Genomic DNA, 54,612 nt, shown 5'->3' with positions numbered 1-54,612 from the left:
AAAAGTATAGGTCTCCATGGCCTATTTGTTTACCCTTAATGTCTTAAGGGGTGTTGCACTTCAATTTTAAATCGGGCGTTTCCAAAAAACGGTGAATTTAAGAGAATCGTTAGGAAAAGACACACCCGGTGTGTTATACTGCATAAAGATTGTTTTCGAAAAGGAGCAAAGGAGAGCCATGACAGAAGATATTCGCCTGGTCATTATCACCGGGATGAGTGGGGCCGGCAAGACCGTCGCCATGCAAAGCTTTGAAGATTTAGGCTACTTTTGTATTGATAACATGCCGCCTTCGTTGCTGCCGAAATTTTGGGACCTGGTTCGCGAGTCGGGGAAGCTGTCCAAGATTGCGTTAGTGATTGACCTGCGTTCACGGGCATTTTATGACGAAATCGTCCGGATGCTGAACGATGTAGCGGTTCATGGGACCATGAACGCCCAGGTGCTTTTCCTAGATGCCTCGGATGAGGAGCTGGTATCCCGTTACAAGGAGACCCGCCGTTCCCACCCGTTGGCGCGAAATGGCCGGGTGATGGAAGGGATTCAGCGCGAGCGCACCTTGCTCGCCCCCATTCGTCAGGCAGCGCAGTTGGTCATTGATACCACAAAATTAAGCCCGCGGAAGTTGCGGGAAGAAATTTTTCATAACTACGAAACGGAAACTACCCACACATTTCACATCGAGATCATGTCGTTTGGCTTTAAATACGGCCTGCCCATCGATGCGGATATCGTGATGGACGTCCGGTTCCTACCGAATCCGTACTACCTGCCCGAGCTGCGGGAGCAAACCGGGCTGGATCAACCGGTCTATGATTACGTGATGAGTCAACCACAAACGGAAGACTTCTATCAGCGTTTCGTGGGCCTGTTGACGTCCATCGTGCCCGGCTATAAAAAAGAGGGTAAGTCGAGCTTGACGATTGCGATTGGCTGTACCGGTGGGCAACACCGCTCGGTCGCCTTGACGCAACGCATTGGCAAGACCCTCGGGGACACGTACCCCGTACACGTCACCCATCGGGATATCAACAAACGAAAGGAGTCCGCTAATCGATCATGAGAGACCTAACAAACAGCCGCCGGCCCAAGATCGTGGTCATTGGCGGAGGCACGGGGCTACCGGTCATCTTGAGCAACTTACGCGATCAAGATGTTGATATCACGGCAGTCGTGACCGTTGCTGATGACGGGGGCTCCTCCGGCATCATCCGGCATTACGTGAACGTTGTGCCGCCTGGAGATATTCGCAACGTCATGGTGGCGTTGGCGGAAGTCCCAGACATTTATAAAGACCTATTCCAGTACCGGTTTGAAACGACGGATGATTTCTTTGCGGGTCACGCCATTGGCAATCTCATCATTGCCGCCCTGTCAGAAATGCGGGGGGGTATTTTTGATGCCGTGCAGGAATTGTCCCAGTTGATGCGAGTCAACGGCCACATTTATCCGGCCGCAGACGAGCCGTTGGAACTACACGCGCAGTTCGCTGATGGCAGTACGCTCAGTGGGGAGTCGGAAATCACGGCCGCCCACAAGCTGATCAAGCGGGTCTGGGTCGAAACCAGTGACCACCATGACCAGCCGCAAGCCGTCCAACCCGTGATTGATGCCATCATGAACGCGGACCAAATCGTGTTGGGACCGGGGAGCTTATTTACCAGCATCCTGCCCAACCTGATGATCAAGAGCGTGGGGGATGCCGTGCGCGAAAGTTCCGCCGAGGTCGTCTACATCTGCAACATCATGACGCAGAAGGGCGAAACGGAAAACTTTACCGACGCCGATCACGTGCGTGTGTTGAATAAACATTTAAACGCCAACTTTATTGATACCGTATTGGTCAACACCCGTAAGGTGCCCGACCAGTACATTGATTACCAACGTTGGGATGAAATGTCTCAACCCGTTCGGCATGATTTTCAGGGACTCCGTGATCAGGGGTGCCGGGTCATTTCGACCGACTTTTTACAATTACGCGATAACGGGGCGTTCCACAACGGGCAAGAGGTCGTTCATGAACTCTTGAACCTGAGTGGGCAACCGCGCTATCGAATGAAACGGAGGCCTTAACGGTGTCATATGCCAGTGAAGTCAAGAAAGAATTAACCACCCTGGAGGTCCACCGAGACAACGCTAAAGCCGAATTGGTCGCGTTGATCCGGATGAACGGTGCCTTAGGGCTCGCGAACCACCACTTTGTCTTGAACGTCCAAACGGAAAATCCTGCGATTGCCCGGCGGATGTACCAGCTGCTCAAACAGTTCTATGATTTGGAAAGTGAACTGTTGGTTCGGCGTAAGATGAAATTAAAGAAAAATAACCTGTACATTGTGCGGGTCAAGACCGGCGTCACGGAGGTCTTATCCGACCTGGGAATCTTCGACGGCATGCAGCTGCTGGAGTCTGTGCCCGATGACATTTTAAACGATGACATGCGGGTGCGGTCATACCTCCGCGGGGCCTTCCTCGCTGGTGGTTCCGTCAACAATCCCGAGACTAGCCGTTACCATTTGGAGATTTACTCACTATATGAGGAACATAACCAGATGATTGCGGAGATGATGAACCGTTATGACCTCAATGCACGGACCATCGTGCGGCGGAGTGGGTACATCACCTACCTGAAGGGGGCCGAAAAGATTGCCGACTTCCTATCACTGATCGGGGCGACGACGGCCATGCTGCGGTTCGAAGATGTCCGGATCATGCGCGACATGCGCAACTCGGTCAATCGCTTGGTTAACTGCGAGAACGCCAACATGGACAAGGTGGCCAATGCCTCGACCCGCCAACTCGATAACATTCAGTTCATCGATGCGACGGTCGGTTTGGGTCAACTGCCCATCAAGCTGCGAGAAGTCGCTGAGGCCCGGATGGCGCACCAAGAGGTTAGCTTGAAGGAGCTAGGCGACCTGGTGCCCGGCGGTCCGATTTCCAAGTCCGGGATCAATCACCGGCTACGCAAAATTAATGATTATGCCAAACAGCTGCGCGAAGAAGCGACGGCCTAGGCAGAGGAGAGTGAGTCAAAAGGCGGTTAGCCGGCGAGCATTAAGGCTGATAACCGGATAATCCTGGTCTTGGATTGTTTGGTTATCAGTTTTAAGCGGAACCGGGTGCCTTTTGTCGCACGTTTCGGCCATATAAATGGGTACCACAAAAGCGAGTCTGGGATTTTGTCTCAGGCTCTTTTTTTTTGGCCAATTTTACGCTGAAAAAAATGCGCGTAAAAAAATAGCACCGGCCACGGGGGTCAGTGCTATCGTTAAAACAGGTTTACTTTTTTTGTTCACTACTATTGGTCATGATGTGGTCGATCAAACCGTAATCGACGGCTTCTTGGGCACTCAAGTAGTTGTCCCGTTCAGTATCTTGATTCAGACGTTCAACGGGTTGACCAGAGTTGTCAGCCAAAATCTTGTTGATCAATTGACGGGTCTTCAAGATTTCGCGAGCAGCAATTTCAATTTCAGTTTGTTGGCCTTGGGCACCACCGGATGGTTGGTGAATCATCACTTGGGCGTGAGGCAAAGCAAACCGCTTGCCCTTAGTCCCGGATGAAGCCAAGACACTGGCCATGGAAGCTGCCATCCCCAATGTAATGGTTTGCACGTCGGATTGGATGAAGTTCATGGTATCGTAAATGGCTAAGCCGGAAGAAACGACCCCACCTGGTGAGTTGATGTAAAGTGAAATGTCCTTAGTGGAGTCTTGGGCATCCAAGAAGAGCAACTGCGCAATGATGGCGTTTGCCATGTCATCTTCGATTGGACCAGACAACATAATGATCCGGTCTTTTAAGAGTCGTGAATAGATATCATAGGCCCGTTCGCCACGGGATGATTGTTCGATAACTGTTGGTACTAAATTCATGACAAGATAGCCTCCCTTATTAACTATTAAATGGCTAGCGTTTTGCTAACATGTTGTTAGTGTACCGCTATGGTCAGAGTAGGTCAAACGAAAAGACTCGCTGAAGAACCCTGAACGTTTTGACTAAAACTATCATAACAGAGTTTGGCCAAACGTCACGTATTCTGTCAGTCAATTGGGAGAGTGCTAACGACGCTAAGCCTGAGTATTCAGTCAGTTACGACCACTTACGCCGGTTAAATAACCAGTTGCGACCAGTCTATTTATTTTTCAATTGGGATATGGTTTACTAAGAACAACGAAAGGGGGTGGCAGATTGAAAATTCACGTGGAAATTGACGACACGGTGACCGAGCCCGAGGTGACGATTCGGGCGGCAGCCAATACCGACCTTAGCCAACTGATGGCGGCACTTACGACCGTCGAGACGACGCCCAAGCGGCTGACCCTGCGACAACGGGGCCAGAGCGTACAGGTGGCCGTGGCGGATATCCTTTTCCTGGAAGCCGCTGATCACCAGGTCATGGTTCACACGGCCGACGCGGTCTTCGTGACCCGGCAACCGCTGTATGAGTTGGCCGAGAGCCTACCGGTGACTTTCCAACGGATTTCCAAATCAGCCATCCTCAATCGCAACCAAATCTTGTCGCTGACCAAGTCGGTGACCGGAAATTTGGTTCGGTTTCAACAATCGCATAAACAAATTTACGTGTCGCGCCGGTATTACAAGGCGTTGAAGGACGCATTAGAGGAAAAGGGGTAAGTGCCATGCATCGAAATTGGTTTTGGGGTGTGTTCCTGGTGTTAGCCGCGGGTATCTTAGTGACTAGCCGGATGGGAATCTTCACCTATCAAATTGGGTTCTGGACATTGTTAGTCGCGGTCTTCTTAGTGGCCGCGTTTGTGGAAAGCTTGGTTCATTTAACGGTGGGGGGAATGGTCTTCTCGCTAGCGTTTCTGGCGATTATCTTTGCGAAACCGTTGGGCATCGCGGCGCTAGCCCCCTGGACGATTCTCGGTGCCGCCATCTTGCTGACAGCCGGGTTGTCCCTGATCATCAAGCCGCGGTGGCGGTGGCACCATCACGGCCCACGCGTCATCGTCAATGGTCAGGATTGGCATCACCGGGGGCAAGACTGGACGGAAGACGTGCAGGACGTGGATGATCCCGAGTTGACGGTGGACGTGAACATGAGCAGTAGCATCCGCTACCTGCAGTCACAAGATTTTAAACGCGCGATTATTAAGGTATCCATGGGCAATGCCAAGGTTTACTTTGATAACGTGAAGGTCAATGAAACCGGTGCAGATGTCTACGTGGATGATTCGTTTGGTGGCGTCGAACTTTACCTGCCCAAGACGTGGAACGTTAAAAATGATATGAATACCAGCTTTGGCGCAGTCGAGGAAAAAGGTTTCCAGGAGATTGATCCGAATGCGCCGGAAGTCCGGGTTCACGGGAATATTTCCTTCGGTGGGATGACCATTATTTACGTCTAAGTAAAAATTTTGCGACGGCCCCTTGAATTTATATGCAGTATCAGGTATAGTAATTAAGTACTCAAAAATACTGATGCTGTTATGCGCCCGTAGTGTAATGGATCGCACGTAAGATTCCGGTTCTTGAAATGGGGGTTCGATTCCCTCCGGGCGCATCAGTTGGTCGTAACCCTTGTGGTTGCGGCTTTTTTTGTTTCAAACAAGTGGCTTTTTGTGGACAAATGTACACCAGGATGTAACCGGCTTTCTATGTAACCATAGATGTACACCATCAGATGAGGACTAACGTGGTTTTTGTGTAGCACTCACTCCCTTAGCAAGCTAATTAATGACAGTAAAAAAGCCTGGAATTTAATCCCAGACTCTGAATAAAAACTAATTTAGCGACGAATCTGATCCCAGCGTTTCCGCAGGGGCAGGGCAATCAATGGCGCCACAAGCACATCTAATAGTAATTCCGGAACACCATTCGTGAGTAACGAAATCATTAAGACGTAGCCTAAAGTTTGGTTGCCCTGGGCGCCGAACGCGGTGGCCACGGCGGGCGTTTGGTAGAAGATAAAGACCAATCCCAGGACTAGCAACGTATTGACCAGCGCCGCACAGCCAGCAGCGACCTGCATGGATCGTCGTTGGGACCAGTGACGCTTGAGTCCCCAGGCATACAGTCCACCGGCAGCCAGACCCATCAATAGCCGGGGCAGAATAGAAATGAATGGGTTGGTAAAGATCAGTGGCGCTACCGGGCTGGACGGCCAGGTGAAGGCCCGAATGAACGTGATCAGGCCCCAGAAACCACCAATGGCCATGCCGTCCTTCGGTCCTAAGGCGGTGCCGGCGACGATGACGGTTAACCCAATCAACGTCATACTGAAGGGCCCAAAGGGGATGTAGCCCAAAAATGGAATGATATTTTGTAGTAAAACAATCGCCATGAGGAGCGCGTCCACCACCAGGCGGAAAGTCTTATGTCGCGTCATTTACCGAAACCTCCACGTAAGTTAATGCCGTTATTATAGCATGATTTTTCATGAAAAAAGCCAAACTGACTTGTATTTTTATCCAAAATCAGTTATAGTAATTGAGGTGTTGTTCATAACAATTTTTATGCGCCCGTAGTGTAATGGATCGCACGTAAGATTCCGGTTCTTGAAATGGGGGTTCGATTCCCTCCGGGCGCATCACTAACAACACGGCATCTCATACCTTTGGGTGTGGGATTTTTTTGTGCCCGGAAATGAGTTTGTGGCTGCTGTAACGGATTGAGATTGGGCATGCAGCGACTAGCCATTTTTTTCTGAACAGTGGCTCGCTCAGGCGGTGAAATCGTCACTCTGAAGGGGACTGATGCAACCTAATTTTCCAGTTTCTTCCATTGTAAGGGCTTACATAAATTAACAGACTGAATCACTTGCTAAAGCGCTTGTGGTGACTTATACTATTAATCGTAAAAGGTTGGCTCTGGTTGGCCTTTAAATTTTTGACCAGGGTGGGCGTTTATCAGCCACCTCTGGTCGAATAACGTCCCACTAGGAGGTAAGCAGGATGCATGAAGATTGGCAGTGGGTCGAGGCAATTATGCCCCAGATGGTTGGGAAACTGACCAGCCGCTTCCGTGTTCTGCAAGGAATTGCCAACCTCCAACCCGTCGGTCGCCGGACCCTCGCCACCAAGCTAGCTTGCTCGGAGCGTACGGTTCGAACAACGACGGATGCCTTAGCGGGACTCGGTTTTGTCCAAATGTCCGTGAAGGGCATGCAGATCACGGCCACTGGTCAGCGCGTTCTACAGGGGTTAGCCCCCGTTATGAACGATTTGGCCGGTCGTCAACAGCGAGAACGGGAACTGGCACAACGGTTGGGCATTGCCCACTGTACCATCGTGCCCGGTGATAGCACCGCGGCGAATGGCTCGCTCAACGGCTTAGCCCAGGCGGCTAGTCAAGTATTGAACGGCCAGATGCCACAGGGCCAAAGTACCGTGGCTGTCATGGGTGGCCACACGTTGGCCACCGTGGCGGACGCGTTGACACCGGCACTAGCCGTCAATCGGCAGTTGTTATTTGTCCCCGCTCGCGGTGGGGTTGGTGAATCGCCAGCCATTCAAGCCAATGCAGTTAGCGCTGCCATGGCTGAACACACCAACAGCGAGTTTCGGCAGCTGTATGTGCCTGAGCAATTAAATACGGAGACTTACAAGCCACTCTTTGCCGAGCCGGCCATTCATGAAGTGCTCCAATTGATTGCCCAGAGTAATGTGGTGATTCACGGTATCGGTCAGGCATTCGTCATGGCCGAGCGGCGCAATATGGATCCGCACGTGATTGCCGATTTATCCGCGGCCCATGCCGTGGGTGAGGCCTTTGGTTATTTCTATGATGACCAGGGCCACGTCGTCAGCAAGTTCCCCCGTATCGGGCTGGAAATTGGCGACTTAGCCGCTAAACAATTAGTCATCGCCGTCGCCGGTGGTGCCGAGAAGGGCGCTGCGATTGCGGCGTACATGCGTTTAGCGCCAGCACAGACTTGGTTAATTACCGACGAAGGTGCTGCTGACTTTGTTTTAAAGAAGTGATACAATGAACATGTATTGCTTTTTAAAAAAATTATCTTTGTTTGCTTCCTGAAGGAGGAAATCACAGTATGACTGTAAAGATTGGTATTAATGGTTTCGGACGTATCGGCCGTTTGGCTTTCAAGCGGATTCACGAACTCCACTCAAGTGACATCGAAGTTGTTGCCATCAACGATTTGACGACACCTTCAATGTTGGCTTACTTGTTGAAGTATGACTCAACTCATGGTCGTTTCCCTGGCGAAGTTTCCGCTACGGACAAGGGCATCGTGGTTGACGGTAAGGAATACCCTGTTTACGCTGACCCTAAGGCTCAAGACATTCCTTGGGTTAAGAACGACGGTGTTGACTTCGTTCTCGAATGTACCGGTTTCTACACTTCCGAAGAAAAGGCTCACGCCCACATCGATGCTGGTGTTAAGCGGGTATTAGTATCTGCTCCAGCCGGTGCCGTTACGACGGTTGTTCCTGGTGTTAACATGGATGCTTTAAGCAAGGACGATGTGATCGTTTCTGCTGGTTCTTGCACCACGAACTGTTTAGCACCTATGGCTTACTTCATGAATGAAGAATTCGGGATCAAGGCCGGGACTATGACCACGATTCACGCCTTCACTGCTACCCAACAAATCTTGGATGGCCCTCGCGGTAAGAAGATGCGTAACAACCGTACTGCCAGTGTTAACACGATTCCTCACTCAACTGGTGCCGCTAAGGCTATCGGTTTAGTTATCCCTGACTTAAAGGGTAAGTTACAAGGCCACGCACAACGTGTTCCTTTGACTGACGGTTCTTTGACGGAATTAGTTACTGTTCTGGACAAGAAGGTTACTGCTGACGAAATCAACGACGCTATGAAGAAGCACACTGAAGGTAACGAAGCCTTTGGTTACAACGCCGACGAAATCGTTTCTTCAGACATCATCGATGATGACCACGGTTCTGTCTTTGACCCAACCCAAACTGAAGTTACGACTAACGGTGACACCCAATTAGTTAAGACTGTTTCATGGTACGACAACGAATGGGGCTTCACTTGCAACATGGTCCGGACTTTATTGCACTTCGCAACTCTCTAATCCGACCGTTGTAACAGTAGCTTATAAATAGACTCACGAACGCGGCGGAGGGAGGAATTTCTTCGCTGCGTTTTTTGTAAGTCGTTAAAAATTTGCACAAGTCCTTTGAAATTCGGAGGTAAGTGCTGTATATTGTGAAAGTAATCATTTAAAGATAAGAACTCAAGGAGGATTTCAGAATTGGCTAAATTAACAGTTTCTGATTTAGACTTAGAGGGCAAAAAAGTCCTGATGCGGGTCGACTTTAACGTCCCAATCAAAGATGGCGTGATTGGTAACGATAACCGTATCGTTGCTGCATTACCAACGATCAAGTACGTAATCGAACATGGTGGCAAGGCCATCCTCTTATCCCACTTAGGTCGGATCAAGAAGGAAGACGACAAGCCAGCATTGTCCATGCGTCCAGTTGCTGAACGTCTGTCCAACTTGTTAAACAAGCCGGTTACCTTCGTCCCAACGACTGAAGGCAAGCAGCTTGAAGATGCCATTGATGGCTTAAACAATGGTGACGTCTTAGTGATGGAAAACACCCGTTACGAAGATGTTAAAGACGGCGAATACGTTAAGCGTGAATCCGGTAACGACCCTGAATTGGGCAAGTACTGGGCTTCATTGGGTGACGTCTTCGTTAACGATGCTTTCGGGACGGCTCACCGTTCTCACGCATCTAACGCCGGCATCGCTGCCAACATGGCCCAAACGGCTGCTGGCTTCTTGATGGAAAAGGAAATCAAGTTTATCGGTGGCGCCGTTGACAACCCAGAACACCCATTTGTTGCTATCTTGGGTGGTGCTAAGGTTTCTGACAAGATCGGTGTGATCGACAACTTGTTGGCTAAGGCTGACAAGATTCTTATCGGTGGTGGGATGACTTACACGTTCTACGCTGCTAAGGGTATGAAGATTGGGAACTCATTGGTTGAAACTGACAAGATTGACTTAGCCAAGGAAATCTTGGACAAGGCCGGCGACAAGTTGGTTCTGCCTGTTGACTCCGTTGTTGCTGAAAAGTTTGACAACGATGCCGCTCACAAGACGGTTGACGGTGACGTGCCTGATGGCTACATGGCCTTGGACATCGGACCTAAGTCAGTTGCTGAATTCGAAGACGTTCTGAAGACTGCCAAGACGGTTGTTTGGAACGGCCCAATGGGTGTCTTTGAAATGAGCAACTACGCTGAAGGAACTTTGGAAATTGGTAAGTTCTTGGGTACCTTGACGGATGCTAAGACGATTGTCGGTGGTGGTGACTCAACTGCTGCTGTTCAACAACTTGGTGTTGCTGACAAGCTTTCCCACATCTCTACTGGTGGTGGGGCTTCTCTCGAATACCTCGAAGGGAAGACGTTACCAGGAATTGCCGCAATTTCTGATAAGTAAATTAATAAAGAGCTGTGGTGGTCGTCATCACGGCTTTTTATTGTGATAGTCGCCGATCATTAAGGGTCTTCGCTGGCTAATCCAGTGAGAATTCGGTAAGATGATGAGCGTAGTCAATTTATTTTTAGGAAAGGGTGGATTAGGTTGCGGATACCACTCATTGCTGGTAACTGGAAAATGAACAAAACGGTAACGGAAGCGCGCAGTTTCGTTGAAGCTGTGCAAGGGAAGTTACCGGCTGCGGATGTCGTGGAAACGGCGATTGCCGCACCAGCGTTATTTTTACAGACCATGTTAGAGGCAAATACTGAAGATGTGCTGCGCATTGGCGCGGAGGCTTGCTACTACGAAGATGACGGGGCGTACACGGGGGAAACTAGCCCACGCGCGCTCCACGAGATGGGGATTCCGTATACCATCGTCGGTCACTCCGAACGGCGCCGCTACTTTAACGAAACGGATGATGTCATTAACCGGAAAGTCCAAGCGGTTTTCCGAAATGGCATGACGCCAATCGTGTGTTGTGACGAAACTATGGGACGACGTGAATCTGGTGAAAAAATTCACTGGGTCGTCAACCAGGTGACCGCCGCATTAAAGGGTGTCAGTCCGGAAGATGCTGCGAAGATTGTGATTGCTTATGAACCCAGCTGGGCGATTGGCAGTGGGACTTCCGCATCGACCGACCAAGCCGAAGAAGGCTGCTACCTGATTCGCCAAACGTTGGCAGACATTTACTCGGATGATTTAGCCAATGGCGTTCGAATTCTCTACGGTGGGAGCGTCAAGCCCGACAATATTGCTGGTCTGATGGCCAAGAATAATGTCGATGGCGTGCTCGCCGGGGGCTCTAGTTTGGATGAAAACTCTTTCATTCAGCTGGCGAACTACCAAAATTTGTAATTCGAGCAAAATGTGATTGAAAGTTCAAAGTTAAACTTATAGAATAAAGCATGGGATGGTTGTTTTGTTCCCGTGAAGCCAAACACTCATAAGGAGAGAATACAAAAAATGTCTATTATTTCTGATATTTACGCACGCGAAGTCTTAGATTCTCGTGGTAACCCAACTGTTGAAGTTGAACTTTACACTGAAGCCGGTGCAATGGGCCGGGGGATCGTTCCTTCTGGTGCCTCAACTGGTGAACATGAAGCCGTTGAACTTCGTGATGGCGACAAGAGTCGTTTCATGGGTAAGGGTGTTACTAAGGCTGTTGACAACGTAAACAACATCATCGCCAAAGAAATCGTTGGCTACGATGTTACCGACCAACGTGCCATTGACCAAGCTATGATCGACTTGGACGGTACGCCAAACAAGGGTAAGTTAGGTGCTAACGCTATCTTAGGTGTTTCCTTAGCTGCTGCCCGTGCTGCTGCTGACGAATTAGGCCAACCTCTGTACAACTACTTAGGCGGGTTCAATGGTCACGTCCTTCCTACGCCAATGATGAACGTTATCAACGGTGGGAAGCACGCCAACAACAAGGTTGATTTCCAAGAATTCATGATCATGCCTGTTGGTGCCAAGACCGTCAAGGAAGCTATCCGGATGGGTTCAGAAACTTTCCACAACTTGAAGAACTTGTTGAACGAAAAGGGCTACTCAACTGCCGTTGGTGACGAAGGTGGTTTCGCTCCTGACTTGAAGAACAACGAAGAACCATTCGAAATCTTAGTTGAAGCTATCAAGAACGCCGGCTACGTACCTGGTAAGGACGTTGCTATCGCCTTTGACTGTGCCTCATCAGAATTCTACAATGCTGACACCAAGAAGTACGAACTTAAGGGTGACGGCAAGGAATACACTGCTGAAGAATTTGTTAGCTTGCTGGAAAGCATCGTTGACAAGTACCCAGTTGTTTCCATCGAAGATCCTTTGGACGAAAACGAATGGGCAGACTGGCAAATGGCTACTGAACGCCTTGGCAAGAAGGTCCAAATCGTTGGTGACGACTTATTCGTTACGAACACGGACTACTTGGCAAAGGGTATCAAGATGGGCGTTGCCAACTCTATCTTAATCAAGCTGAACCAAATCGGGACTTTGACTGAAACTGTTGAAGCCGTTGAAATGGCTAAGCAAGCTGGTTACACGGCCGTTATCTCTCACCGTTCTGGTGAAACTGAAGACACGACTATCTCTGACTTGGTTGTTGCTTTGAACGCCGGTCAAATCAAGACTGGTTCAATGAGCCGTGGCGAACGTATCGCTAAGTACAACCAATTAATGCGGATCGAAGACCAATTAGGTAAGACTTCCAACTACAAGGGTATTCACTCCTTCTACAACTTGAGCGAAGATGCGCGTTTGGCCATCATCAACAAGTAGTTTAAAAATGAATGTGAAGAAGCAAGTCCAGCGATGGGCCTGCTTCTTTTTTTACATAATTTTTTGTGCGTGAAAAAGAATTTGAAAAACTTGCGCGAAAAATAAAATAATAGGCGATTTCTTACGGAGTTAACTTTAACGAGGGGGAATTACAATGATGAATTTTACAAGATTGCGCGTCATGCTGTTGATGGTTAGTGGCTTTACTGTGGGGATGGGTGGTGCTGGGGCTTTTGGGGGCTCGGTGGCGTTGGCTAAATTGGTGACTGTGGAGCACAGGATAAATGCCATTGATGAGGGGAACTCTAAAGCAGAGACTAGGCTCTATAAAAGGGAAACACAACGGCTCGAAGCGGGAGATGAAGTAACGTACCTACCTGAGTTGCAAAGACTATCGCCAGAAGTTCATTCCGGAGCTAATGGCATACAAACGGTCTTGTATAATGGCACCATGACATTGGTAAATGTTCATTTGGCGTTTGTTACTGAAAAAGGGGAACAAATTTATGCAAGAGAGTCGGACCCCAAACTATCACTTGGTGGACGACTACGTTTGGAAGTGCCGAAGGGATATGAGCTGATCAACGTTAAGGATGTGGAAAAGATAGTGCTGTCGAAGGAGGAAGATTGGAAGATTAAGGTGAAGGCTATTTCTACGGACCATTCTAATGGAATGGCGGGTGGTGAACCGAAGCCACAAAATCCGAAGCCAAAACCGAAGCCGCAACCAGAACCGAAACCAGGAACGAATTCAGAACCAGACAAGCCCGCCAAACAACCAAACACTGGCGGTGATAAGGACGTGGTAGCCATTCCTAAGCCGCCAGCGCCATCGAAACCGCAAACCAAACCAAGTACACCGCAGGCACCAACGCCACATCCTAGGCCTGTTCAAGTACCCACAATCACGCACCCAATCGGGCAAACGGCTTTGGCCACTGTTTCACGGCCAGGTAAGAAGCCAGTGCCTACGCTAACCACCGCCCCCAGCACCAGTACCTTGCCACAATTACAGGTGGTTAATCATCCGCTGAGCCATCAAGGGGCTGCGGACTGGTGGCATCCGGTGACGGCAAACGTTACGCCAGATAAGTCCATTAAGCGACCAGTTCAGCAGGAGCATCAGTCTCAAACGGCTCATCGTCGTCCGGCTGGGACCCAGTCGACTAAGGCTCAGCAGCCAGGACGTATTGCGAAGCCAACGCAATCGACAAAAACGACGCAGTTACCTCAAACAGACGAACAAACGCTTCCATTGGCGTGGTACGGCGCTAGCGCCCTTCTAGGGCTTACCGGTCTAACTGGATACCGGCGGATTCGTCGTTAGTCTGACAACATTTTGTGATAAACTAGTTATTAGACTAAAAATACCGGAGGAATCGCCTAATGAAACGTCAGCACCGTACCCAACATGATCTCACACGACTCAACGCCATCTTTTTCGGTAGCGTGGTCGGCCTACTTGCTGGGGTCGTCGTCAGCACGTTTCGTTTGGCCATAGAGCACCTTCTCAAGTTTATGCAGGTAATGTACGGCTGGCTTGGACAGAACCCGTGGTGGCTCATTCCATGGGCAATCTTGCTGGTTGCCATTGCTGTTTTGATTGGTCACTGGACCAAGGAATCTCCCATGATCAAGGGTTCTGGGATTCCCCAAATTGAAGGGCAACTGGCCGGCGAAATGGACTATGCTTGGTGGCCGGTTCTGTGGAAGAAGTTTGTCAGTGGGATTCTGGGCATTGGATCCGGGCTGTTTCTGGGACGGGAAGGGCCATCCATTCAATTGGGTGGGACCGTCGCTCAAGGGGTCGCCGAAGGACTACACCTGAAGGGCAGTCAACGCCGCTTATTGATTGCCGGTGGGGCCGCAGCTGGTCTGTCAGCCGCGTTTAATGCGCCGATTGCGTCGACGTTGTTTATTTTGGAAGAGGTTTACCATAATTTCTCGACACTGGTTTGGCTCACGTCGCTGACCAGTGCCGTCGTTGCCAACTTTGTTTCAAATGAGTTCTTTGGCTTAACGCCAGTGCTTCACATTAACTACCAACAGGCGTTGCCCCTGCGATATTATTGGCTATTGCTGATTTTAGGGGTGGGCTTAGGCTTACTGGGTTACGTGTATCAGTGGGCGACGTTAAATGGTGGTAATTGGTACGCTAAGCTCAAGTGGCTACCTCAGCACCTTGATGGCATCATTCCGTTCCTGTTAGTCATCCCCATCGGTCTGTTATGGCCGGTTGCGCTTGGCGGTGGGAACCAAATGATCGTTCTGTTTGCAAAGCACACACCGTTGTTACTGCCATTGATTGGTTACTTCATTTTGCGTTTCTGTTTTTCTACGATTAGTTACAGTTCTGGCCTTCCTGGTGGGATCTTCTTACCCATTCTAGCGTTAGGCGCCTTACTGGGCGCGATTGGTGCCCAGTCATTCGTCTTGGTGGGCTGGTTACCGAAAATGTACGTGGCCAATCTGATTATTTACGCCATGGCCGGTTACTTTGCGGGAATCTCCAAAGCACCATTTACGGCCATCTTACTGATTACCGAAATGGTGGGGACCTTGCATCACCTGATGCCATTGGCCGTGGTTGCCATTGTGGCGTACATCACCGTCGATGTCCTGGGTGGCGCGCCAATTTACGAGGCAATGCTCCAGCAGATGGTGGCGCCAGCCGAAGCCAAGACGGCAGGGCCGACGGATCGCATTGAGTTTGCGGTGAGTGAAGGTTCCGGCCTAGCTGGTCGGCAGGTCCGCGATTTGGTTTGGCCTAAGGGGTCATTGCTGGTCAGCGTTCAACGGGGCGAGCGGTCCGTGATTCCGCGAGGTGATACCATCTTACGGGCTGGTGATACGTTATTAATCTTCACGTATCAGCGTAATCGGGCTTTTGTCCGCCAACAGCTTACCCAGTTAAACGATTCTCACCCACATTTGGCCGATTAACCAAGCAGGGGGCTGGTAAAAAGTGGCTGACTATGATAAATTGGTAAGGTATAGTTAGACCTATTAGACCTATTCGATAGGTAGGAGGCAAATTCGTGTATAACTTTTTAATGACCTGTATTTTAATTGTTGCTGTTTTGATTATCATTGCGGTAATGATGCAGCCTGCTAAGACCAACGACGCGTTATCCGCTTTATCTGGTGGTGCGGACGACTTATTTGCAAAGGCTAAGCCTCGTGGCTTCGAAGCTTTCATGCAAAAAGTGACCGTTGTTTTGGGTGCCTTATTCTTTGGGCTGGCAATGGCTTTGGTTTATTTATCTTCACACTAGAGTAGAATGTGGGCCTCCTGTTTGTTAGTTACAGGGGGCTTTTTTACAGACTACCCGAGTCAAAAATAGCGGAAAGTGGTGGTTTTACATGATTCGAAAACCAACCCCGCTCTTTTTCGAGCAGGGGCCTCAAGCAGTGATTCTACTGCACGCTTATTCCGGGAGCTCCAATGACATGAGAATTCTGGCGCGACGGCTGCAGAGTGAAAAATACACCGTGTTAGCGCCAATTTTTACTGGCCACGCTACGGGGGACCCAGCCGATGTTTTACGACTGGGCTCACCGAAGCAGTGGTGGCAGGACACTGAGGACGCGATTGCTTTGTTAAAGCAACGTGGTTACGAGCGGATTGCCATTTTCGGCTTGTCGTTAGGTGGCTTGTTTGCGACGCGAGCCCTACAGGAACATCCTGAACTTCTCGGTGGTGGGACGATTGCCTCCCCCGTGATCTACCGGGGACAAACCAACGTTCCGGCGTCATTTATTGAAATGGCTCGTGCCAGCTACCGGGAACAGAACATTACGGGGGATGACCAAGAACAACGCGTGGCGTGGTTGAAAGACCATTTGAACGCGCAGTTGATGGCCATTCAGGCGTTCGCTGATACTACGGCGACGCATTTAGACCGGGTGAAGCAACCCGTCTTCATTGCCCAGGGGGATGCGGATCACATGATCGATTCCCGTTCGGGTAAATGGTTGGCGGAGGCTTATCCGGCCGACCAAGTTGATTTTCACGAATACGCAGGAGCGGGTCACGTGTTAACCGTGAACACCGCACACCGCGCATTAGAAACGGACATTTTAGCTTATCTACAAACAATCTTTTAAAATAACGAGGAATCGATAGTGCAAGAAAATACATTGAAAACAGATTTAACAGCTTTCTTCCGGTCCCATTCGGAACAAAGCTACACAGTTGAAGATATTTCGGATGCACTCCACTACCACGGCTCAGCGGCTTTTAAGCTGATCGTGCAGGAGTTAGCACAATTGGAACGCGACGGTCTTGTCCAAGTAACGGACCACGGTCATTTTCAATTGGATCCTAGCCAACGGACGTTGACCGGGATTTTCCACGGTAACGACAAGGGCTTTGGCTTTGTCGCATATGATGAAAACAAGATTGAACCGGATGCCTACATCGCGCCTAACAACACGTTACGGGCCCTGAACGGCGATACCGTTAAGATCGAAATTGTTCGCGCGGGGGATCCTCGTAGCGGCAAGGGACCTGAAGGTAAGGTCACGGAAATTGTTGAACACCACTACGAACAAGTTGTTGGTGAATTCTTCAAGACCGAAGACGATAACGGTTATTTGGGTCAGGTTCGTTTAACGGACAAGAAGGTCATGAAGTACAAGTTCTACGTGACCGCTGTTGGGCTGAACCCTACCCCAGGTGAAGTCGTGACGGCTGAAATCACCGAATACCCAAGCGATGCGCATCCAGATGCCATGGTTGGGATTGCCAAGCAAGTTATTGGGAGTGTTGATGACCCTGGTATCGATATCTTACAGATTGTGTACCAACACAACATTCCTTCTGAATTCCCGGAAGAGGTCATGCAGGCCGCTGATGAGATTCCGGATCACGTGCTGCCCGAAGAAATGGCTGGCCGTGAAGACATTACGGATCAAGACTTGGTCACCATTGATGGCGAGTCTTCCAAAGACTTGGATGATGCCGTTACCGTTTGGAAATTGCCTAACGGAAACTATCATTTAGGGGTCCACATCGCGGACGTTTCCCACTATGTTCAAGAGGATTCAATTCTGGACAAGGAAGCCTACAAGCGGGGGACCAGTGTCTACCTGACCGACCGGGTTATTCCAATGTTGCCACGGCGCTTATCTAACGGGATTTGTTCCTTAAACGAGGGCGAATTGCGGTTATGTATGAGTTGTGACATGGAAATTGATGACTCCGGGAACGTGGTTAAGCACCGGATTCACCCATCTGTCATGCGTTCTAAGGCGCGAATGACCTACACGGCCGTTAACCAAATCTTGGAAGCTCATGATCCATTGACCATGGACCGTTACAAGTCACTTGTCCCAATGTTTGAAGCTATGGGCGAGTTGCACAAAATCTTGGTTAAGCACCGTAAGCGTCGTGGGGCCATTGATTTTGATGACCGCGAAGCTGAAATCATTGTCGATGACAAGGGCCACGCCGTAGACGTTAAGTTACGGACACGTGGAATCTCCGAACGGATGATTGAATCCTTCATGTTGGCAGCTAACGAAACGGTTGCGGAACACTACTTCCGTGCCAAGGTACCTTTCTTATACCGGGTCCACGAAACGCCAGATGGCGACCGTGTCCGGAGCTTCTTTGAATTCTTAACGGCCTTCGGGATCAACGTTAAGGGTGATGCCGATCACTTACGGCCAAAGATGTTGCAAGGTATTCTGAAGCAGGTTGCGGGTAAGCCTGAAGAAGCCATGGTTTCTGTGATGATGTTACGGAGCTTGAAGCAAGCCCGTTACGCTGATCAGTCCCTGGGTCACTTTGGGTTGGGTGCTGAGTTCTACACCCACTTTACGTCACCAATCCGGCGGTACCCAGATACCATGGTTCATCGGATGATTCATTACTACGAGGACCACGGTACCGGCGATAGCAGCAAGGAAAAGTTTGCCCCAATTTTGGAAGAGATCGGGATTCACACGTCCGAAGCTGAACGTCGCGCCATCGATGCTGAACGTGATACCAACGACATGAAGATGGCTGAATACATGGCTGACCACGTCGGCGAAGAATTTGACGCCGTGGTTAGTTCCGTCATGAAATTCGGGATGTTTGTCGAATTGCCAAACACCATCGAAGGGTTGATTCACATCAGTCGGATGCAGGATGACTACTACGAATATGTTGAAAAGTATCTGGCCTTAGTTGGGCGCAACACGCGTCGGACTTACCGGATCGGTCAAGAAATTCGGGTTAAGGTTATCCACGTCGATAAGGAACAAAGTGAAATTGACTTTGAACTATTAAATCCAGAAAAAACACCAACTAGTGATTTATTACCACACCGTGAACACCGCTCTCGTGGCGGGAACTTCCACGGCCGGAGCAACAATGGTGGTCATAGTAATGGTAATAATCACGGTGGTAACCGTAATGGTGGCAATCACCAGAACGGGAATCAGCGATCATCGAACCAACGTGGCGGGAATAATAGCCAACACCGGAGTAACAACAATGGTGGCGGCCAACACCGCAACAATTCACAAGGTGGTCGGCACTAAGCGAGGTGACTGAACTTGGCGAAAAAAAAGTCCAAGAAAACACCAGATAACGTTTTAGCTCAGAACCGGAAGGCACGGCATGACTACGCAGTCACGGAAACGGTTGAAGCCGGACTCGTTTTAACGGGGACGGAAATCAAATCGTTGCGTGAACGGCGGGTCAACCTGCAAGATGGGTTCGCCCAGATTCGGAACAACGAAGCGTGGATGATGAACGTGCACATCAGTGAGTACGTTCAGGGAAACCGATTCAACCACGATCCGTTACGGAATCGGAAACTCCTGTTACACAAGAAGGAAATTCGGCGGTTAGGTCAAGCGACAATGGATAAAGGGGTTACCCTGATTCCGTTGAAGATGTACCTGAAGCATGGATTTGCGAAGGTGTTAATTGGGGTTGCCCATGGGAAACGAGAATATGACAAGCGCCAAACAATCAAACGGCGGGAACAAGACCGAGAGATTGCGCGGGTCATGAAGCGTTACTAGTCATTTATAAGGGGACAGCAGAACTTGGTTGGTTCGGCTGTCCCTTTTTACGTCAATTGGGATAGGTTTTTATTGGGAGGTTAATTTAATGACAACTGCACCAAAGATTCGGGTCAAGGACCTGCACAAGGCCTTTGGTCAAAATGAAGTTTTGAAAGGCATCACACTCGATGTCCAGTCCCAGGAAGTTCTCTGCATGATTGGGCCCTCGGGTTCCGGAAAGAGTACCTTTCTCCGTTGTCTAAATGGGCTGGAGCAGATTACTAGCGGCGAGGTCTGGGTGGAAGGCCAACGGGTTGGTGACCCGAAAGTCAATCTGAATCAGATTCGTGAGAACATCGGGATGGTATTTCAGCATTTTAACTTGTTCCCCCATTTGTCCGTGCTCCAGAACGTAACGCTGGGCCCCGTTCAGTTGAAAGGCCTGAGTAAAGCCGCCGCTAAAGAGCGGGCCGAAAAGCTCCTCCAGCAGGTTGGCCTGGAAGATAAGGCTGAGGCGATGCCCCATTCGTTATCCGGCGGCCAGCAACAGCGGGTGGCGATTGCACGAGCACTGGCGATGGAACCCGAAATCATGCTGTTCGATGAACCGACCTCGGCACTGGATCCCGAAATGGTGGGGGACGTCTTGCAAGTCATGCAGGACCTGGCCGAAGGTGGCATGACCATGGTCGTTGTGACCCACGAAATGGGCTTTGCCAAGAACGTGGCCGACCGCGTGGCCTTCATGGATGAGGGGATTATCCAAGAAGCAGGGACTCCCACAGAGGTGTTTGACCATCCGCAGAATCCGCGGACACAGGAATTCTTAAATAAAGTGCTTAACGTTTAGACAAAAAATCCGTTCTGGTTAATTCCAGAGCGGATTTTTTGGTGACTTCGGTAAGTGACAAAACTAATGTGAATGCTGATGTAGTCCTGTTTATCACGAATATTTCAAGACTTAAAAAAGTTACGAATAATAACGGTTTCATTAGTTTCTACTATGTGCTATTATATATCTGGTAAATATATTCACTAATGCATATGATTTGAAGCGAAATTAAATCAAGCGTTACTAATTTAAGGCTGTACTTGGCAATGTAGCAACGTATTTTAATCATTGCTTTTTTGACGGGCGATTCATGGCCAGAGGGACTTTTGAACCAAAAGTAAAACGATAAACGAACCTTGAGGAGGGGAAGACTTATGAAGTTACAAGCGATGATTTTATTAGCAGGATTGACCTTAGGAATGGCCCAACCCGTCAGTATGGTTGTTTTGCCGCAGACAGCACCGGTTGTGACTGCACAGGCCGCAACAACGAAAGATGATATCCAGTATGAAGGCGACTATGGCGTTCACTGGACGTTATCAACTAGTGGGGTTCTTCATTTAGGTGCTGGGACCTTGGCCGATGAACCGATGCCACCGGCCAGTGGGGCCGGAACGAACGATGGGCAGTTTGCCAAGCAGATTGCGCTAAAGCAGGGACTCACGACTCCCAGCGATGCTGAGCTTACGGCTGCGGGGGGTCTAGTGACCAAGGTCGTGTTGGATGGGCCGATTAAGACCTCCGCCAACGCCGCCAACCTATTTGCGCAGTTGCCCAATGTGACCAACTATGAGAATTTGAATTTACTCGATACGTCTGCGGCCACCTCCATGAAGGGAATGTTCCTGCAGATGAGCGGCAACAAAGTGTTGACCTCGCTGGACGTTTCCCACTTTAATACGAAAAATGTGACGACGATGTGGGGAATGTTCTATGGTCTCAAAGCGGTCAGTGAGCTGGACCTGTCGAGTTTCGATACGGGACTGGTAACGGCCGTGACGTCCATGTTTAATGGCGATTCTAGTTTGCAAGCCATTAACCTGGCCAATGCGACGTTTACTAATTTGAAGAGTGCCGACTACATGTTCTCGGGGTCTGATCTACGGACAATTCGCTTGGATTCCTTTGCGCCACCGGCAACCTTTTCGGGGTACAGCATGTTTGCCAACAAGACCACGATTGGGCAAGTGACGTTTGGCCCGAAGACCCATTTCGCCGGGGATCCGAAATTGAATGATGCCCAGACGGTTCCGGATGAATTTACGGGATTGTGGCAAGCCGTGGGCAAGGGGACGATTCAAAATCCCCTCGGCGATGAGTTCGCTCATGGTAAGGACATTACCAATCTGTATAACGGGACGGACAATCCGAGTGGTATCGTTACCTATGTCTGGCAGCCGGTCAATCGGGTGATCGAACCGACGACCCCACCCGTGGTCACGCCACCTACCGTTACGCCACCCGCTGTGACGCAGAGCCAGCCCGTGACCGTTCGTTATCTGGACGAGAAGGGTAATCAACTGGCCAATAATCAGGTGTTGACTGGCGACGTTGGTGAAATCTATCAAGCCAACCAGCTGAGCTTTGCCGGATACAAGTTGAGCCGGACCGAGGGCCAGGTCAACGGGACGTTTAGTGATCAAGCCCAGACGGTGACCTTCCACTACGCACGCAACCTGATGTCTGGTGGGGATGCCGCAACGGTGGCCCCCATCGCCAGCGTCGTTTACGCGACGAAGAAAATTGGCCTGTATCAGACCAAGAACTTCTCGAAGAAGACGGTCAAACACTGGTACAGCAAGCAGAAACGGGCCAACCGGCCAATGTTTGTGGTGACCGGCACGGCCGAGTCCAAGAAGGGCAATCTGCGTTACAAGGTCAAAGATGTGAATCATAAATCCAAGACGGCTGGGAAGACCGGGTATATCACGGCGAAACCAGGTTATGTGACGGGCGTGTACTACGCGACCAAGCAGGCTAAGGTTAAAGTGATTGCGAAGAACGGGGTCAACGCCTACCAGCAAAAATCGCTTAAGACGAAGCGTGCACACTATAAGAAGGGCAAACAACTAAAGGTCAAAAAGATTGTTGCGTACCATAAGACGACGCGGTTCCAATTGACTAATGGCAAGTATGTGACGGCCAACAAGAAACTTGTGTTAGCCGTGAAATAGCAAAATCGGTATCGGCCACGGAGACTGGCTGATACCGATTTTTTTATTTTTTCGTAAATTGCGCAATGTCGCCAGCAGCCGGCGCCCAAGCGTGGTTTCGCAGCGGAGCCAACGCCTTATGTTGATGCTTGGCCCAGCGGTCGAGAATCGCGGCCAGGCAGATGACCAGGGCTTCATGGTCGGGCTGATCTACGGCTAGCGTCGTGGTGCCCCCACCGGATTGACTGACCTGGTCGATTGTGGCAATCAGGTCCCGACCATGGGTGATTTTGAAATGGCCACTACTGATATTGCCCATGATGATCCAGTTGAGTCCGCGGACAAACAGCACCTCGCGAATCACGCCAAAGGTCTTGCTGACGCGGCCGACCGTTTGCCGGTGATAGACTAGTCGGAATTTTGGCAGTAGGCCCAGGGATTCCTGCTTGACCTCGGCTTCCAGTGCCCCGGCAATCGTATAGACCGATAGCACGTCCGCTCTGAGCCCCCATTTACCCACGAGCAAATAGCAGGATTGATTATTCGTATCGCGGATGACCGTCGTCGCCTTGGCGGACAGCGCGGCCTGATTGAGATACAGTGTACGCATGGGGCTCCTCCTTTGCATCGTCATCGACTTCGTTAAACCCATTCTAACATGTTTCACCAGAAGCTGTTCGATAATATCATTTAGCCGGCCGTTATGATAGAATAAAAGGCGAGGTGTTGGGAATGAAACCGTTTATTCATAATGACTGGTGGCCGGTGCTTGAGCCCGAATTTGAGCAGACCTATTATCAGGAACTGCGCAAATTCTTGGTCGACGAGTATCAGCACTATCGCATCGATCCGGACATGTATCATATTTTTACCGCGTTCGAGTGGACGCCGTTTAGTCAGGTTAAGGTGGTTATTTTGGGGCAAGACCCGTACCATAATCCTGGTCAGGCGCATGGCTGTAGCTTTTCCGTTCGGCCGGGCACACCGATTCCACCGTCGTTGAAGAACATTTACAAAGAACTCGAGAGTGACCTGGGCATCAAGCCGGTTAACCATGGCTATTTGGAAAAATGGGCCAAGCAAGGTGTCCTGTTACTTAACTCCGTTCTGACTGTGCGTGATGGTAAGGCTTTTTCCCATCAAGGTCACGGTTGGGAACGGTTAACGGACGCTGCGATTGCAAAATTGTCGGAACGACCCGAGCCCGTGGTCTTTATCCTGTGGGGTAGTGCCGCGCGGTCCAAGATCAGTTTGATCGACACGCAAACCAACATTGTGTTGCAAGCGCCGCATCCCAGCCCGCTATCCGCTTATCGGGGGTTCTTTGGCTCCAAGCCATTTTCCAAGACCAACATCGCATTGACATCATTAGGGGAGACGCCCATTGACTGGCAACTACCAGAACACGTTACCGAAGATGAGGCGTCCCGCCCAGCATCCAACCAAGCATAGACAGAGAGAGAATTGATTCGTGGGATATTTTATGGAGGTCATTATCTATGGAACTTTTTGATAGTCTCAAGCAAAAGATTAATGGACAAAACAAAACCATCGTTTTCCCTGAAGGGGAAGATCCTCGGGTCTTAGGTGCCGCTAGCCGTTTAGCCGCTGATGGCTTGATCAAGTCCGTCGTTTTAGGCAAGCAAAGTGACGTTGAAGCCACTGCCAAGGACAACCACATTGACTTGAGTCAAGTCACGTTGTTGGACCCAGCTACGATTCCAGCCGACCAACACAAGGAAATGTTAGATGCCTTGGTTGCACGGCGGAAGGGCAAGAACACGCCTGAACAAGCCGCTGAAATGTTAAAGGACCCGAACTACATCGGGACCATGATGGTCTACATGGGCCAAGCTGACGGGATGGTTTCTGGTGCCGTGCACGCAACTGGCGACACGGTTCGTCCTGCCTTACAAATTATTAAAACTAAGGAAGGCGTCCACCGTATCAGTGGGGCCTTCATCATGCAAAAAGGTGACGAACGCTACGTCTTCGCCGACTGTGCCATCAACATCGAATTAGATGCTGCCGGCATGGCTGAAGTCGCCGTTGAAAGTGCCCACACCGCTAAGGTCTTTGACATCGACCCTAAGGTTGCCTTACTGAGCTTCTCCACTAAGGGCTCTGCTAAGGGCGAAATGGTGACCAAGGTGCAAGAAGCCACGAAGATTGCCCACGAAACGGCGCCTGATTTAGCCGTTGACGGTGAATTACAATTTGACGCTTCCTTCGTGCCAAGTGTTGCCGCCCAAAAGGCGCCAGACTCCAAGGTTGCCGGCCACGCCAACGTCTTTGTCTTCCCAGAATTACAATCCGGGAACATTGGCTACAAGATCGCCCAACGCTTCGGTGGCTTTGAAGCCATTGGACCTATCCTGCAAGGCCTGAACAAGCCCGTTTCTGACTTGTCTCGTGGTTGCAACGAAGAGGACGTTTACAAGGTTGCCATCATCACCGCAGCCCAATCACTTTAAACTTTTCATTTACTGGACACAAATGAATCGTGTTAAATAACGATACCCGGATTGCTATTTGCTAGCAGTCCGGGTATTATTTATTCTGGTGAGTCGTGAACAGTCCGAAAACGGGCACGCTCACGGCTAAAGGATGAGAAATCAGTTTTGAAAAAAGGGGAATGGCAGTATGTTTGAAACGACCGTAACGAGTCCCGACCAGACGATGGCCTGGGGTCAAGCCTTAGCGCCGAGTCTACAACCGCGCGATGTGATTTTGCTGGACGGTGATCTGGGTGCCGGCAAGACCACCTTTACCAAGGGATTGGCGCTCGGCTTAGGGATTAAGCGTAACGTTAAGAGTCCCACGTTTACCATTATTCGCGAGTATCAGAGTGGCCGCATCCCCCTGTACCACATGGATGTGTACCGCCTGGAAGATGGTAGTGGGGATGAGCTGGGCTTGGATGAATACTTCAACGGGGATGGCGTGAACGTGGTCGAATGGTCCCAGTTCATTGAAGATGAGTTGCCCGCCCAGTACCTGCGCATCGTGTTCAAACGCGACGATGAGGCCGGTGAAAATCAGCGGACGTTGCGGTTTGAACCCGTGGGTGCCCGCTTCGAAAAAATTGTGCAGCAGTTGGAGGACAGTCAAAAATGAGTGAAGAAGTCGCCATTCGTTTGCCAGAACCAGCCGACGCCGAGAATTTATTAGCGTTGTTAGACCGGCTCCAGCAGGAGAGTGATACGTTCAGCTTGGCCGACGCCGACGATCCCGTCAGTGCCGCGCAGGAAGCCGACCAGCTCAATCAAATCGCTGGCAGTCCGCGTCATTTGTTGTTGGTTGCCAGCCTGGGCAAGACGCTGCTGGGCGTCTGCTCAATCGCACCGACACCCCAAGGAAACGTCGGGGAACTCGGCATTGCCGTTGAGAAAAAATATTGGCACATGGGTATTGGCACGGCCCTGGTCGACGAGGCGCTGTACTGGGCCCAAACGGCCAGTGACTTGCAGGCAGTTGGTCTGATTGTGCAGACCCGCAACGTTGCCGCCATGAAGCTGTATCAGAAGTTAGGTTTTACCCGCACGACGACCCCGCCAACGAAGGTCACGGATGATGATGGCGAGCGGGTGACAGCGGTTGAGATGGTTTATCAACTGGCTGCCGATTAGAGAGTGCCTTTTGATACCCGTTTCAGCCAGTGAAAATCAAGACGACAAGAGCGCCTGGGAGTTGTCCCGGACGCTTTTTTCATCGCCAAATTTAACTAAAAGGAGGCGGACCACCGCTTCCTTTGTCTCCATGAAAGCGGTATCCTTGAAGCAGGACAACACTTTGAGGAGGATGCAGGATGTATCAGGCAAATGAACAGCGTTACGATAAAATGACTTATAATCGGGTCGGCGACAGTGGCTTAAAGCTCTCCGCCATCGGCCTGGGACTGTGGAACAACTTTGGCAGTGTGGATGATTACGCCACGCAAAAGGCCATCGTCCACCAGGCGTTTGATTTAGGGATCACCTACTTTGATCTGGCCAACAATTATGGCCCGGAACCGGGTAGTGCGGAAACAAACTTTGGCCACATGCTGGCGACGGATTTGAAACCGTACCGCGATGAACTGGTGATTGCCAGCAAGGCGGGGTACGTGATGTGGCCCGGTCCCTACGGCAACTGGGGTTCCCGCAAGAGCATCATTGCCAGTGCCGACCAGAGCTTGCGGCGAACCGGCCTGGATTACTTTGACATTTTCTACAGTCACCGGGCGGACCCCCAGACCAATCCGGCTGAAACGGCGCTGGCCCTGGACCAATTGGTACGTGAGGGTAAGACCCTGTACGTGGGGCTATCCAACTATAGTGGGGCGCAGATCAAGGTCATGGCTGGAATTTTCCGCGAGTTACAGACGCCATTTATCATTGACCAACCGCGTTACAACCTCTTGAACCGGCAAATCGAAGACGACGTGTTGCCAGAACTGACCGCCGAGAAGAAGGGCGCCGTGTCCTTCAGTTCGCTGTGTCAGGGATTATTAACGAACAAATATCTGCACGGCATCCCCAGCGATTCTCGCGCCAAGAAGGCCACGATTCCGTTCCTGCATCCCGCCCAGGTTGAACAGACTTTGGGAACGATTAAAGCCTTGAATGCCGTCGCCGCCAATCGCAATCAAAGCCTGGCACAGATGGCCTTGGCCTGGAACCTGCGGCATCCCGCCATCGCCAGTGTGCTGATTGGTGCCAGCCGGCCGGAGCAAGTCGTCGACAACGTGGCGGCACTGGACAACCTGACGTTTAGCCCCGCAGAGCTTGGCCAGATTGAGGCAATTCTGGCCGCACAATCGCCAATTGATTGGGACGCTAAATAGTTGGCCGTCGTTAAGAATTAGGTAGACAGTGGCTAACTACGCTGAACATAAAAAATCGGACTAAGCATTTCTACAAATGGTTAGTCCGATTTTTATGTTCTATCAGTTAATTGGTGAGCATTTGGCATCCTCATTCGTCAACGTATTTCAAAATATCCCCGGGCTGACACTCGAGCACGTGACAGATTTTACTCAGGGTGCTGAAGCGAATGGCCTTGGCCTTGCCAGTCTTCAGGATTGAGAGGTTGGCCGGCGTGATGCCAATGGCCTTGGCCAGTTCTTGACTGCTGATGTTGCGTTCCGCCATGACCACATTTAAAGTTAGTTTCACCACAATAAGTCGACCTCCTAAACAGTCAAATCGTTTTCAGCTTTGACCCGCATTGCGTGGCGGTAGGTTTCGTAGATAGCTGCTAGCATGATGATGATAAAGATATCGTGGAAACAGGTTTCCCAGGTTTCCGAGAAAGCCCCACTGTTCACCCGCAGCAACCAGCTTTGTGACAGCTGATTCCCACTGGCAAATAGTAGATCACCCAGCAGCATCATGACCTGCGCCTTGATAATCGTGGTTAGGGCCAACTCATTTGAGGTGGAGAAATAGTCCTGGTCGCGAATATTCGAGAGCAACTTAATCAGGGCCCTGAAAAGGTTAATTGTCGCCCATACCGAGAGGATGATTCCCACCGACATGATCAGTGCATACGACCAGCTGGGGAAACTCTGCACGGCACCCAACGTGGCTTGGTGATTACTTGAGAAGCGCAGAAAATCAGAACTAGTGAGAATAACGTGGGTCGTGCGATTTTGAAACGCATCGGCCAAATAAATGATGGGATAAATCAGCATGACGTAACCGGCAACAATCCCAAATCTAAAAAACATGATGACAACATTAATGCCCAACTTTAACCATTTCGACATGGTTAACATCTCCCCTGAAATTTATTACGACTCGATAATACAATATCGATAAACAATAATCAATAGCTGATAATCAATAAAATAGTTTTCACCAAAAAAGACTTAGCCGCTACCCACAAAAGGGTGGCGACTAAGTCTGATAATTTTGGAACGATTCAATGTTAAGCATTCACCGTAACGAAGGACTTCAACGGCTGCGTACCGAAGTGGTTGGCTTCGTACAACAGAATATTGGCACAGGCCAAGCTATCATCCAGCGCGTTGTGGTGATGGTGCAGATCAATGTTCAACTCGTCGCAAACGGTGTTGAGTTTGTGATTCGGAAATTCCGGGAAGAACTTCCGACTGGTCTTCACCGTGTCCAGCGTCAGGTAACGGGCGGTCGGCAGGTTGTAATGCTCCAGGCTGCTCCGCAAGACCCCGTTATCAAATGGGGCGTTGTGGGCAATGACTAACCGATCACGCTGGAAGAAGGGGGCCACGTGCTCCCACACTTCCGGGAACGTGGGGGCATTGGCGACGTCACGTTCATGAATCCCATGAATCTGGACGTTGCGCCAGAAGAAGTCGGTATCGGGTTTGATCAGTGAATAAAACTCATCAACGACTTGGCTGTCACGCACGATGGTCAGTGCGAGGGAACAGGCGCTGTAGCGTTTGCCGCTAGCCGTTTCAAAGTCCATGGCAACAAAATTCACAGGGACATTTTCCTCTCTTATGGGTTGACGATTAACAACAGTGTTAGACGGTCAGGTCCTTAACGTCCAGTTCAACGGGGCAGTGGTCCGAGCCCATGACCTGGTCTAGGATCTCGGCCTTTTCCAGTTGGTTTTGCAGGCGGTTACTGGTGATGAAGTAGTCGATCCGCCAGCCGGCGTTGTTGTCGCGGGCGTGGAACCGGTAGCTCCACCACGAGTAGCGTTCGGTGGCGTCTGGGTTGAAGTAACGGAAGGTGTCCGTGTAGCCTTCACTCAGGAGGTGCGCCATCTTTTCCCGTTCGTCGTCGGTGAACCCGGCGTTCTTATGATTGGTCTTGGGATTCTTCAGGTCGATCTCCGTGCGAGCCACGTTCAGGTCGCCACAGAAGATGACCGGCTTCTTCGCGTCTAGCTTTTGGACGAAGGCCAGGAAGGCTTCTTCCCAGCCCATCCGAAAGTCCAGCCGCTTCAGGCCGCTTCCAGAGTTGGGCGTGTAACAGGTCAATACGTAAAAGTCAGGATATTCCAGCGTAATCGTCCGGCCTTCGTGGTCAAAGTCTGGGGCGTCGATGCCGTAGAGGACGTTCAGCGGCTTGTGCTTAGTAAAGAGCGCGGTTCCCGAATACCCCTTGCGTTCGGCGTAGTTCCAGTATTGATAATAACCCGGCAGGTCGAGGTCGATTTGGCCTTCCTGTAACTTCGTTTCCTGAATGCCAAAGAAATCGGCATCGAGGTCCTTAAACGTCTCGACGAAATTCTTTTTCACAATCGCCCGTAGGCCATTCACGTTCCAAGAAATAAATTTCATAACGCACCTCCAACTAACTAATTTTAGTATACCAGAAAAGTTAGAATTTGCTGTAATTGAAGCGTTCTCTCCCGGTTGGTTGGCGTTTCATGGTAAAATAATTCTATTGACGACAAAAATGGGTCGATCGCAATCGCAGTTGGCCCAGTGACTAACAAAACCAAGTTTAAATTTTTGCGGAACGAGAGGAAAATCATGATGATGGCAGATATAGCAACGGCATTTCCAGCAATTGAGATCTTACGTGATGAGCCTTTGGCGCACTACACGTACACCGAGACTGGGGGACCTGCCGATTACTTAGCATTCCCAACGAACATTCAAGAAACCAAGTCCTTACTGGCCTACGCCAACGAAGAAAAGTTGCCGGTCACCGTGGTCGGTAACGCCAGCAACCTCATCGTCCGTGACGGCGGCATCCGGGGACTGGTCATGATCCTGACGAAGATGAATCAGATTACGACCACCGGCAACACCGTGACTGCCGAAGCCGGCGCCGCGCTGATCAAGACGACCCAAGTTGCCCAGGCACATGCGCTGACCGGCTTTGAATTTGCGGCCGGGATTCCTGGAAGTGTCGGGGGCGCCGTCTTCATGAACGCCGGTGCTTATGGCGGTGAAATCAGTGAGGTGGCGCTCTCCGCTGAGGTCTTGACGCCAACCGGTGAGATTCGGACGCTGACCAAGGCCGAATTCGATTTCGGTTACCGTCACAGCTCGATTCAAGATTACCATGATATCGTCTTGACGGCGACCTTTGCGTTGACACCTGGTGACGGGCAAGCCATTCAAGCAAAAATGGATGACCTGAATGCCCGGCGAGCAGCCAAGCAACCGCTAGAGCTACCATCCTGTGGGAGTGTCTTCAAGCGGCCTGAGGGTCACTACACCGGCCAGCTGATTCAAGAGGCCGGCTTGCAGGGCCTGAAGTGGGGCGGTGCCCAGGTTTCGACCAAGCACGCCGGCTTCATTGTCAACATCGACCACGCCACAGCTACGGATTACCTGGACCTGATTCACCACATCCAGGCCGTTATTTGGGAAAAGAATCAAGTTCATTTGGAAACAGAGGTCCGCATCATCGGTGAAGAACCGACGACCACGGCCTAAGCACACGAATTACAAAAGGGGGAACCTTATGTGCCTATAGTTGAAGCAGTGATCCTGTTGATCGTGTTAGTTTTATTCTCTAATATTATCAGTCACTACCTCACGTTTATTCCGGTCAGTTTGATTCAAATTGCGCTGGGACTCCTCGTTGCCTTAATCTGGAAATTCGAGGTCCCACTGGAAACTGATTGGTTTTTGCTTTTGTTCATCGCCCCGTTGCTGTATAACGATGGGCGGCGCTTTCCCAGAAAAGAACTCTGGCGCTTGCGCGGCCCCATCTTTGCCAACGCCATCTGGCTGGTCTTCTTGACCACCATCTTGGGCGGCTTCCTGATTTACGAGTTGATTCCCAAGATGCCCTTTACCGTGGCGCTGGCCCTGGCGGCCATTCTGTCGCCAACCGACCCCGTGGCGGTGCAGTCCATCTCCAAGCAGGCCAAGTTACCAGATAGCCTGCTGCACCTGGTGAGTGGGGAAAGTCTGATCAACGATGCCAGTGGCCTGATTGCCTTTAAATATGCGATTGCGGCGACGGTGACCGGGGCCTTCTCCATGGGGACGGCCGTCGGTGACTTCTTCTACATTAGTATCGTTGGCTTCCTGTCCGGGCTGATCTTCATGACAGCCATCCAGCTGTTGATGGATATTTTGCGCCGGCAAGGGATTGACGACGTGATCTTTAACACCGTGCTTCAGATTGCCACGCCATTTGTGGTTTACCTGGTAACCGAAGAAATCACCCACGCTTCTGGCGTTATTGCCGTCGTGACGGCCGGGGTACTCTATCACGCCCGGGAAAACCGGATCGTCGAAGATTCACCAGAATTGAAATTAGTGACTGAAAAAGTTTGGGATATTATTATCTATTCATTGAACGGTATCGTGTTCGTGATTCTGGGGATCGAGTTACCCGTGGCCACGTCGAAGGTCATCAAGGGTGGCCAGTTCAACACCTGGCAAGCCCTGTTCTTTGCCTTCATGGTCTGGGTGATCATCGTGGTGATTCGGACGGTTTGGACCTACGGGTACGTCCTGTTTGAACGACTCAATCACAAGGAACGTTCCGAACGGCCTGGGATACGGATGTCCATTTTATCCGGTCTCTCTGGGGTCCGGGGAGCCGTGACCATGGCCGGGGTCTTATCCGTGCCCATGACGGTTGCCTCCGGGGCCGGCTTTCCGACGCGGTCGCTGATGCTGTTCGTGGCCTCTGGGGTCATCATCATCAGTCTGGTGGCGGCGACGATTACGTTGCCATTGATTTCCACGTCGCGGCAGCCCCTGCAAACGCGGGCGAGTGCCAGCGATGAGAATGCCAATGAGATTGACTTGGACGAGGACGGCGAGGAGATTCCCGCCGATACCGTGCGCCAAATCAGTGAGGATGAGGCGCGGGCGTACATTATGCGCTTGGCCATTTCTAAGATTGAAGAGCTGCGGCGACCGAACAACCAGCGAGCCGCGTATGACTTGATTTTGGATTACCAATTTGTCATTCGGCGCTTAGAAATGAATTACCGTGCCGATACCGCGATGCAGAAGGTTTTGGAAGATGAAATCAAGCTGCGCGAGGTCACGCTGGCCGGTGAACGGGCGTCCCTCAAGGAACTGCGCAAGGGTGAAAAGATTACCCAGACCAGTTACGTCGGGGCCATCCGGCGTATCGAAAATTTTGAGAACCGGCTGACCCAGGTCGCGGGGCACACCATGCCGAGCGTTCTGCGTTACTGGCGGGTCTTCTTCAAGCATATGTTCCGGAACGCCGCCTACTGGTTGCATTCGGAGGATACGGACCGGTTACACGCCGAGAATAATCTGATTGAACGGGAAACTGCGAAGGCGGCCATCAAGGCGCTGTCACAGTACCTGGCCAGTTCCGACGTCGATGAGACCCAGTTCGATAACCAAGCCGTGTACCACTTGCTGGTGCAATACCGGAACCGAATCGAACGGGCCAAGGCCGAAACTGCGCCGGACCACGAAGACCTCTACCAACACCAAATCAACAAGTTGCGGGTGCGGGCACTGGGCGCCGAGCGGACCGGGATTCAGACGTTGCTGGAAGCCGGCAACATTACCTGGAACATGGCCTCCCATCTCCGGCAGTACGTGAACTATTCCGAGAACGTGCTGGTCATGTCGCTGAACAGCGAAGAGGGTTAGGCGTTCAAGTCGTGTGTTTGCTAAAAATTTAAGAGTAGTCGCTCATTCTGAAATTAATCAGAGTGGGCGATTTTTTCGTTCTCAAATAAAAATGGCAGCCGGTCACTAGGACGAACGGTTGCCATTGCGGGTTATTTATTAGGTGAGAACATCATGCAGTGGGTGATGGATACGGGGCTGACCTCCAGCTAATCCGTCACGTCACGGTTGTTCATGATGAGGTACAAGATCCAGTAGCAGAATAGCTGAATCAGCGTCATCAGGGCCACGAAGATCCACATGTCCGGCGTCCACATGGTCATCAACGGCCGGATGAACTGCTCAGGGTTTAAGAATAGGTAAATCGTGTGAATCCGTAAGAAGCGGCCGATGTACAGGCCGACCGAGGTCAGGAAGGTCAGCAGCAAGACGACAATCAGTCGGGCGATCCCGTTGCCCTTGGCCAGCCGCGCGGTGATGGCCTGGCTGACGTGATTGAGGCTCCAGAAGCCCAGAAATGAGCAGCTGATGGCACTGACAATCATGTAGGTGAAGTAGATCCACAGGTGCGGCGTGACCCGCAGCAGGCCGCTCATGGCGTAGGGCTGCAGGAGCGACAGATGAAACAGGTCGGTCAGCAGGTAGGGCGCGTTGGGATAGAAGAGCAGCCACAACAGGACGAGTGGCCAGAATAGCCAGCCGCGCGGTCGTTTAGCCCCGAGATGAAAGCTGATCTCGATGGGGATGGCGCCTAGAAAGGTGTTGAGCACCAAGAACGAGAAGGGGTCCTTCGCGCGAAAATAGAGGAAAATGAGCCACGCCACAAAGAAGACGCGGATTTCCCACCGGGCTCGCCGATTCATAGCCATCACCAATCCTTTCCCAAAGTACTACCCTCATTCTACAGCGCGGGGCCGAAATCGAACAGAATATGACTTCTATATTAGCAGATTATTTTCATTTAAATAACGGGTGAACCTGACCTTAAGAAATCTGTAAGCTTTGCGACCATTGGGGCAGAGTTTCGCGGGATTGTCGGCAATCGGGGCGAAATGTCAGCGGTGCCGTGCTATAATAAAATTTGAATTCAATTTGGAGGGAAAGTCATGAACCTGGATTGGGGAAATCTCCTAACTATAGGAAATTTGGTCAACCTCCTCGACATTCTTGTGGTGTGGTTCGTCATCTATGAATTAATCGTGATGCTACGGGGAACCAAGGCTATCCAGCTCTTCCGTGGGGTTATTTTAATTCTGATTGTCCGCTTTATCAGTGCCTACCTGGGACTGAACACGGTGTCGTGGCTGGTCGATCAAGTGATCAACTGGGGCGTTATCGCCATTATTATTGTTTTTCAACCAGAAATCCGGCGGGGGTTGGAGCACCTCGGCCGGGGGTCCTTGTTTGTCCGGGTGCGGCATGAAAATGAAGCCGCCAACAAGATGATCGAAGGCCTCGACAAAGCCATCCAGTACATGTCCAAACGGCGAATTGGGGCGTTAATGACCATTCAACGGGACACCGGGCTGGAGGACTACATTGAAACGGGGATCGACCTGGATGCCGAGTTGACCGGTGAACTACTGATCAACATCTTCATTCCCAACACCCCGCTACACGATGGGGCGGTCATCATCCGTGATAACCGTATCGCCGTCGCGGCGGCCTACCTGCCCCTGTCCGAGAGCAATCTGATTCCCAAGGAATTGGGGACCCGGCATCGGGCAGCCGTCGGGATTTCCGAAGTGACGGACGCGTTGACCATCGTCATTTCAGAAGAAACCGGGGAAGTTTCAATCACTAAGAACAATGAGCTGTTACGCGGGCTGACCCAAACGGACTACCTGAAGTTCTTACGCAATGAATTGGTCAATGATGAAGCCACTGACAACAATAACGTGTTCTTACGGGCACTGGATTGGTTCGATCAACGGTTTAGAGGGGGGCGGCGCTAATGAAAAATGAGCGTTATACCACGTGGCTGTACCGCATCCTGGCGTTGATCCTGGCCGTGCTGTTGTTCTTCTATGTCAACAGTACCAAGTCCTCCAGCAGTGGCTCGTCGACCAGTTCGACGGGGAACACGACATCGCTCACGGCCACCAAGACCATGACGGTGTCGGTGCCGTTACAACTGAATGTGAACAGTAATAAATATTTCGTGACCGGCTACCCCTCCAAGGTCAAAGTTAAACTGAAGGGACCCTTAGCCTTAGTCACGACAACGGCCAACACGCAAAATTTTAAAGTGTACGCGGCGCTCAGTGATCTGGGTGTCGGTAAGCACACGGTCACCCTGCACCAGGAGGGTCTGAATCACGAAATTGAATCGAGCATTGATCCGGCGAAAATCAACGTGGATATTGAACCCCGGCGAACGGTTTCATTCCCGGTCAAGGTTCGGTATAATAGTCAGAACATTGCCGCGGGCTACTCCGCTGGCAAGGCCACTTCTGACGTGACGACGGTCAAGGCGACCGGTGCGGCCAATGAGATCTCGCGGGTCAAGCAGGTCATCGCCCAGCTGACGGTGCCGGCCAACACCAAGAAGACCGTGAATAACCAAGCGGTCATTGAGGCGCTTGACAGTAGTGGCAAGACGGTCAACGTCATTTTGACGCCGTCGACCACGACCGTGAACCTGCCAGTGACGTCTGACGGGGAAAGCCAAAAGGTCAGCGTGAACCTGAACGCCAAGAACGGGTCGTCGGGAACGTCCTATAAGCTGAGTACGACCAGCAACAAGGTCACGGCGTATGGGAGTTCCTCGCAGCTAAAGGCCCTGGGTGACAGCGTTGACGTCGACGTTGACGTGAGTGATGTGAAGAGTAAAACGACCAAGACGGTCACGCTGGACACCAATGATAACGATGTCACGGCATTTGACCCGTCAACCATTAAGGTCACGGTCACAGCAACAACCAAATAAAACCAACAAACAGATTGAGAAATGAGGAAATTTGACATGAAGTATTTTGGAACTGATGGTGTTCGGGGAGTTGCCAACCAAGATTTATCTCCCGAGTTAGCATTTAAAGTCGGCCGGTTCGGTGGGTATGTCTTGACCCAACACGCTGATAGCGACAACGCACACCCCCAAGTCTTAGTAGCCCGTGACACCCGGATCTCCGGTCAATTGCTGGAAAATGCCTTGGTTGCCGGCTTGCTTTCCGTGGGAATCGAAGTTCTCCGCTTGGGCGTGATCTCAACGCCAGCCGTGGCTTACTTAGTCCGGACGCAAGGCGCCGCAGCCGGGGTCATGATCACGGCTTCCCACAACCCCGTTGAATATAACGGGATCAAGTATTTCGGGAACGACGGCTACAAGCTGTCCGACGAAATGGAAGAAGAAATCGAAGCCCTGTTGGATGCCCCAACCGATGACTTGCCACGGCCAACGACCGATGGCTTAGGTACGGTCGAAGACTACTCCGAGGGTAGCCAAAAGTACATTCAATTCCTGGAACAAACGATTGCCGATGACCTGGAAGGCTTACACATCGCGGTGGACTCCGCTAACGGGGCTACCAGCGGCTTGGTTTCCCGGTTATACGCAGACCTGAACCTGGACTTTGACACGATTGCCACCACGCCTAACGGTTTGAACATCAACGATCAAGTTGGGTCGACCCACCCAGAACAATTGCAAAAATTTGTTGTGGAAAAGGGTGCGGCCATTGGGTTAGCCTTTGATGGTGACGGTGACCGGTGTATTGCAGTTGACGAGGAAGGTCACATCGTCGACGGGGATAAGATCATGTACATCTGTGGGAAATACATGGCCGAACACGGGCGTCTGAAGAAGGACACCATCGTGACGACCGTCATGAGTAATCTGGGGATGTACAAGGCCATGGAAGCCCACGAACTGAAGTCTGTGAAGACCAAGGTCGGGGACCGTTACGTGGTTGAAGAAATGCGGAAGTCCGGGTACAACCTGGGTGGTGAGCAGTCCGGCCACATCGTTTTCTTGGACTTCAACACGACCGGTGACGGCTTGTTAACGAGTTTGCAATTACTCCACATCCTGAAGGTAACGGGCAAGAAGCTGTCCGAATTGGCTGCTGACGTGAAGACCTACCCACAAAAGTTGGTCAACGTTAAGGTTGCTGACAAGGAAGCTGCTTTGAACAACCCCCAAGTCCAAGCCATGATTGCCACGGTTGAAAAAGAAATGGCTGGCGACGGCCGAGTCTTGGTTCGGCCTTCCGGGACTGAACCTTTGTTACGGGTCATGGCGGAAGCGCCAACCGAGGAAACGGTTGCGGCTTACGTGGACCGGATTGCTGACGTGGTCCGCGCCGAAGTCGGCGTCGACTAGCGCTGGTTTTTAAACTGCGCCTTACCGGGCAGTAAAAATGGACCGGAACGCTGGGGAAGGACGCTTCAAGCCGAAGAGCGGTCTTGAAGCTTGCTTTGAACCTCGAAAACCACGAGTTTCAAAGTCACCATTTTCTGAGCGGCGCTGCCGTTCAGAAAATCCGCCGGCTGAGTCCATTTTTACTGCCCTCACGGCTGACACAGTTTAACCCCGTGCTGGTCTAGACGATTCTCTGTCTAAGTAGAGAGAACCGGAACGTGGTAGGCGGCCGCCCGGAGCCAAAAGGCGGTCTCCAGGCTTACTTTGAGCCTCTGAGAAACGAGTCTCAAAGATACCAGTTTTCTAGGTGGCAGAGCCACCAAGGAAACTCCTACGACTGAGTTTATTTTCACCGACCTCACGGCTGACATTAGCTTAACCCGTGTTGGTCTTGCTAGGCGTCTGTTTTATGGTGAGATTGCTTTGCTAGATAACAAACATTAAATAAATTAGAATTTCGAACGGGATTGACGACTCACATACTGAGTCGCCAATCCTGTTTTTTCTTGGACTATTTGCTGGTGAACGGAAATTGCTGTCAGTCATGAATGACCAAATTGCCCAATGACTTACTCAATAAGTAGGCAAATAGGTGCGTGTTTTTTAAGTTTTTCTTGTATAAATATTTTGATATACCGGTTTTGGCTTTTCTGATTGACAACCCTGACGGAACGCTGTAAAGTATAGTCATTCGGAGATGGCTTTCAAGACGTTTCAGTCTATACCAATTTCTGAGAAAGCTCATTCATTTAATAATCAAATTATCCGACCCGTCCGGTTTACCGGAACCGGTGTCGAGCAAAGGAAGATAAAAACTATGTGTGGAATTGTTGGTGTTACGGGTAACGACAACGCCGTTAAGATCTTAGTCGACGGCTTACAAAAGCTAGAATACCGGGGTTATGATTCAGCTGGTATTTACGTGAACGACCAAAAGGGACAGGACTACTTGGTTAAGACCAAGGGCCGGATTTCCCAACTGCGTTCAAAGATTACCCCCGACGTACACGGTTCTACTGGGATCGGTCATACGCGTTGGGCAACTCATGGGGTCGTTAGCGTGGATAACGCGCATCCTCATTTCTCAAACGACGACCGGTTCTACTTGGTTCACAACGGGGTCATCGACAACTTCCAAGAACTCAAGGCTAAGTACTTGAGCGACGTACCTTTCAAGAGCCAAACGGATACCGAAGTTGTTGTACAATTGATCGACAAGTTTGCCGTTGAAGACAATCTGGACGCCAAGCAAGCCTTCCTTAAGACGTTGAGCCTGTTAAAGGGTTCCTCTTACGCCTTCTTGATGATGGACCGCGAACAACCAGACACGTTATTCGTTGCTAAGAACAAGAGCCCATTGTTGATTGGGGTCGGCGACGGTTTTAACGTGGTCTGCTCCGATGCCCTGGCAATGTTACGCGAAACCCATGACTTCCTGGAATTGATGGATGGTGAAGTCGTTACGATCACCCCTGACAAGGTGGCCATTGAAGACGCTGACGGGAATGCCGTTGAACGGAAGACCTTCCACGTTGACATGAACGCCGACGAAGCCGACAAGGGGACTTACCCATTCTACATGTTGAAGGAAGTCGACGAACAACCTAACGTGATGCGCAAGTTAGCTCAAACCTACCTGTCAGAACACGGCGAACCAGAAATCGATGACAAGCTGTTGAAGGCCATGCAGGCCGCTGACCGCCTGTACATCGTGGGTGCCGGGACCAGCTACCATGCCGGTTTGATTGGGAAGCGTTTGTTTGAAAACTTGGCTCACATCCCAACGGAAGTTCACGTTTCTTCTGAATTTGCCTACGAACAACCGATGTTATCAGAGAAGCCATTCTTTATCTTCCTGACGCAATCCGGTGAAACGGCCGACAGTCGTGAAGTGCTGGTCAACGTGAATGATGCTGGCTACCCAAGCCTGACCATCACGAACGTCCAAAACTCCACGTTGTCTCGTGAAGCGACCTACACGTTGCTGTTACATGCCGGTCCTGAAATTGCGGTTGCCTCAACCAAGGCTTACACGGCGCAAATCGCGTTGGAAGCCATCCTGGCTAAGGCCTTAGGTGAAGTGACGGGCCAAATCATCGCCCAAAACTTTAACATCCGCCAACAACTTGGTTTAGTTGCTACGGGGATGCAGGCCATCGTTGACGAAAAGGACAAGTTGGAAGCCATTTCGAACAACTACCTGTTGAAGACCAACCGGGCCTTCTACATTGGCCGGGGCATCGACCACGCCGTTTCTTTGGAAGCTGCTTTGAAGTTGAAGGAAATTTCTTACATTCAATGTGAAGGCTTTGCTTCCGGTGAATTGAAGCATGGGACGATTGCCTTGATCGAAGAGGGCACGCCAGTCATTGGGTTCATCACCCAGGAAAAGACGGCCGGCCTGACTCGGAGTAACTTACAAGAAACTATGGCGCGGGGTGCCAAGACGTTGACCATCGTTCGCGAAGGTTTAGCCGTTGACGGCGACGACTTGATCCTGCCAGATGTTGATGAAATGTTAATGCCATTGCTGAGCGTTGTCCCAGCACAACTGTTGGCTTACTACACTAGTCTGAACAAGGGCTTGGATGTTGATAAGCCACGGAATTTGGCCAAGAGTGTGACTGTTGAATAAAGTTTCACCTGAGAGCTACCCACTTGTTGGGTGGCTCTTTTTTTAGCTTTGTTTGCCGCTCCCGGCGGCGGACTTTGCTCCCGCTGCTGTGGGGCACGGTTCCAGCCTGAGGAGCGGTCTTCCACCTCGCCTGGAAACCTCGCTAGGGTGCGCGAGTTTCCCAGGTCGTCCCGTAGTGTAAGGCCGAGAAAAGCGCTCGGTCTAACACTACCGACACAGCTGCGTCCGCAAAACCGCCTCTGGTCGCTGAGACTGGTTTAGTGCCACGCCACCCAATAAGTGGGTAGACTCAGCTGTCCTGGTGTCTATGTGTATGGGGTGGTTAATTTCCGCTCCCGACGGCGGCTTTCAAAGTGCCCGGCATGGGGCCGGTTCCAGACTGAGGAGCGGTCTTCCACCTCAACTTTGAGCCTGAGGGGCGGTCTCAAAGGTTGTCCCGTGGACTAGGCTGAGACAAAACCTCAGCCAAGACCACCGACACAGCCGGGCACTTTGAGCCGCCTCTGGTCGCTGGGATTGTTCGCTAACGTTAGAGCCGCTATGGGAAAAGCCGAACGCTTTAGTTGATCATCATCTTAGTAACGTCGCCTTGGTGCCAGTCGTGAAACGTCTTTTTCTTGCGTTAACTTACTTTTAGTTGTATAGTAATTGCAAATAATCTATGAAAGCGGGAGGTGAAAATGATGAAATATACGAAGCGAGTCGATAGTCATAAAAACCAGAAGCAAAAGGATGCCACTTTTGAAAAATTCCGGAAGCAACAGAACGATTTAAGCGCCAACCGGCGGGGAATTCGGCGGAAGTAGTGGGACGGTAGCCATTTTGGCGGTCGTCCTTTTTGTTTTCAAAAATTTTCAAAATCCCGAGCAAATGGCTTGCAAAACTGGTCTAGAGCATTTATAATTGGACTATACCATTAAGAGAGGGAGACTGAATGATATGAAACAATTGACGAACATGAAGGTACAAATTGTCAGCGACAAGCAAGCAGGGGGCCAGGCTGGTTTCCGGGTCTTTGAAGATGCGTTACAGAACGGGGCCAAGGTTTTAGGCTTAGCAACTGGGAGCACGCCAGTCACCATCTATGAACAATTGGCTGCGAGCGATTTGGACTTCAGTCAATTAACGTCGGTCAACCTGGACGAATATGTTGGTTTGAACGCGGACCATCCACAAAGCTACCATTACTTTATGCAAGAACATTTATTCAACGCTAAACCTTTTGCCCATTCATACGTCCCAGATGGGTCCGATTTGGATGCGGCTAAGGCCACTAGCGAATACGATCAAATCATTGCGGAAAACCCCATTGATTTACAACTGTTGGGCTTGGGGAAGAACGGCCACATCGGCTTTAACGAACCCGGGACCGACCCGGACTCAACGACCTATAAGGTAACGCTGACGGACTCCACCATTGACGCCAATGCGCGGTTCTTTGACAACGCCGATGAAGTTCCCCGTTACGCTTATTCCATGGGCATCGGGTCCATCTTAAAGGCTAAGCAAATCCTGATTGTGGCCTACGGTGAAGGCAAGGCTGCCGCAGTTGCTGCCATGATTCAAGGCCCCGTAACGCCAGACGTGCCAGCCAGTTATTTGCAGACTCATCCGAACGTGACCGTGATCTTGGATGAGGCCGCTGCAAGTCAGTTAGATTAAGTCTTTGTTTCAACCGCATTTTCTCTTGAATTTTCCTTTCTGCACCCGGGGCACATATGGTATTCTTGTCCTGGAAGCGATTTTAAGGGGGAAACCGGTAAAATGAAGCGAACGAAACGATGGCTACTAGCCGCGCTCGTCTTGGGTGTCGGCGTCGGTGGCTTTACCATTAGTAAGGGGACGGGTCATGCGGCGACCACCGACCCACAAACCTTTATCTCAACTTTAAAGAGTCCGGTCACGACGGTGGCAAACAAGTATAAATTGTATCCGTCCGTGATGATGGCTCAGGCTGCCTTAGAGAGCGCTTGGGGGACCAGTACGCTCACCACTACCGCCAATAATTACTTTGGCATTAAGGGCGCTTATAATGGTCAATCCGTGACGATGCAGACGTCCGAGTACGATAGTAACGGACAGTTATACTATACAAATGCCAACTTTAGAAAATATCCTAGCGCCAAGGCCTCAATGACGGACAATGCCACGTTGTTACGCAACGGGACCAGTTACAATCCCACGATTTATAGTGGGACCTGGCGGGAAAATGCGGCGACTTACAGTGATGCAGCCAATGCGCTGACCAACACCTACGCCACCGCCCCGACCTATGGTAGCAGTCTTATCTCGATTATTAAGACATACAGTCTGAGCTCGCTGCTAGATGGGAGCTCGACCAGTTCATCCAGCAGCTCCTCTAACAGTAGTAGTGCGGATACCGCGGCACCTAAGCCCAAGCCAGTCGTGTATGATAAGGCGACGTACTTTGGCGCTAGTGGGACCCAAACGGCCCGGCTGAACGCCCAATATACCAGTTACCGCCTGTACAACCACATCAAGGGGACCCGCGAAAAGGTCACGAAGACGGCTTGGAACAAGGTCAGAGCCGGCCAGGACGTGCAGGTTTACCTGGATATGCGTGGAGTCAAGAAGGCCACGACGACGGGTAAGAAGACGACTTGGTACCGGCTGAAATTTAGCAACAGCAGCTCGGCCAAGAAGTATTGGGTGTACGGCAAAGCGTTAACCTTGCCCACCGTTAAGTACACCAAGGGGTCAGCCACGGTCAAGGTGAACAGTGCGTTGAGTGGGAGTTACTACAACCACGTGTTCAATTCGCCGTACCTGGCCAAGTCCATGGGCACGCTGAAGAAGTTAACGGCGAAGTCCTACGCGGCTGATAATCAGGCGGTGAAGACGCAGGATGGCGTCAAATCGACCTGGTACCGGATCAAGGTTGGCGACGGTAAATACTGGATTGCGTCAACGGAAACGGCTGCCAGTCCCCAGTACGATTACGTCGTGTACTCAGCGGCCAGTGGCACCAAGAAGCTGAGCGCCAAGTACAAAAAATATACGCTTTACAATCACGTGAAGAAGACCCATTTTAACCAGGAAAGCTATAAATGGCCGAGTGGAAGTAAGAAGGGCACTAAGGTTACGGTGAACTATAAGGGACTCAAGACGGCCTACGGGACGACTTGGTACCGAATCCAGTTCAGCGGGAACAAGACCAATTACTGGGTCGATTCACGCGCGTTAGCTTAAATTGAATGGATAATTTGGAGGTTTGGTAGCCGTGGGGCTGCCGAACCTTTTTGCGTTTGGAACACCGCGGACACCTTAACAAATCGCTAAGGCTGACTAGAAAGTTCCCACAAGTCACAAATATTTGGTATAATACAACAGACTGAGCCCGGTACGTTTACGGGCCGCATAAGGAAACGTAAAAATTGAGTTAGGAAGTTTAATTCATGGATAATTCTTACAAAATTAAAGTACAACACGTTACGAAGGAATACGATCTGTACAAGAGCCAAGCGGAAAAACTGCGTGCGTTCTTCTCACTGCGCAACTCCACCGTGCCACATTTCTGGTCACTGATGGGTATTTCCCTGGAAGTGAAGCCGGGTGAAACCCTGGGCTTGATTGGGGTCAACGGTTCCGGAAAGTCAACGTTGTCTAACATCATCTCCGGCATCATTCCCCAAACGACGGGGACGGTCGATGTTCGCGGGGATACCTCGATCATCGCCATCGGTGCCGGCTTGCGGGGCAACCTGACCGGATTGGAAAACATTCGGTTGAAGGCCTTGATGCAGGGGCTGACCAATCCCGAAATTGATGCGTTAATGGACGACATCGTGTCGTTCGCTGATATTGGTGATTTCTTATACCAACCAGTTAAGAGCTACTCTTCTGGGATGAAGTCACGGCTGGGCTTTTCCATTGCCGTGCACGTGAATCCAGACATCTTGATCATTGATGAAGCGTTGTCCGTTGGGGATGATACTTTCTACCAAAAGTGTGTGGACAAGATTTCTGAGTTTAAAGATGAGGGCAAGACCATCGTCTTCGTCAGTCACTCCTTGAAGCAAGTGGAAATTCTGTGTGACCGAGTCGCCTGGATTCACTACGGGACGCTCAAGGAAATCGGTGCAACCGCTGATGTGGTCAAGCACTACCGTGAATTCACTAAGTGGTTCAAGGGTCAGACCAAGAAGGAAAAGAAGCACTTCCAACGCCAAATGAAGACCAACCAAAAGTCTTTTGATATTGATGCCTACCAGAAACAGGTCACCGAGGAACGCCAAGCGGCGGCACCAGATGATGCCAACGTGGCAGCCGAGGTCAAGAAGGACTTCTATGGCTCAGTTATCAGTGAAAAGATGAGTTGGGGGAACCGAATTTTAACCTTCGGAGTCGCTATCGTCTTTGTCCTGGCTTGCCTGGTCAACGTTTCGGGTCACTCAGTGAGTGAAGTCCTGCAAAACCCAGGGAGCATTGTGCACCCAGAAACAGTGCTTCATGACTCAAACAAAACAACAAATGTGAAATAAATTAGAAAATAGTAAGAATACGGATAGATTTTTATTATTTTTCGTGGTATCTTTAAGTTACCATTTATTTACCCCTTTATTTGATTTCCCAATGAACCGAATAAAGGTTTATCTCTCATTTGGTGAAGACTAAATGGCGGGGCCGAGAAGAAATTCTCGGTCTCTTTTTGTAGAGTGCGGAGCGAGCCGTTTAGACTCTGAGCATTAACGTGGCAAAGGGAATATCCCCGAACTTGGGATATTTTCTTTGCCGGGTTAAGCGCAGGAGTCTGGCTCGCGTAGCACGTTTTGGAGGCTGCCAGGAGCAGGATAGTTCCGCGAGGAGCCAATCAAACGACCTAAAGCAAGATAAAATTTAAGGTCTACCCCGGGCTTGGGTCATTGCTTAGTCGGGGTTAAGCGCAGGGACCTGGCTCGCGTAGCACGTCTCGGAAGCCGCAAGTATCAGGATAGTTCCGTGGAGAACCAAGCAAACGATTTAAAGCAAGATGAAAGCAAAGAACTAACCCTGAGCCTGGGGCGTTTCCGTTACGGAGTTAGGCGGAACCAGTTGCCCCGCGTAGCACGTTTCAGAAGCTGCCAGGACCAGGATAGTTCCGCGAGGAGTCAAGCGAACGACCTAAAGCAAGATAAGATCTAAGGACTATGCCGGGCTTGGGTCATTGCTTAGTCGGGGTTAAGCGCAGGGACCTGGCTCGCGTAGCACGTTTCGGAAGCCGCCAGGACCAGGATAGTTCCGCGAAGAGCCAATCAGACGCCCTAAGCAAATATAACGCTAACCAAGAACTGCCAAATCCAAGGTGGTTCTTTTCTTTCAAAATAAATCAAAACGCACACAAATAGAACTCACCAACCTAACCGTGCACAAATTGAGCCGGTCGCAAACAACTTGCAGTAAACTAGCCTCAATCAAAAGGGGAGGCATTCCACATGAACAAAACCAGTCGGCGAATTCTCATCGAAATGATTAGCGGTGGATTAGTCACAGCAATCGCGATGCTACTGTGGGGCGGATCTGCCGCCTGGTTTGCCCGGGCAAATGATGTCACGCCACTTAGGGTGGGCTTTTTTCACATCACCTTTTACCGGGTCACCCAAGCTATTGGCCAATTTCACGGTCAGATTTTCCCCGTGCATGTTGGGATTCTTCTGGTCGTTGGTGCGGCCTTGGTAGTGGGGTTAGTTGAACTCTGGCGCAAGCTGAGCCGCGCCAGCTAGTGGCCAAGTTACAGACCATTTTCAAATTCGACACAAAATATAAATTTTTTAAATGGCCGTCAATCCGGTCCAACCCTAGGTAGGAGTAGGGAGTAACTGGTGAGCACCCAAAGTGATAACGTAAAATAATAGTGAAAATCACCAACTATTTTTTGAAAGCTATTGACAGCGCTTACAAAAACCGGTATATTATATCTCGTAAGGTATTAATAATTACCTTCTAATCAATTCTCTTTCTCTCTTATGCCGACCACTGCCATTCCCTGGTAGTGGTTTTGTTTTGCCCAAAATCACGGTATAATAGAAGCATTGTGCGGAGGCGATTTAAAAATGAAAAGTCACGAAACATTTACACTGATCGAGGAAATTACCCGCCTCGATGGCAGTAAATACATGGAAATCAGCGACATGGTCCAAAATGGCCGGGCGGAACTGGCAGTAGAGCGCAAGCTGATCAAGCAAGTGCGGATCCTACAGCTAAACATTGCCCACACGCCTCACGTCCAGGCTTACGAAGACTACGTGAACGAAAATTACACGATGCCAGAAGAGGCCTTCACTGAATTTCAAGAATGGAAACGCACGCCAGAAATGGAAAAGGAAGTTGCGGCCATTCTCCACGAAAACCATATTGGGTAATTTTTAAATTATCTGTTAGCGAACCACGTCCTAGTCAATGAGGATGTGGTTTTTTCTTTAGGTCATGGTTGCGGCTAAAACAATCATGTCATGGAACAGGCGATAGTTAGCCAACTTAGCAAACCAAGCTAGCCAATCATGCGAATTCAAAACGCATACAAATATGAGACCAACGATTAGTGACTGACAGTAGGCACGGGATAGCAAAAATGGACCAGTGAGGACCGTCTAAGTGACCAGAGGCGGGCCAAGGTGAGCAGCTGTGTCGATGGTCTTAGCTGAGCGAATTTTCTCAGCTTAGAGCATGGGACAACCTTTGAGACCGCCTTTCAGGCTCAAAGTTGAGGTGGAAGCCCGGTTCTTAGGCTGGAACCGACCCCACAGCAGGGAACCTTGAGCCCGCCGCCGGGGAACGAACTGTCATCGCAACAGGTCCATTTTACCCACCCAGTTAACCCCAAGAAAAAACTAATCGGCCTATCAGTATATAAACAAAATGACAATTTGATTGGCTACAAAATTGTGGTACTCAACCAATAATCGTGCTACCATGAAAGCGGATTCATAAATAATCAACAATTTGTTTTGGGAGGGTTTATTTTATGAAAAAATCTTTAACGATTATGAGTGCTTTATTGATGGTCACCAGTGCGGGTGCCGGCATTTCCTTGAACCAAGTCACAGCGCCAACTGCGACGGCTCAGGCGGCGACTTTAAACGCGGCTAAACTGGCAAATGGTAAGTACAGCATCAAATACAGTCTGTACAAGACCGGGACCACAACGGCTTCCGAAGCGGCTAGTTACTTCACCACCGCAACGGTCACGGCTAAGAACCAGAAGACTTCCGTGGCGTTGAAGAGCACGGCGGCCGCTAACCAGTATCTGGATACCGTTACGTTAGACGGCCAGGCGGCTAAGGTCACGAAGGCGGCAACGGGCAATACATACACGTTTAGCAACGTGAACTTGAAGAAAGACCAAACGATTGGCTTTACGGTCGCCGTTCCGGGCATGCCACAAGCCATGAAGGAAACTGCGACGTTGGCCTTTCAAACCAAGACGTTGAAGGCCACCACGCAGGCGAAGGCTAAGAAGGCCGTTAAGCTGAGTACCAAGGCAGTCAAAGCCAAGGCCAAGGCGGTCAGCGGCACGACCACCAAGGGCGCCAAGGTGACGGTCAAGCACAACAAGACCACGCTGGGCAAGGTCACGACCAAGAAGCAGGCCTACACGGTCAAGCTGAAGAAGGCTGTTAAGAAGAGTTGGAAGTTGAAGGTCACCGCGACTAAAGCCGGTTACAAGACCGTGACCAAGACCGTAACGGTTAAGTAAGTGGAAAAATCACTACCGGTTTCGGTGGTGATTTTTTGGTTTTACTAAAAATAAGAAACGGGGGAGCACAAGATGAAACATCTACAGCAATTATTCCGTGTCATCGCCTGTCTGGTCGTGGGTCTCGTCTTCCTGGGCTGGGCCCAAATGACGGACGGCCATGCCGCGACGTTAAGCAATGGCCTTTATCAAGTTCCCATGAAAATTATCAAGGCGGACAGCAGCGCCACGTCCGATGCCAATCAGTTCTTTGGCAAAACGGCCGTGGTCCGCGTGAATCACGCTCAGGTGACGGTTTTGATCACCTCAAACGGCGCTAAGTACATTAAGAAGATGACCGTGGCTGACCGAGCTGTGACACTGGTCAAGACGGTGGATCACCAGGCGGTGTATCAGTTTAATCTGACGACCCAAACCAGTCCACTGACTACGGTCTTTAGCCTGACGACGCCAATGGGAGCCATGAAGGAACAGGCTCGCCTGACCCTGAACTGGGCCCAGGCCAAATCCGTCAGCAAAAGTGTCGCAACCACGGATCTGATTGCCCAGGCCGAAACGCTTGCCAAGGCCAATGCCAGCAGTCAGAGTTCTGCCGTGACAGTGCCAAAGACGACGACTAAAGCTAAGACTGCCACCTCGACGGCTAAAAAGACGACAGCGGCCACCGAATACTGGCGCTACCAAGTCTTACAGGGCGCTAAGATGACCAAGTCCGAGGCCGACCAATACTACACGGACGTGGCGACCGTGACGCCGAAGGGCACCGGTTATCAGGTCACGCTCCACGTGAAATACGCCAAGTCCCTGAAGCTCGGTCCCAGAGCGGTCGTGCCCAAGCGAATCAACGGCGCACAGCCACAAAACGTGACGTACGGTCAGAGCGGTCGGAACTATACCATGAGCTACACCTTCACCGTGGGCAAGCGGTCCGCGTTGACGCAGAAATTGATTCCGGGTCGGATCCACGTGACGGTGCCTACCATGAACATCAGTCAGACGTTCCCGATTCGTTTCCGGTTTGCCCGGAGTGGGGCGGCTGATCAGGCAGCGGCCGCGACGGTTGCGGCGTTGCCCCATACCACGGTGACCGCAGCTAGCGCTAGTACCAGTCCAACGGCCACGTCGACCACGACCAAGCCGCATCAGGCAACGCTGCCACCAACGGGTGAAGCCACGAACAATTGGGCCGTCCTGGGCCTCGTGGGCTTAGCACTCGGCGGATTCATTTGGCGAGGAGGTCGGGCCCATGTCTAAAGGCTTACGCAGTCTCATGCTCGCTGTCCTGGTGACCATCGCTGTCTGGTTCCTACCCACGGCGGCACATGCCCAATCATTGGATTATTCAGCGCTCAAATATGGGACGAATCAGACCTCGATGGCCAGTGGCTACTTTGTCCATCCGGCCAAGGTGACGGTGAAAAATCACGCCTACGTGGTCACCATGGACATTAAAACGGCCAAAAAGTTAACCAGTTGGCCGGTAAAAGTCTTAGAAGTTGATGGGCAATCACCCGAAAATGTTCGCAAGGTCAAGGATTCAGCGGGCAACTCCCATCTGTACTACAGCTTTACCACCACGAATTTAAAACGCGCGGTAAATGCGAAATTGTCGATCTATGTGCCGGACGTGTACAAGGCCAAACACCTGATCACCTTTAAATTTAAAACGGGGAATTTACCGGCCTTGAATCAACAGACGACCACGACACGTGCGAAGCGGACCCAGTCCAGCGCAGAGGCAAGTTCTTCAACTAAGCCAACCGTGACGGCCGCATCATCGTCGGCAACTACCGCGTCTAAAGCGTCATCGCAGGCTAAGAGCAGTGCCACGAAAGCAAAAAAACAGGCGAAGTCATCATCTAAAGCCAAGTCCAGTCAATCCACCAGCAGCCAGTCGTCCAGCAGTGCCGACAGTCAATCGGCTGTTAGCGCGGACCAATTGCCAGCGCACCAGACCCATTGGGGCGCGCTGATTGGTGGCGTGGTGGCAATTGTTGTCTTAGTCGGTGGCGGCAGTTGGTGGTACTTTGGCCGACACTAGGAGGTAAATGCACATGCAAAATCCAAGAAAAATCGGCCTAATCACGTTGGCCGTTTTGGTCGTGCTGGGCCTCGCTGGTGGCGGTATTGCCTGGCACCAGCAACGGCAGAAGCAAAGCCAGCCACGCATCGTGGCAACGACGGTCGCTATCGTTCAGATTGCGGACAAACTCCACTTACCCCTGGTGGGCGTGCCAACGACGGCTAATAAGCTGCCGCAACGGTACCATCAGGTCACCAAGGTGGGGAGCCCGATGAATCCCAGCGTGGAAAAAATTACGGCGTTGAAACCGACCGCCGTGTACTCCGTGACGACGCTGGACGATCAATTTGGTAAGGCCTTCAAGGCCCAACACGTGACGCCACACTTTTTAAATTTGACCAGTGTGGGCCATTTACAGCAAACCTTGACGCAACTGGGCAAGCGGTACGACCGCCAGGCGGCTGCGGCGAAGCAAAATAAGTTGATCAATCAAGCCAAGCAACGGGCAACGGCCCGGGCGCGTGACCAGCGCCAGCCCCGAGTTTTGGTGTTAATGGGGCTGCCGGGTGCGTCTTACATGGTGGCCAGCAACCGCTCGTACGTGGGGGACCTGGTGCGCCTGGCCGGGGGGCAAAACGTCTTTACCAGTCGCACGCAGGAATACCAAGCACCCAACGACGAGGCCATTCAAAAGGCCAATCCGCAGGTCATTTTACGGCTGGAGCACGCCATGCCCAGCATGGTGACCCAGCAGTTTAACCACGAATTCAAGAGTAATGCTATGTGGGCGCAGACGGCGGCGGTCAAGCACCACCGCGTCTATGATCTGCAGGAGCCGACCTTTGACGCTACCGCGAACATGCGGGTCGCCACGGCGCTCAAGCAGGTCAGCCAGTGGCTGTATCCGAAGGGGGCGGCCGCATGACCAAACACGCTGGCTGGTGGTACGGTGGCGTGCTCGCACTACTAGTGCTGACCAGCCTGATTGCGCTCGTGGCCGGCACGGAATGGTTGGGACTGTCTCAAGTCACGTGGGCGGTGAGCCATCCGGCCAGTCGCGCCTTCGTGACGATCTTTTCGCTACGGTTACCACGGATTCTGAGCAGTCTCATCTGTGGCGGGAGTCTGGCGGTCGCCGGCGCGCTGTTTCAGGCCGTCTTCCGCAATCCCATCGCCGACCCCAGTATCCTAGGGATTAGCTCCGCCGCCGATTTCTTTAAATTGGGTGGGGCAATCCTGTTACCCTGGCTGCCCGGTCGTAACTGGCTGATGGCGTTGGTCGGTGGGCTGATTGCCCTGACCATCCTGACCAGCGGCCGTGCGCTGACCGATCCTTACCGGTTGATCATCGTGGGGGTCGCGCTCGATGCGACCTTTGTCGGCCTGCAACAGCTGCTGAGCAGTGGGGCCGCTGCGGTGAGCCACAGCACGTTTAACGGGCTCACCTGGAGCGATACCGCTACCTTGCTCGGGCTGGGCGTCCTGGGGCTCGTGGTGGCCCTGATACTGGCACCCTGGGCGAACTATTTAAAATTAACGGATAGCGCCCTGAAAAATGTAGGCGTGCCGGTCAACGTGCTTCGCTGGACGTTGCTGTTACTGGGGATGTACCTGGCCGTCAGCGTGACGGCAGTGGTCGGGACGGTTCCCTTTGTCGGCATCGTGGTGCCCAACGTGGCGCGGCGGCTAGTCGGTCACGATTATCAAACCGTGCTCCCATTCTCCATGCTCGCGGGGGCCTGGTTGATGCTTGCCGCCGATACGCTGGGACGAACGGTCATCGTGCCCAGCGAGATTTCCGCGGCAACCATGATGGCCGTGATCGGTGGGCCATTTGTCATTATTCTCTTACAACGGGGGCGAGGATTTCATGGAATGTCAACACGTTAGCTATCAGTATCCTCGCCAAACTCGCGGCCTAAATGACCTGACAGGAGTCTTCCCACCAGGACAGGTCACGACGATCATTGGGCCCAACGGTGCGGGCAAGTCCACGCTGCTTCAGCTATTGGCGCGGCGTTTACCGGCACAGGCAGGACAGGTCGTGTTAAATGAGCAGCCGTTGGACCAATTGACCACCAAGCAGTTGGCCCAGCAAGTGGCCATGGTGACGCAACATCATCAGCTGTACGACGAGCTGACGGTGCGCGAGGTCGTGGCAACGGGCCGGTTGCCGTATCACGGGTTGCTACAGGCGGTCCCGGCAAATGAGGTGACGCCATACCTAGAGATGGCGGGGCTGACCTCGCTGGCCGATGAGCTGATTCAAGACCTCTCCGGGGGTCAACAGCAGCGTGCCTGGTTGGCCGCGGCCTTGGCCCAGGAGCCGGCTGTGCTCCTGCTGGATGAACCGACGACCTACCTCGACGTCCACTACCAGCAACAGTTGATGACGCAGTTGCGCCAGCTGGCGGCCAAGGGACTGACGGTAATCCAGGTGCTCCACGACATCAACCAAGCCTTTCGCGTGAGTGATTGGCTGTGGTTGTTGCAGGACGGCCAGCTGGTCGCCAGTGGCACTCCGGATGACCTCCGGGATGCTGAGTTGTTGGGTCGGACGTTTGCCACGTCGGTTGAGATTGTGACGGTGCCACATCTGGGGCCTTACATTGTTCAGGTGCCAGATTAAAGACTAATAAAATTTTTGGCGTCTCTGCTGTGACAGAGGCGCTTTTTATTGGGCAGTCATCATAAGAAAGACTGTTTTTGGGGGGCATGAAGTCCAGTAACAAGGGAATTAGAATGATTGATAGACTTCATGTGATTGGTGTGAATAATTTAAACGGTTTTGGTATTTAATCTTGCTTTTAGTTTAGGGGAAGTTCATTATTGAAATTAACTTAGTGTCAATTTTCAGCGGATAGGGCGTTCGTGAATTCAGGATAGAAAGCTTGTGGGGACAGTGTCTTTACTGAACACTGGCGAAATCTATATTTTCATGTGAATTTTGTATCAAGTTCAATCCATATCCATAAAACTAAAATTGTGAGCTTGATACAGACGCAATCAGGGAAATTCTATTTTTAAATTCATTTCAGGTTAGGCTATACATAGTGGATTAATAAAAATGATTAGGGGTACAGGGGAATGAAGAAAACAGTGTTGTTAGGCTTGACGGTTTTGGGGGTACTGACGGGTGGCTGTGCGACTCAGAATAATCAAGCTAATAGAGCTTCTGCCAGCAGTGATAGCAACAGTCCAAAAAGGAAGCAGACCGTATCTAAAACTCTTCCAATTGGTCAAATTATTTCTTCGGAGAAGATGGATCCTGATGTTGCGTACAAGGTTACCAATAAAAAGGCTAAATTTTATGATAGTTTGAAAGTCTTTGGGAAAAAGAGTGGCATATTTTCAGACTATGAGACAGTTCATGGGGCCAATCTAATTTTGGGGGCTACGGAAAAATATGTGACGGCAGATAATACATATTATCATGTGGTTAACTATCAATCTGGTGGATTTGAAAATTCAATTTCACCAGAGGGGTCCTCAGACTATAACGACGAAGCGGATAATGGTTATGTTAAGGCTAGTGATTTAACTAAATTTTCAACAGTTAAGTCACAGTGGACCTATCAGAAAAAGCAGCCTTACTACGTGGCAGACGCTTGTAATAATCGTATTTGGAACCGGCCAGCATATACGGTTCACTACACTTATGTGAATCACGTGTTTGATCGACTTTCAACGACACAACTGTATGCGACTAAGGAACTGGTTAAGCACACTGGCTCGCATTATGTATATCTCGAAACGGCTAAAGGTAAGCAGTTAGGCTGGGTTTACAAAACACCTAAGGTCTTGATTGCTGGGAAGTATCGTGATCCGGGAAAGCAATTGTTAGGGCCTAAAAAACATGAAAAAATGATTCAGAAAATTCAGAGTAGAAAATCGACTAAGAATCGTGTAGGTGTTAACGACAGTCTTTCTATGCAACAACGGGTTTATCTTGTCCGAAATAGAAAGCATCAGTTGACGAGTGTTTTAGTGATGGGAATGGATAATCGGCCTGTGAAGTTAACTATCCATAATGGACAAGTGACCAAACTCAGTAACTATACGTATCGGCGAAAACCTTGGAAAATTGTAACTAACAAGAAAAAATTACGAACACATTATCGGGCGGAGCATGCTTATATCGATACTGACATTGCTGAAACAACTTTCTACTCTAAGAAGAGTAAAAAATTAGCGATGGTTGAGACAATTGGTTATGACGGTATTGCACATGCGATTGTTTATCGAAATGGCCGGGTATCTTTCAAGACTCACGTGTATAAGAATGTTATTACCTATCCGTTGGCCGATTTTAAGTAGTCGTGGAGTGGGAAGTCATTTAGTCACAATCAATTAGTGGCTTAAGAATGTGGAAAAAGGGAGCAATAATGATGAAGCGAAAGACGTTCATGGTTTTAGCTATGTTGGGCATATCAATAGCTGGCTGTACAAATAATGAATCTCACGAAAAGGTAGCTTCTGCTAGCAGTTCCTCAAGCAAGGTCAGTCTCTCGTCAAAGTCATCGTCGAAGGTTGCTCTGCCTGTGGGCAAAATCATTTCACGCAAAAAAATGAATGTTGATGATGCATCCTGAATTATTCATACCTTCCAAAAAAGTCGTCAGTTTTCATGTTTTTCAAAAACTGACGGCTTTTGATCTTGCTTA

50 protein-coding genes and 2 tRNA genes are annotated in these 54,612 nt (G+C 50.8%); 44 read left to right on the top strand and 8 right to left on the bottom strand.

Annotated features, from left to right (window positions below; translation table 11 throughout):
- The first annotated feature begins 178 nt into the window (after nt 1-178).
- Genes rapZ through whiA form a run of 3 tightly spaced genes read left to right on the top strand, consistent with a single transcriptional unit; the run spans nt 179 to nt 3,014 of the window.
- Nucleotides 179-1,063 carry an RNase adapter RapZ gene (rapZ, locus tag JUF13_RS11715; protein WP_125765548.1) on the top strand — a complete coding sequence of 295 codons (885 nt, stop codon included), beginning with the start codon at nt 179-181 and terminating at the stop codon, nt 1,061-1,063.
- Nucleotides 1,060-2,073 (top strand): gluconeogenesis morphogenetic factor MgfK, encoded by a 1,014-nt coding sequence (gene mgfK / locus JUF13_RS11710; RefSeq protein ID WP_203639823.1) that lies wholly within the window; start codon nt 1,060-1,062, stop codon nt 2,071-2,073. Before rapZ ends, mgfK begins: the two co-directional genes overlap by 4 nt.
- Before the next feature lie 2 nt (nt 2,074-2,075).
- Entirely contained in the window at nt 2,076-3,014 is a 939-nt protein-coding gene (gene whiA / locus JUF13_RS11705; protein WP_203639822.1) for a DNA-binding protein WhiA, read from the top strand.
- A gap of 265 nt (nt 3,015-3,279) precedes the next feature.
- On the opposite strand, the gene clpP is transcribed toward whiA, so the two are convergent.
- Nucleotides 3,280-3,876: an ATP-dependent Clp endopeptidase proteolytic subunit ClpP gene (gene clpP / locus JUF13_RS11700; RefSeq protein ID WP_125765551.1), complete on the bottom strand. Its 597-nt coding sequence runs from the start codon at nt 3,874-3,876 to the stop codon at nt 3,280-3,282.
- 316 nt (nt 3,877-4,192) lie between these two features.
- Between clpP and JUF13_RS11695 the strand changes: the two genes are divergently transcribed.
- The 3 genes from JUF13_RS11695 to JUF13_RS11685 all read left to right on the top strand — a co-directional run bounded on the left by JUF13_RS11695 (nt 4,193) and on the right by JUF13_RS11685 (nt 5,531).
- Nucleotides 4,193-4,639 (top strand): LytTR family DNA-binding domain-containing protein, encoded by a 447-nt coding sequence (locus tag JUF13_RS11695; protein WP_125765552.1) that lies wholly within the window; start codon nt 4,193-4,195, stop codon nt 4,637-4,639.
- A 5-nt stretch (nt 4,640-4,644) separates the two neighbouring features.
- Nucleotides 4,645-5,376: a LiaF transmembrane domain-containing protein gene (locus tag JUF13_RS11690; protein WP_203639821.1), complete on the top strand. Its 732-nt coding sequence runs from the start codon at nt 4,645-4,647 to the stop codon at nt 5,374-5,376.
- 83 nt (nt 5,377-5,459) lie between these two features.
- Nucleotides 5,460-5,531: transfer RNA gene (locus JUF13_RS11685), tRNA-Arg, on the top strand.
- Nucleotides 5,532-5,756: 225 nt separating this feature from the next.
- On the opposite strand, the gene JUF13_RS11680 is transcribed toward JUF13_RS11685, so the two are convergent.
- Nucleotides 5,757-6,356, bottom strand: coding sequence for an ECF transporter S component (locus tag JUF13_RS11680; protein ID WP_203639820.1), 600 nt, complete (start codon nt 6,354-6,356; stop codon nt 5,757-5,759).
- A 129-nt stretch (nt 6,357-6,485) separates the two neighbouring features.
- Between JUF13_RS11680 and JUF13_RS11675 the strand changes: the two genes are divergently transcribed.
- The 14 genes from JUF13_RS11675 to JUF13_RS11610 all read left to right on the top strand — a co-directional run bounded on the left by JUF13_RS11675 (nt 6,486) and on the right by JUF13_RS11610 (nt 22,751).
- A tRNA-Arg gene (locus JUF13_RS11675) sits at nt 6,486-6,557 on the top strand.
- 364 nt (nt 6,558-6,921) lie between these two features.
- Entirely contained in the window at nt 6,922-7,950 is a 1,029-nt protein-coding gene (locus JUF13_RS11670; protein WP_203639819.1) for a sugar-binding transcriptional regulator, read from the top strand.
- Between the two features lie 68 nt (nt 7,951-8,018).
- Nucleotides 8,019-9,029 (top strand): type I glyceraldehyde-3-phosphate dehydrogenase, encoded by a 1,011-nt coding sequence (gap, locus tag JUF13_RS11665; protein WP_125765556.1) that lies wholly within the window; start codon nt 8,019-8,021, stop codon nt 9,027-9,029.
- 180 nt (nt 9,030-9,209) lie between these two features.
- Nucleotides 9,210-10,412: a phosphoglycerate kinase gene (locus tag JUF13_RS11660; RefSeq protein WP_125765557.1), complete on the top strand. Its 1,203-nt coding sequence runs from the start codon at nt 9,210-9,212 to the stop codon at nt 10,410-10,412.
- 144 nt (nt 10,413-10,556) lie between these two features.
- The gene (gene tpiA, locus JUF13_RS11655) at nt 10,557-11,315 is read left to right on the top strand and encodes a triose-phosphate isomerase (protein WP_203639818.1); all 759 of its coding nucleotides are present in this window, start codon (nt 10,557-10,559) and stop codon (nt 11,313-11,315) included.
- 108 nt (nt 11,316-11,423) lie between these two features.
- A complete protein-coding gene (eno, locus tag JUF13_RS11650) occupies nt 11,424-12,743 on the top strand; it encodes a phosphopyruvate hydratase (RefSeq protein WP_203639817.1) in 1,320 nt (439 codons plus the stop codon).
- A 154-nt stretch (nt 12,744-12,897) separates the two neighbouring features.
- Nucleotides 12,898-14,070, top strand: a complete 1,173-nt coding sequence (locus JUF13_RS11645; RefSeq protein WP_203639816.1) for an LPXTG cell wall anchor domain-containing protein — start codon at nt 12,898-12,900, stop codon at nt 14,068-14,070.
- Between the two features lie 59 nt (nt 14,071-14,129).
- On the top strand, nt 14,130-15,686 hold the full coding sequence (locus tag JUF13_RS11640; protein ID WP_203639815.1) for a ClC family H(+)/Cl(-) exchange transporter: 1,557 nt from the start codon (nt 14,130-14,132) through the stop codon (nt 15,684-15,686).
- Between the two features lie 95 nt (nt 15,687-15,781).
- Entirely contained in the window at nt 15,782-16,018 is a 237-nt protein-coding gene (gene secG / locus JUF13_RS11635; protein WP_125575696.1) for a preprotein translocase subunit SecG, read from the top strand.
- 88 nt (nt 16,019-16,106) lie between these two features.
- Entirely contained in the window at nt 16,107-16,850 is a 744-nt protein-coding gene (locus tag JUF13_RS11630; RefSeq protein WP_203639814.1) for an alpha/beta hydrolase, read from the top strand.
- Nucleotides 16,851-16,868: 18 nt separating this feature from the next.
- Nucleotides 16,869-19,274, top strand: a complete 2,406-nt coding sequence (gene rnr / locus JUF13_RS11625; RefSeq protein WP_203639813.1) for a ribonuclease R — start codon at nt 16,869-16,871, stop codon at nt 19,272-19,274.
- Between the two features lie 15 nt (nt 19,275-19,289).
- Nucleotides 19,290-19,763 (top strand): SsrA-binding protein SmpB, encoded by a 474-nt coding sequence (gene smpB, locus JUF13_RS11620; RefSeq protein ID WP_125765564.1) that lies wholly within the window; start codon nt 19,290-19,292, stop codon nt 19,761-19,763.
- 88 nt (nt 19,764-19,851) lie between these two features.
- A complete protein-coding gene (locus tag JUF13_RS11615) occupies nt 19,852-20,595 on the top strand; it encodes an amino acid ABC transporter ATP-binding protein (RefSeq protein ID WP_203639812.1) in 744 nt (247 codons plus the stop codon).
- A gap of 356 nt (nt 20,596-20,951) precedes the next feature.
- Nucleotides 20,952-22,751: a MucBP domain-containing protein gene (locus tag JUF13_RS11610; protein WP_203639811.1), complete on the top strand. Its 1,800-nt coding sequence runs from the start codon at nt 20,952-20,954 to the stop codon at nt 22,749-22,751.
- Nucleotides 22,752-22,794: 43 nt separating this feature from the next.
- Here JUF13_RS11610 and JUF13_RS11605 read toward each other — a convergent pair whose 3' ends face one another.
- On the bottom strand, nt 22,795-23,340 hold the full coding sequence (locus tag JUF13_RS11605) for an LURP-one-related/scramblase family protein (protein WP_203639810.1): 546 nt from the start codon (nt 23,338-23,340) through the stop codon (nt 22,795-22,797).
- Between the two features lie 122 nt (nt 23,341-23,462).
- Here JUF13_RS11605 and JUF13_RS11600 point away from each other — a divergent pair, with 122 nt between their 5' ends.
- The 5 genes from JUF13_RS11600 to JUF13_RS11580 all read left to right on the top strand — a co-directional run bounded on the left by JUF13_RS11600 (nt 23,463) and on the right by JUF13_RS11580 (nt 27,555).
- Complete coding sequence (locus JUF13_RS11600) at nt 23,463-24,182, top strand: uracil-DNA glycosylase (protein ID WP_203639809.1); 720 nt, start codon at nt 23,463-23,465, stop codon at nt 24,180-24,182.
- A 47-nt stretch (nt 24,183-24,229) separates the two neighbouring features.
- Nucleotides 24,230-25,204 (top strand): phosphate acetyltransferase, encoded by a 975-nt coding sequence (pta, locus tag JUF13_RS11595; protein WP_203639808.1) that lies wholly within the window; start codon nt 24,230-24,232, stop codon nt 25,202-25,204.
- A gap of 169 nt (nt 25,205-25,373) precedes the next feature.
- Nucleotides 25,374-25,847, top strand: a complete 474-nt coding sequence (tsaE, locus tag JUF13_RS11590; protein WP_203639807.1) for a tRNA (adenosine(37)-N6)-threonylcarbamoyltransferase complex ATPase subunit type 1 TsaE — start codon at nt 25,374-25,376, stop codon at nt 25,845-25,847.
- Nucleotides 25,844-26,359: a GNAT family N-acetyltransferase gene (locus JUF13_RS11585; protein WP_203639806.1), complete on the top strand. Its 516-nt coding sequence runs from the start codon at nt 25,844-25,846 to the stop codon at nt 26,357-26,359. Before tsaE ends, JUF13_RS11585 begins: the two co-directional genes overlap by 4 nt.
- Before the next feature lie 179 nt (nt 26,360-26,538).
- Nucleotides 26,539-27,555: an aldo/keto reductase gene (locus tag JUF13_RS11580; RefSeq protein WP_203639805.1), complete on the top strand. Its 1,017-nt coding sequence runs from the start codon at nt 26,539-26,541 to the stop codon at nt 27,553-27,555.
- A 130-nt stretch (nt 27,556-27,685) separates the two neighbouring features.
- Here the strand turns inward: JUF13_RS11580 and JUF13_RS11575 are convergent, their stop codons facing one another.
- The 4 genes from JUF13_RS11575 to JUF13_RS11560 all read right to left on the bottom strand — a co-directional run bounded on the left by JUF13_RS11575 (nt 27,686) and on the right by JUF13_RS11560 (nt 29,985).
- Nucleotides 27,686-27,889: a helix-turn-helix domain-containing protein gene (locus tag JUF13_RS11575; protein ID WP_203639804.1), complete on the bottom strand. Its 204-nt coding sequence runs from the start codon at nt 27,887-27,889 to the stop codon at nt 27,686-27,688.
- Between the two features lie 14 nt (nt 27,890-27,903).
- Complete coding sequence (locus JUF13_RS11570; protein ID WP_225893639.1) at nt 27,904-28,479, bottom strand: DUF2975 domain-containing protein; 576 nt, start codon at nt 28,477-28,479, stop codon at nt 27,904-27,906.
- Between the two features lie 161 nt (nt 28,480-28,640).
- Nucleotides 28,641-29,177 (bottom strand): 3'-5' exonuclease, encoded by a 537-nt coding sequence (locus JUF13_RS11565; protein WP_203639803.1) that lies wholly within the window; start codon nt 29,175-29,177, stop codon nt 28,641-28,643.
- A gap of 43 nt (nt 29,178-29,220) precedes the next feature.
- Nucleotides 29,221-29,985, bottom strand: coding sequence for an exodeoxyribonuclease III (locus JUF13_RS11560; protein ID WP_203639802.1), 765 nt, complete (start codon nt 29,983-29,985; stop codon nt 29,221-29,223).
- A 195-nt stretch (nt 29,986-30,180) separates the two neighbouring features.
- Here JUF13_RS11560 and murB point away from each other — a divergent pair, with 195 nt between their 5' ends.
- Nucleotides 30,181-31,095, top strand: coding sequence for a UDP-N-acetylmuramate dehydrogenase (gene murB, locus JUF13_RS11555; protein ID WP_203639801.1), 915 nt, complete (start codon nt 30,181-30,183; stop codon nt 31,093-31,095).
- Nucleotides 31,096-31,125: 30 nt separating this feature from the next.
- A complete protein-coding gene (locus JUF13_RS11550; RefSeq protein WP_125765576.1) occupies nt 31,126-33,258 on the top strand; it encodes a cation:proton antiporter in 2,133 nt (710 codons plus the stop codon).
- A 188-nt stretch (nt 33,259-33,446) separates the two neighbouring features.
- On the opposite strand, the gene JUF13_RS11545 is transcribed toward JUF13_RS11550, so the two are convergent.
- The gene (locus JUF13_RS11545) at nt 33,447-34,106 is read right to left on the bottom strand and encodes a DUF1361 domain-containing protein (RefSeq protein WP_203639800.1); all 660 of its coding nucleotides are present in this window, start codon (nt 34,104-34,106) and stop codon (nt 33,447-33,449) included.
- A gap of 237 nt (nt 34,107-34,343) precedes the next feature.
- Here JUF13_RS11545 and cdaA point away from each other — a divergent pair, with 237 nt between their 5' ends.
- The 17 genes from cdaA to JUF13_RS11465 all read left to right on the top strand — a co-directional run bounded on the left by cdaA (nt 34,344) and on the right by JUF13_RS11465 (nt 54,265).
- Nucleotides 34,344-35,192, top strand: a complete 849-nt coding sequence (gene cdaA / locus JUF13_RS11540; RefSeq protein WP_125765578.1) for a diadenylate cyclase CdaA — start codon at nt 34,344-34,346, stop codon at nt 35,190-35,192.
- Nucleotides 35,192-36,166, top strand: a complete 975-nt coding sequence (locus JUF13_RS11535; RefSeq protein ID WP_203639799.1) for a CdaR family protein — start codon at nt 35,192-35,194, stop codon at nt 36,164-36,166. The genes cdaA and JUF13_RS11535 overlap by 1 nt, the downstream gene beginning before the upstream one ends.
- A gap of 36 nt (nt 36,167-36,202) precedes the next feature.
- Nucleotides 36,203-37,558: a phosphoglucosamine mutase gene (glmM, locus tag JUF13_RS11530; protein ID WP_203639798.1), complete on the top strand. Its 1,356-nt coding sequence runs from the start codon at nt 36,203-36,205 to the stop codon at nt 37,556-37,558.
- A gap of 856 nt (nt 37,559-38,414) precedes the next feature.
- Nucleotides 38,415-40,232 (top strand): glutamine--fructose-6-phosphate transaminase (isomerizing), encoded by a 1,818-nt coding sequence (glmS, locus tag JUF13_RS11525; protein ID WP_203639797.1) that lies wholly within the window; start codon nt 38,415-38,417, stop codon nt 40,230-40,232.
- A 683-nt stretch (nt 40,233-40,915) separates the two neighbouring features.
- Nucleotides 40,916-41,038 (top strand): hypothetical protein, encoded by a 123-nt coding sequence (locus JUF13_RS14530; protein ID WP_263853631.1) that lies wholly within the window; start codon nt 40,916-40,918, stop codon nt 41,036-41,038.
- A 151-nt stretch (nt 41,039-41,189) separates the two neighbouring features.
- A complete protein-coding gene (locus tag JUF13_RS11520) occupies nt 41,190-41,894 on the top strand; it encodes a glucosamine-6-phosphate deaminase (protein WP_203639824.1) in 705 nt (234 codons plus the stop codon).
- Between the two features lie 102 nt (nt 41,895-41,996).
- The gene (locus tag JUF13_RS11515; protein WP_203639796.1) at nt 41,997-43,442 is read left to right on the top strand and encodes a glycoside hydrolase family 73 protein; all 1,446 of its coding nucleotides are present in this window, start codon (nt 41,997-41,999) and stop codon (nt 43,440-43,442) included.
- Between the two features lie 206 nt (nt 43,443-43,648).
- Entirely contained in the window at nt 43,649-44,734 is a 1,086-nt protein-coding gene (locus JUF13_RS11510; RefSeq protein ID WP_203639795.1) for an ABC transporter ATP-binding protein, read from the top strand.
- Nucleotides 44,735-45,664: 930 nt separating this feature from the next.
- Nucleotides 45,665-45,952 carry an LlsX family protein gene (locus JUF13_RS11505; protein ID WP_203639794.1) on the top strand — a complete coding sequence of 96 codons (288 nt, stop codon included), beginning with the start codon at nt 45,665-45,667 and terminating at the stop codon, nt 45,950-45,952.
- Between the two features lie 330 nt (nt 45,953-46,282).
- On the top strand, nt 46,283-46,591 hold the full coding sequence (locus JUF13_RS11500) for a hypothetical protein (protein ID WP_125765586.1): 309 nt from the start codon (nt 46,283-46,285) through the stop codon (nt 46,589-46,591).
- 602 nt (nt 46,592-47,193) lie between these two features.
- The gene (locus tag JUF13_RS11495) at nt 47,194-47,925 is read left to right on the top strand and encodes an NEAT domain-containing protein (protein ID WP_203639793.1); all 732 of its coding nucleotides are present in this window, start codon (nt 47,194-47,196) and stop codon (nt 47,923-47,925) included.
- A gap of 72 nt (nt 47,926-47,997) precedes the next feature.
- Nucleotides 47,998-49,179: an NEAT domain-containing protein gene (locus JUF13_RS11490; protein ID WP_203639792.1), complete on the top strand. Its 1,182-nt coding sequence runs from the start codon at nt 47,998-48,000 to the stop codon at nt 49,177-49,179.
- Nucleotides 49,172-49,966, top strand: a complete 795-nt coding sequence (locus JUF13_RS11485; RefSeq protein ID WP_203639791.1) for an NEAT domain-containing protein — start codon at nt 49,172-49,174, stop codon at nt 49,964-49,966. Before JUF13_RS11490 ends, JUF13_RS11485 begins: the two co-directional genes overlap by 8 nt.
- Before the next feature lie 13 nt (nt 49,967-49,979).
- A complete protein-coding gene (gene isdE, locus JUF13_RS11480; protein WP_203639790.1) occupies nt 49,980-50,873 on the top strand; it encodes a heme ABC transporter substrate-binding protein IsdE in 894 nt (297 codons plus the stop codon).
- Nucleotides 50,870-51,838 carry an iron ABC transporter permease gene (locus tag JUF13_RS11475; RefSeq protein ID WP_203639789.1) on the top strand — a complete coding sequence of 323 codons (969 nt, stop codon included), beginning with the start codon at nt 50,870-50,872 and terminating at the stop codon, nt 51,836-51,838. Before isdE ends, JUF13_RS11475 begins: the two co-directional genes overlap by 4 nt.
- On the top strand, nt 51,819-52,577 hold the full coding sequence (locus JUF13_RS11470; RefSeq protein ID WP_203639788.1) for an ABC transporter ATP-binding protein: 759 nt from the start codon (nt 51,819-51,821) through the stop codon (nt 52,575-52,577). The genes JUF13_RS11475 and JUF13_RS11470 overlap by 20 nt, the downstream gene beginning before the upstream one ends.
- 458 nt (nt 52,578-53,035) lie before the next feature.
- Nucleotides 53,036-54,265: a hypothetical protein gene (locus JUF13_RS11465; protein WP_203639787.1), complete on the top strand. Its 1,230-nt coding sequence runs from the start codon at nt 53,036-53,038 to the stop codon at nt 54,263-54,265.
- The last annotated feature ends 347 nt before the right edge of the window (nt 54,266-54,612 follow it).

The organism is Levilactobacillus wangkuiensis, from assembly GCF_016861605.1.
In the GTDB taxonomy this organism is placed as follows: domain Bacteria; phylum Bacillota; class Bacilli; order Lactobacillales; family Lactobacillaceae; genus Levilactobacillus; species Levilactobacillus wangkuiensis.
The sequence above is the reverse complement of the archived record's forward strand: the minus strand, read 5'-3'. Positions and strand labels throughout refer to the sequence as shown.

Bases quoted from the DNA above. Each gene is read 5' to 3' on its own strand.
- rapZ (WP_125765548.1), top strand. From the start codon at position 179: ATGACAGAAGATATTCGCCTGGTCATTATCACCGGGATGAGTGGGGCC.
- mgfK (WP_203639823.1), top strand. From the start codon at position 1,060: ATGAGAGACCTAACAAACAGCCGCCGGCCCAAGATCGTGGTCATTGGC.
- clpP (WP_125765551.1), bottom strand. From the start codon at position 3,876: ATGAATTTAGTACCAACAGTTATCGAACAATCATCCCGTGGCGAACGG.
- JUF13_RS11690 (WP_203639821.1), top strand. From the start codon at position 4,645: ATGCATCGAAATTGGTTTTGGGGTGTGTTCCTGGTGTTAGCCGCGGGT.
- JUF13_RS11680 (WP_203639820.1), bottom strand. From the start codon at position 6,356: ATGACGCGACATAAGACTTTCCGCCTGGTGGTGGACGCGCTCCTCATG.
- JUF13_RS11670 (WP_203639819.1), top strand. From the start codon at position 6,922: ATGCATGAAGATTGGCAGTGGGTCGAGGCAATTATGCCCCAGATGGTT.
- gap (WP_125765556.1), top strand. From the start codon at position 8,019: ATGACTGTAAAGATTGGTATTAATGGTTTCGGACGTATCGGCCGTTTG.
- eno (WP_203639817.1), top strand. From the start codon at position 11,424: ATGTCTATTATTTCTGATATTTACGCACGCGAAGTCTTAGATTCTCGT.
- JUF13_RS11645 (WP_203639816.1), top strand. From the start codon at position 12,898: ATGATGAATTTTACAAGATTGCGCGTCATGCTGTTGATGGTTAGTGGC.
- JUF13_RS11640 (WP_203639815.1), top strand. From the start codon at position 14,130: ATGAAACGTCAGCACCGTACCCAACATGATCTCACACGACTCAACGCC.
- JUF13_RS11630 (WP_203639814.1), top strand. From the start codon at position 16,107: ATGATTCGAAAACCAACCCCGCTCTTTTTCGAGCAGGGGCCTCAAGCA.
- JUF13_RS11615 (WP_203639812.1), top strand. From the start codon at position 19,852: ATGACAACTGCACCAAAGATTCGGGTCAAGGACCTGCACAAGGCCTTT.
- JUF13_RS11610 (WP_203639811.1), top strand. From the start codon at position 20,952: ATGAAGTTACAAGCGATGATTTTATTAGCAGGATTGACCTTAGGAATG.
- JUF13_RS11605 (WP_203639810.1), bottom strand. From the start codon at position 23,340: ATGCGTACACTGTATCTCAATCAGGCCGCGCTGTCCGCCAAGGCGACG.
- JUF13_RS11600 (WP_203639809.1), top strand. From the start codon at position 23,463: ATGAAACCGTTTATTCATAATGACTGGTGGCCGGTGCTTGAGCCCGAA.
- pta (WP_203639808.1), top strand. From the start codon at position 24,230: ATGGAACTTTTTGATAGTCTCAAGCAAAAGATTAATGGACAAAACAAA.
- tsaE (WP_203639807.1), top strand. From the start codon at position 25,374: ATGTTTGAAACGACCGTAACGAGTCCCGACCAGACGATGGCCTGGGGT.
- JUF13_RS11585 (WP_203639806.1), top strand. From the start codon at position 25,844: ATGAGTGAAGAAGTCGCCATTCGTTTGCCAGAACCAGCCGACGCCGAG.
- JUF13_RS11580 (WP_203639805.1), top strand. From the start codon at position 26,539: ATGTATCAGGCAAATGAACAGCGTTACGATAAAATGACTTATAATCGG.
- JUF13_RS11570 (WP_225893639.1), bottom strand. From the start codon at position 28,479: ATGTCGAAATGGTTAAAGTTGGGCATTAATGTTGTCATCATGTTTTTT.
- JUF13_RS11560 (WP_203639802.1), bottom strand. From the start codon at position 29,985: ATGAAATTTATTTCTTGGAACGTGAATGGCCTACGGGCGATTGTGAAA.
- murB (WP_203639801.1), top strand. From the start codon at position 30,181: ATGATGATGGCAGATATAGCAACGGCATTTCCAGCAATTGAGATCTTA.
- JUF13_RS11545 (WP_203639800.1), bottom strand. From the start codon at position 34,106: ATGGCTATGAATCGGCGAGCCCGGTGGGAAATCCGCGTCTTCTTTGTG.
- cdaA (WP_125765578.1), top strand. From the start codon at position 34,344: ATGAACCTGGATTGGGGAAATCTCCTAACTATAGGAAATTTGGTCAAC.
- JUF13_RS11535 (WP_203639799.1), top strand. From the start codon at position 35,192: ATGAAAAATGAGCGTTATACCACGTGGCTGTACCGCATCCTGGCGTTG.
- glmM (WP_203639798.1), top strand. From the start codon at position 36,203: ATGAAGTATTTTGGAACTGATGGTGTTCGGGGAGTTGCCAACCAAGAT.
- glmS (WP_203639797.1), top strand. From the start codon at position 38,415: ATGTGTGGAATTGTTGGTGTTACGGGTAACGACAACGCCGTTAAGATC.
- JUF13_RS14530 (WP_263853631.1), top strand. From the start codon at position 40,916: ATGAAATATACGAAGCGAGTCGATAGTCATAAAAACCAGAAGCAAAAG.
- JUF13_RS11520 (WP_203639824.1), top strand. From the start codon at position 41,190: ATGAAGGTACAAATTGTCAGCGACAAGCAAGCAGGGGGCCAGGCTGGT.
- JUF13_RS11515 (WP_203639796.1), top strand. From the start codon at position 41,997: ATGAAGCGAACGAAACGATGGCTACTAGCCGCGCTCGTCTTGGGTGTC.
- JUF13_RS11510 (WP_203639795.1), top strand. From the start codon at position 43,649: ATGGATAATTCTTACAAAATTAAAGTACAACACGTTACGAAGGAATAC.
- JUF13_RS11505 (WP_203639794.1), top strand. From the start codon at position 45,665: ATGAACAAAACCAGTCGGCGAATTCTCATCGAAATGATTAGCGGTGGA.
- JUF13_RS11500 (WP_125765586.1), top strand. From the start codon at position 46,283: ATGAAAAGTCACGAAACATTTACACTGATCGAGGAAATTACCCGCCTC.
- JUF13_RS11495 (WP_203639793.1), top strand. From the start codon at position 47,194: ATGAAAAAATCTTTAACGATTATGAGTGCTTTATTGATGGTCACCAGT.
- JUF13_RS11490 (WP_203639792.1), top strand. From the start codon at position 47,998: ATGAAACATCTACAGCAATTATTCCGTGTCATCGCCTGTCTGGTCGTG.
- JUF13_RS11485 (WP_203639791.1), top strand. From the start codon at position 49,172: ATGTCTAAAGGCTTACGCAGTCTCATGCTCGCTGTCCTGGTGACCATC.
- isdE (WP_203639790.1), top strand. From the start codon at position 49,980: ATGCAAAATCCAAGAAAAATCGGCCTAATCACGTTGGCCGTTTTGGTC.
- JUF13_RS11475 (WP_203639789.1), top strand. From the start codon at position 50,870: ATGACCAAACACGCTGGCTGGTGGTACGGTGGCGTGCTCGCACTACTA.
- JUF13_RS11470 (WP_203639788.1), top strand. From the start codon at position 51,819: ATGGAATGTCAACACGTTAGCTATCAGTATCCTCGCCAAACTCGCGGC.
- JUF13_RS11465 (WP_203639787.1), top strand. From the start codon at position 53,036: ATGAAGAAAACAGTGTTGTTAGGCTTGACGGTTTTGGGGGTACTGACG.